This window comes from Microbacterium sp., assembly GCF_017305435.1.
GTDB lineage: Bacteria > Actinomycetota > Actinomycetes > Actinomycetales > Microbacteriaceae > Microbacterium.
This window is the reverse complement of the sequence record NZ_JAFKIP010000005.1, coordinates 341,145-398,815: the sequence shown is the minus strand read 5'-3', so window position 1 is coordinate 398,815 and position 57,671 is coordinate 341,145. Positions and strand designations below refer to the sequence as shown.

At 70.0% G+C, this 57,671-nt stretch carries 48 protein-coding genes (2 of these 48 cut by a window edge); 5 read left to right on the top strand and 43 right to left on the bottom strand.

Translation table 11 applies throughout. The features are described from left to right. Positions 1-154 carry the end of a hypothetical protein gene (locus J0I43_RS10355; protein ID WP_292862993.1) on the top strand. The gene continues 806 nt to the left of window position 1, outside the view, so 154 of the gene's 960 nt are visible here — the last part of the coding sequence; the start codon falls outside the window, past its left edge; the stop codon is at positions 152-154. Positions 155-269: 115 nt separating this feature from the next. Here the strand turns inward: J0I43_RS10355 and map are convergent, their stop codons facing one another. The 39 genes from map to J0I43_RS10160 all read right to left on the bottom strand — a co-directional run bounded on the left by map (position 270) and on the right by J0I43_RS10160 (position 45,899). Next, entirely contained in the window at positions 270-1,127 is an 858-nt protein-coding gene (map, locus tag J0I43_RS10350; RefSeq protein ID WP_292862990.1) for a type I methionyl aminopeptidase, read from the bottom strand. A 2-nt stretch (positions 1,128-1,129) separates the two neighbouring features. Continuing rightward, complete coding sequence (locus J0I43_RS10345) at positions 1,130-1,717, bottom strand: adenylate kinase (RefSeq protein WP_292862986.1); 588 nt, start codon at positions 1,715-1,717, stop codon at positions 1,130-1,132. Continuing rightward, positions 1,714-3,042 (bottom strand): preprotein translocase subunit SecY, encoded by a 1,329-nt coding sequence (secY, locus tag J0I43_RS10340; RefSeq protein ID WP_292862983.1) that lies wholly within the window; start codon positions 3,040-3,042, stop codon positions 1,714-1,716. Before secY ends, J0I43_RS10345 begins: the two co-directional genes overlap by 4 nt. Positions 3,043-3,171: 129 nt before the next feature. Continuing rightward, positions 3,172-3,753, bottom strand: coding sequence for a 50S ribosomal protein L15 (rplO, locus tag J0I43_RS10335; protein WP_292862981.1), 582 nt, complete (start codon positions 3,751-3,753; stop codon positions 3,172-3,174). After that, positions 3,753-3,938: a 50S ribosomal protein L30 gene (rpmD, locus tag J0I43_RS10330; protein WP_020098644.1), complete on the bottom strand. Its 186-nt coding sequence runs from the start codon at positions 3,936-3,938 to the stop codon at positions 3,753-3,755. The genes rplO and rpmD overlap by 1 nt, the downstream gene beginning before the upstream one ends. Further along, complete coding sequence (rpsE, locus tag J0I43_RS10325; protein ID WP_292862976.1) at positions 3,938-4,627, bottom strand: 30S ribosomal protein S5; 690 nt, start codon at positions 4,625-4,627, stop codon at positions 3,938-3,940. Before rpsE ends, rpmD begins: the two co-directional genes overlap by 1 nt. Beyond that, positions 4,624-4,983, bottom strand: a complete 360-nt coding sequence (gene rplR, locus J0I43_RS10320; protein ID WP_292862973.1) for a 50S ribosomal protein L18 — start codon at positions 4,981-4,983, stop codon at positions 4,624-4,626. Before rplR ends, rpsE begins: the two co-directional genes overlap by 4 nt. 2 nt (positions 4,984-4,985) lie before the next feature. Then, positions 4,986-5,522, bottom strand: coding sequence for a 50S ribosomal protein L6 (rplF, locus tag J0I43_RS10315; RefSeq protein WP_292862971.1), 537 nt, complete (start codon positions 5,520-5,522; stop codon positions 4,986-4,988). A gap of 6 nt (positions 5,523-5,528) precedes the next feature. Beyond that, positions 5,529-5,927, bottom strand: a complete 399-nt coding sequence (gene rpsH, locus J0I43_RS10310; RefSeq protein ID WP_292862968.1) for a 30S ribosomal protein S8 — start codon at positions 5,925-5,927, stop codon at positions 5,529-5,531. 118 nt (positions 5,928-6,045) lie between these two features. After that, positions 6,046-6,630: a 50S ribosomal protein L5 gene (gene rplE, locus J0I43_RS10305; protein WP_292862965.1), complete on the bottom strand. Its 585-nt coding sequence runs from the start codon at positions 6,628-6,630 to the stop codon at positions 6,046-6,048. Further along, positions 6,630-6,989: a 50S ribosomal protein L24 gene (gene rplX, locus J0I43_RS10300; RefSeq protein WP_292862962.1), complete on the bottom strand. Its 360-nt coding sequence runs from the start codon at positions 6,987-6,989 to the stop codon at positions 6,630-6,632. Before rplX ends, rplE begins: the two co-directional genes overlap by 1 nt. Before the next feature lie 4 nt (positions 6,990-6,993). After that, a complete protein-coding gene (rplN, locus tag J0I43_RS10295; protein ID WP_121060515.1) occupies positions 6,994-7,362 on the bottom strand; it encodes a 50S ribosomal protein L14 in 369 nt (122 codons plus the stop codon). Beyond that, the gene (gene rpsQ, locus J0I43_RS10290; RefSeq protein WP_292862956.1) at positions 7,359-7,685 is read right to left on the bottom strand and encodes a 30S ribosomal protein S17; all 327 of its coding nucleotides are present in this window, start codon (positions 7,683-7,685) and stop codon (positions 7,359-7,361) included. The genes rplN and rpsQ overlap by 4 nt, the downstream gene beginning before the upstream one ends. After that, positions 7,685-8,002, bottom strand: a complete 318-nt coding sequence (gene rpmC / locus J0I43_RS10285) for a 50S ribosomal protein L29 (RefSeq protein ID WP_292862953.1) — start codon at positions 8,000-8,002, stop codon at positions 7,685-7,687. Before rpmC ends, rpsQ begins: the two co-directional genes overlap by 1 nt. Continuing rightward, on the bottom strand, positions 8,002-8,421 hold the full coding sequence (gene rplP, locus J0I43_RS10280; protein WP_215486825.1) for a 50S ribosomal protein L16: 420 nt from the start codon (positions 8,419-8,421) through the stop codon (positions 8,002-8,004). The genes rpmC and rplP overlap by 1 nt, the downstream gene beginning before the upstream one ends. Beyond that, the gene (gene rpsC, locus J0I43_RS10275) at positions 8,421-9,182 is read right to left on the bottom strand and encodes a 30S ribosomal protein S3 (protein ID WP_292862949.1); all 762 of its coding nucleotides are present in this window, start codon (positions 9,180-9,182) and stop codon (positions 8,421-8,423) included. The genes rplP and rpsC overlap by 1 nt, the downstream gene beginning before the upstream one ends. Then, positions 9,182-9,577 (bottom strand): 50S ribosomal protein L22, encoded by a 396-nt coding sequence (gene rplV / locus J0I43_RS10270; RefSeq protein ID WP_292862946.1) that lies wholly within the window; start codon positions 9,575-9,577, stop codon positions 9,182-9,184. The genes rpsC and rplV overlap by 1 nt, the downstream gene beginning before the upstream one ends. A gap of 37 nt (positions 9,578-9,614) precedes the next feature. Continuing rightward, the gene (gene rpsS / locus J0I43_RS10265) at positions 9,615-9,896 is read right to left on the bottom strand and encodes a 30S ribosomal protein S19 (protein WP_204962799.1); all 282 of its coding nucleotides are present in this window, start codon (positions 9,894-9,896) and stop codon (positions 9,615-9,617) included. 12 nt (positions 9,897-9,908) lie between these two features. Then, the gene (gene rplB / locus J0I43_RS10260) at positions 9,909-10,748 is read right to left on the bottom strand and encodes a 50S ribosomal protein L2 (protein ID WP_292862942.1); all 840 of its coding nucleotides are present in this window, start codon (positions 10,746-10,748) and stop codon (positions 9,909-9,911) included. A 25-nt stretch (positions 10,749-10,773) separates the two neighbouring features. Then, positions 10,774-11,082 (bottom strand): 50S ribosomal protein L23, encoded by a 309-nt coding sequence (rplW, locus tag J0I43_RS10255; RefSeq protein ID WP_292862939.1) that lies wholly within the window; start codon positions 11,080-11,082, stop codon positions 10,774-10,776. Further along, positions 11,079-11,753 carry a 50S ribosomal protein L4 gene (gene rplD / locus J0I43_RS10250; RefSeq protein WP_292862936.1) on the bottom strand — a complete coding sequence of 225 codons (675 nt, stop codon included), beginning with the start codon at positions 11,751-11,753 and terminating at the stop codon, positions 11,079-11,081. Before rplD ends, rplW begins: the two co-directional genes overlap by 4 nt. A gap of 2 nt (positions 11,754-11,755) precedes the next feature. Continuing rightward, positions 11,756-12,415, bottom strand: coding sequence for a 50S ribosomal protein L3 (gene rplC, locus J0I43_RS10245; protein ID WP_292862933.1), 660 nt, complete (start codon positions 12,413-12,415; stop codon positions 11,756-11,758). 10 nt (positions 12,416-12,425) lie between these two features. Next, entirely contained in the window at positions 12,426-12,734 is a 309-nt protein-coding gene (rpsJ, locus tag J0I43_RS10240; RefSeq protein ID WP_005050520.1) for a 30S ribosomal protein S10, read from the bottom strand. Positions 12,735-13,187: 453 nt separating this feature from the next. Next, positions 13,188-14,063, bottom strand: a complete 876-nt coding sequence (locus J0I43_RS10235; protein WP_292862930.1) for a hypothetical protein — start codon at positions 14,061-14,063, stop codon at positions 13,188-13,190. 357 nt (positions 14,064-14,420) lie between these two features. Further along, on the bottom strand, positions 14,421-24,536 hold the full coding sequence (locus tag J0I43_RS10230) for a DUF5979 domain-containing protein (RefSeq protein WP_292862927.1): 10,116 nt from the start codon (positions 24,534-24,536) through the stop codon (positions 14,421-14,423). Between the two features lie 235 nt (positions 24,537-24,771). Beyond that, on the bottom strand, positions 24,772-24,987 hold the full coding sequence (locus tag J0I43_RS10225; RefSeq protein ID WP_292862924.1) for a hypothetical protein: 216 nt from the start codon (positions 24,985-24,987) through the stop codon (positions 24,772-24,774). A 114-nt stretch (positions 24,988-25,101) separates the two neighbouring features. Beyond that, positions 25,102-26,295, bottom strand: coding sequence for an elongation factor Tu (gene tuf, locus J0I43_RS10220; RefSeq protein ID WP_292862921.1), 1,194 nt, complete (start codon positions 26,293-26,295; stop codon positions 25,102-25,104). Positions 26,296-26,451: 156 nt separating this feature from the next. Continuing rightward, on the bottom strand, positions 26,452-28,566 hold the full coding sequence (gene fusA / locus J0I43_RS10215) for an elongation factor G (RefSeq protein ID WP_292862918.1): 2,115 nt from the start codon (positions 28,564-28,566) through the stop codon (positions 26,452-26,454). Between the two features lie 100 nt (positions 28,567-28,666). Then, entirely contained in the window at positions 28,667-29,137 is a 471-nt protein-coding gene (gene rpsG / locus J0I43_RS10210; RefSeq protein ID WP_292862915.1) for a 30S ribosomal protein S7, read from the bottom strand. Between the two features lie 5 nt (positions 29,138-29,142). Continuing rightward, positions 29,143-29,511 (bottom strand): 30S ribosomal protein S12, encoded by a 369-nt coding sequence (gene rpsL, locus J0I43_RS10205; RefSeq protein WP_017201609.1) that lies wholly within the window; start codon positions 29,509-29,511, stop codon positions 29,143-29,145. A 402-nt stretch (positions 29,512-29,913) separates the two neighbouring features. Then, positions 29,914-31,701 (bottom strand): DUF5684 domain-containing protein, encoded by a 1,788-nt coding sequence (locus J0I43_RS10200; RefSeq protein WP_292862911.1) that lies wholly within the window; start codon positions 31,699-31,701, stop codon positions 29,914-29,916. Continuing rightward, positions 31,698-34,115 (bottom strand): transglutaminase-like domain-containing protein, encoded by a 2,418-nt coding sequence (locus J0I43_RS10195; RefSeq protein ID WP_292862908.1) that lies wholly within the window; start codon positions 34,113-34,115, stop codon positions 31,698-31,700. Before J0I43_RS10195 ends, J0I43_RS10200 begins: the two co-directional genes overlap by 4 nt. Continuing rightward, the gene (locus J0I43_RS10190) at positions 34,112-35,491 is read right to left on the bottom strand and encodes a DUF58 domain-containing protein (RefSeq protein WP_292862905.1); all 1,380 of its coding nucleotides are present in this window, start codon (positions 35,489-35,491) and stop codon (positions 34,112-34,114) included. The genes J0I43_RS10195 and J0I43_RS10190 overlap by 4 nt, the downstream gene beginning before the upstream one ends. Continuing rightward, entirely contained in the window at positions 35,488-36,453 is a 966-nt protein-coding gene (locus J0I43_RS10185; protein WP_292862902.1) for a MoxR family ATPase, read from the bottom strand. Before J0I43_RS10185 ends, J0I43_RS10190 begins: the two co-directional genes overlap by 4 nt. Then, the gene (locus tag J0I43_RS10180; RefSeq protein ID WP_292862899.1) at positions 36,450-42,398 is read right to left on the bottom strand and encodes an Ig-like domain-containing protein; all 5,949 of its coding nucleotides are present in this window, start codon (positions 42,396-42,398) and stop codon (positions 36,450-36,452) included. Before J0I43_RS10180 ends, J0I43_RS10185 begins: the two co-directional genes overlap by 4 nt. Continuing rightward, complete coding sequence (locus J0I43_RS10175) at positions 42,398-43,525, bottom strand: serine/threonine-protein kinase (protein WP_292862896.1); 1,128 nt, start codon at positions 43,523-43,525, stop codon at positions 42,398-42,400. The genes J0I43_RS10180 and J0I43_RS10175 overlap by 1 nt, the downstream gene beginning before the upstream one ends. A 105-nt stretch (positions 43,526-43,630) precedes the next feature. Then, complete coding sequence (locus tag J0I43_RS10170; protein ID WP_292862893.1) at positions 43,631-44,326, bottom strand: spermidine/putrescine ABC transporter substrate-binding protein; 696 nt, start codon at positions 44,324-44,326, stop codon at positions 43,631-43,633. Positions 44,327-44,421: 95 nt separating this feature from the next. Further along, positions 44,422-44,910, bottom strand: coding sequence for a hypothetical protein (locus tag J0I43_RS10165; RefSeq protein WP_292862890.1), 489 nt, complete (start codon positions 44,908-44,910; stop codon positions 44,422-44,424). A gap of 17 nt (positions 44,911-44,927) precedes the next feature. Further along, the gene (locus J0I43_RS10160) at positions 44,928-45,899 is read right to left on the bottom strand and encodes an ABC transporter (protein ID WP_292862887.1); all 972 of its coding nucleotides are present in this window, start codon (positions 45,897-45,899) and stop codon (positions 44,928-44,930) included. A gap of 216 nt (positions 45,900-46,115) precedes the next feature. Between J0I43_RS10160 and J0I43_RS10155 the strand changes: the two genes are divergently transcribed. Continuing rightward, positions 46,116-46,760, top strand: a complete 645-nt coding sequence (locus tag J0I43_RS10155) for a hypothetical protein (protein ID WP_292862884.1) — start codon at positions 46,116-46,118, stop codon at positions 46,758-46,760. 105 nt (positions 46,761-46,865) lie between these two features. Here the strand turns inward: J0I43_RS10155 and J0I43_RS10150 are convergent, their stop codons facing one another. From J0I43_RS10150 to J0I43_RS10140, 3 genes are all read right to left on the bottom strand, one after another. Next, on the bottom strand, positions 46,866-47,468 hold the full coding sequence (locus J0I43_RS10150) for a hypothetical protein (RefSeq protein ID WP_292862881.1): 603 nt from the start codon (positions 47,466-47,468) through the stop codon (positions 46,866-46,868). 80 nt (positions 47,469-47,548) lie between these two features. After that, entirely contained in the window at positions 47,549-51,421 is a 3,873-nt protein-coding gene (gene rpoC / locus J0I43_RS10145; protein WP_292862879.1) for a DNA-directed RNA polymerase subunit beta', read from the bottom strand. A 104-nt stretch (positions 51,422-51,525) separates the two neighbouring features. Next, positions 51,526-55,026, bottom strand: a complete 3,501-nt coding sequence (locus J0I43_RS10140; RefSeq protein WP_292862876.1) for a DNA-directed RNA polymerase subunit beta — start codon at positions 55,024-55,026, stop codon at positions 51,526-51,528. Between the two features lie 270 nt (positions 55,027-55,296). Between J0I43_RS10140 and J0I43_RS10135 the strand changes: the two genes are divergently transcribed. The 3 genes from J0I43_RS10135 to J0I43_RS10125 all read left to right on the top strand — a co-directional run bounded on the left by J0I43_RS10135 (position 55,297) and on the right by J0I43_RS10125 (position 57,362). Further along, positions 55,297-56,157 (top strand): spermidine synthase, encoded by an 861-nt coding sequence (locus tag J0I43_RS10135; protein WP_292862873.1) that lies wholly within the window; start codon positions 55,297-55,299, stop codon positions 56,155-56,157. Between the two features lie 111 nt (positions 56,158-56,268). Continuing rightward, entirely contained in the window at positions 56,269-56,796 is a 528-nt protein-coding gene (locus J0I43_RS10130; RefSeq protein ID WP_292862870.1) for a hypothetical protein, read from the top strand. A 65-nt stretch (positions 56,797-56,861) separates the two neighbouring features. Then, complete coding sequence (locus tag J0I43_RS10125) at positions 56,862-57,362, top strand: SprT-like domain-containing protein (protein ID WP_292862867.1); 501 nt, start codon at positions 56,862-56,864, stop codon at positions 57,360-57,362. Here J0I43_RS10125 and J0I43_RS10120 read toward each other — a convergent pair. After that, positions 57,350-57,671, bottom strand: partial view of a 2-phosphosulfolactate phosphatase gene (locus tag J0I43_RS10120; protein WP_292862864.1) — the 3' end only. 371 nt of this gene lie beyond the right edge of the window; the window shows 322 of its 693 coding nt (coding positions 372-693); its start codon lies off the right edge, out of view; the stop codon is at positions 57,350-57,352. The genes J0I43_RS10125 and J0I43_RS10120 overlap by 13 nt on opposite strands.

The following is a 57,671-nucleotide window of genomic DNA, read 5'->3' as shown; positions in this document are numbered from 1 at the left end:
CTACCACCGGCTCTCCCCGGATGCCTGGGCGCGCGACATCGCGAAAAGGCAACGCGCACGCGAGGCGGGCTTCACGGTCGTCGAGATCACGCGGCGAGAGCTGTACCCGGATCCGGCGCTCGCCGTAGCACGCGTCGCGCGTGCGCTCTCCTGAGCCTCGCCTACCCCGCGCGGCGCGATGCCGCCCGCACGCGACAGACGTGTCACGAATCGTCGCTGGGCGCGGGCGCCCCCAGCAGATGTGGCCACTTCTGCGGCCACGCGCGGCCTCAGGCGATCGGGACCGGCACGACGCCGTAGGGGGCGAGGTCCGCGGTGCCGCCGTCGTGCGCGGTGAGCACCCAGATCCCGCCGGCGTGCACGGCCACGGAGTGCTCCCAATGGGCGCCGTCGCTGCCGTCGACCGTCGTGACGGTCCAATCGTCGTCCTCGATGAACGTCGCATCCGAGCCCGACGTCACCATCGGCTCGATCGCGAGGCACAGGCCAGGCTTCACCTCGGCGCCGAGATCCGCGACGCGGTAGTTGAACACCGTCGGCCCCTCGTGCATCTTGCGGCCGATGCCGTGCCCGACGTAGTCGCGCAGGATGCCGTACTCCGCGCCGTCCGCCGCCTCGGTCCGCTCGATGAACCCCTGCACGGCGTCGCCGACCTCACCCACGCGCCGCGCCGACGCGAGCGCGGCGATGCCGGCCCAGAGGGACCCGCGTGTCACCTCGGAGAGACGCTCACGGCGTGCACGCACGTCGGCATCCGCCGTCGCGTCGGCGTCACCGGAGACGACGACCGTGATCGCCGAGTCGCCGTTCCAGCCCTGGTACTGGGCACCGGCGTCGATCGACACGATGTCGCCCGCCTCGAGCACGCGAGGGCCGGGGATGCCGTGCACCACCTGGTCGTTCACCGACACGCACGTCGTGTGCCGATAGCCGCGCACGAGCTGGAAGTTCGACTCCGCACCGCGTGCCACGATGACGGCGGATGCCGCGGCATCCAGCTCCTCCGTCGTGACGCCCGGCGCGATCAGCGCACGCACCGCGTCGAGCGCGGCCGCGGTGATCAGGCCGGGTTCGACCATCGCCCGCAGCTGGGCGGGCGTCTTGTACAGGGAGCGGCGGAAGGGCACGGTCAGGCGACGATGCCGCGCGCCGCGAGGGCCACGATGATGCGCTCGAACACCTCGTCGAGCGTGCCGACGCCATCGATCTCGTCAACGACGCCGCGCTCGCGGTAGACGTCGAGGATCGGCGCGGTCTCGGACTCGTAGATCGACAGGCGCTTCGCGATCGACTCGTCGTTGTCGTCCGCGCGGCCCTGCTCCCGCGCGCGGAGGGCGATGCGGCGGATCGACTCGTCACGCGGGACGCTCAGCTCGATGACGGCCGTGAGCGGCTCGTCGCGCTCGCCCAGGAATGCGTCGAGGTCGCCGACCTGGCCGAGGTTGCGGGGGTACCCGTCGAGGAGGAACCCGCCCGCCGCGTCGTCCTGCGCGAGGCGGTCGCGCACGATCGCGCCGGTCAGCGCGTCGGGCACGAGGTCGCCGGCATCGATGATCGCCTTCACCTCGAGACCGAGCGGCGTGCCGTCCTTGACGTTCGCCCGGAACACATCTCCCGTCGACACGGCCGGGATGCGGAACGCGTCGGCGATCCGCTGCCCCTGAGTGCCCTTGCCCGAGCCCTGCGGGCCGATGATGAGGAGACGGGGTGCGGTCATCGCAGGAGCCCTTCGTAGTGACGCTGCTGGAGCTGCGCGTCGATCTGCTTCACCGTCTCGAGACCCACGCCGACGATGATCAGGATCGAGGCGCCGCCGAACGGGAAGTTGGCGTTGGCGCTGACCGTCGCGAGGGCGATGAGCGGCAACAGGGCGATGAGACCCAGGTAGATCGAGCCCGGCAGCGTGATACGCGTGAGCACGTAGTCGAGGTACTCGGCGGTCGGCCGGCCGGCACGGATGCCGGGGATGAAGCCGCCGTACTTCTTCATGTTGTCGGCGACCTCGACCGGGTTGAACGTGATCGCGACGTAGAAGTAGGTGAACCCGACGATGAGGAGGAAGTACAGCAGCATGTATAGCGGGTGATCGCCCTTCGTCAGGTACGACTGGATCCACGTCACCCAGCCCGGGATGTTGCCATTGGCATCCGGCGTCTGGTTGAACTGCGCGATGAGCGCGGGGATGTACAGCAGCGACGACGCGAAGATGACGGGCACGACGCCGGCCATGTTGACCTTGATCGGGATGTAGGTGTTCGTCCCGCCGAGCGTCCGGCGACCGACCATGCGCTTCGCGTACTGCACCGGGATCCGGCGCTGCGACTGCTCGACGAACACGACGAGCGCGACCACGACGATCGAGACGGCGAGGACCAGGAGGAAGACCTCGAAGCTGCGCGCCTGGGCGATGGCCCACATGGCGGCCGGGAAGGTCGCGGCGATCGAGGTGAAGATGAGGATCGACATGCCGTTGCCGACGCCGCGCTCGGTGACGAGCTCGGCGAACCACATGATGAGGCCCGTGCCGGCGGTCAGCGTGATGATCATGAGCAGCTGCGCCCACCACGCGTCGTTGGTGAGGAGGCTGTTGCAGGACGCGATCGACGTCGTGCCGAAGAGCTGCCCCGACCGCGCGACCGTCACGAGGGTCGTCGACTGCAGGAGCGCCAGCGCGATCGTGAGATAGCGCGTGTACTGCGTGAGCTTGGCCTGGCCGGCCTGGCCCTCCTTGTACAGCGTCTCGAAGTGCGGGATGACGACGCGCAGCAGCTGCACGATGATCGTCGCGGTGATGTACGGCATGACGCCGAGCGCGAAGATCGACAGCTGCAGCAGGGCGCCGCCGGAGAAGAGGTTGACGAGCGAGAGCAGGCCCTCACTGGCCGACCCCGTCTGCTGCAGACAGTCCTGGACGTTCGGATAGCTCACGAACGGCGTCGGGACGTGCGCGCCGAGACGGTAGATGGCGATGATGCCCAGAGTGAAGGCGATCTTCCGCCGGAGATCCGGCGTGCGGAAGACCCGCGCGATGGCGCTGAACAAGGATTTCCTCCAGAGGTGTGGCGGCATCCGGCCGCCTGAGGCAGGGACACCGCCTACCAGAGTACGGCAACAGGGGCCGGAGGACTGTTCTCGACCGAGTCGAGAGACCCTCCGGCCCCTGCCGTGGACTTACTTGATCGAGCCGCCGGCGGCGACGATCTTCTGCTCGGCCGAACCCGAGACCTTGTCGACCGACACGGTCAGCTTGACCGAGATGTCGCCGGTGCCGAGCACCTTGACCTTCTCGTTCTTGCGGACGGCGCCCTTCGCGACGAGATCGCTGACGGTGACGTCACCGCCCTTGGGGTAGAGCTCCGCGAGCTTGTCGAGGTTGACCACCTGGTACTCGACGCGGAACGGGTTCTTGAACCCGCGCAGCTTCGGCGTACGCATGTGGAGGGGCATCTGCCCACCCTCGAAGCCGACCTTGACCTGGTAGCGGGCCTTCGTGCCCTTGGTGCCACGGCCGGCGGTCTTGCCCTTCGAGCCCTCACCGCGACCCACGCGGGTCTTGGCGGTGTTGGCACCCGGGACCGGACGCAGGTGGTGCACCTTCAGGACGCCGGGGCGCGAGACCTCGGCATCCTTCTTGGGGGCAGCCTTCGCAGGGGCCTTCTTCTCCGCAGCCGGCTTCTTCGCAGCAGCAGGCTTCTTCGCGGCGGTCTTCTTCTCGGCGACCTCTTCGGTCACCTTCTCAGCCTTCTCGGCCATCAGTCGATCTCCTCAACCTTCACGAGGTGCGCGACGGTCTTGATGTAGCCGCGCGTCTGCGCGTCATCCGGACGAACGACGGAGTCGTTGATCCGCTTCAGACCGAGCGAACGCAGCGTGTCACGCTGGTTCTGCTTCTCGCTCACCTTGGACTTGACCTGGGTCACCTTGAGACGGGCAGCCATCAGGCACCAACCTTCTGCGCCTTCGCGGCCTCGGCCTCGGCGCGGATCAGACGGGCCGGAGCCACCTGGTCGAAGTCGAGACCACGACGGGCGGCGACGGCGCGGGGCTCCTCGAGGCTCTTCAGAGCCGCGACGGTGGCGTGCACGATGTTGATCGTGTTCGACGAGCCGAGCGACTTCGAGAGGACATCGTGGATGCCGGCGCACTCGAGCACGGCACGGACGGGACCACCGGCGATGACACCGGTACCGGCGGCGGCGGGGCGCAGGAGCACCACACCGGCAGCGGCCTCACCCTGGACGGGGTGGGGGATCGTCGAGCCGGCACGGGGAACGCGGAAGAAGTTGCGCTTGGCCTCTTCGACACCCTTCGAGATGGCGAGAGGGACCTCACGCGCCTTGCCGTAGCCGACGCCCACGAGACCGTTGCCGTCACCCACGACGACGAGCGCCGTGAAGCTGAAGCGGCGACCGCCCTTGACGACCTTCGACACGCGGTTGATTGTGACGACGCGCTCCAGGAACTGGCTCTTGTCGGCGTCGCGCGACCCGCGGTCACCGCGAGTCTGGCTGCGCTCACGACCACCGCGACGCGGCTCGCGCTCGCGCTCCGCGGGAGCCTCGGCAGCGGGCGCCTCAGCGGCAGCCGTGGCCTCAGTGGACACTTCGTTCTCCTTGATCTCGCTCACAGGTTCAGACCTCCCTCGCGGGCGCCTTCGGCGATCGCAGCGACACGGCCCGCGTAGCGGTTGCCACCGCGGTCGAACACGACGTCCGAGACGCCGGCGGCCTTCGCGCGCTCGGCGACGAGCTCGCCGACCTTGCGGGCCTTGGCGGTCTTGTCACCGTCGAACGTGCGCAGGTCGTTCTCGAGCGTGGATGCCGAGGCCACGGTGTGGCCCTTGCTGTCGTCCACGACCTGCACGAAGACGTGGCGGGCCGAACGGGTGACGACCAGACGCGGGCGGACCTCGGTGCCCACGACCTTCTTGCGAAGACGCAGGTGACGACGCGAGCGCGCGACGGACTTTGACGTGACAGCCATGATTACTTACCACTCTTTCCGGCCTTGCGGCGGACGACCTCGCCGGCGTACCGCACACCCTTGCCCTTGTAGGGCTCGGGCTTGCGGATCTTGCGGATGTTGGCCGCGACCTCACCCACTGCCTGCTTGGAGATGCCGCTCACGGTGAGCTTGTTGTTGCCCTCGACGGTCAGCGTGATGCCGGCCGGGGGCTCGATGAGCACCGGGTGCGAGAAGCCGAGCGCGAACTCGACGGCCGCACCCTTCTGCGCGACGCGGTAACCCGTGCCGACGACCTCGAGGCCCTTGGTGTAGCCCTCGGTGACGCCGATGATGTCGTTGTTGATCAGGGTGCGGGTCAGGCCGTGGAGCGAGCGCGACTCGCGCTCGTCGTCGGGGCGGGAGACCAGGACCTGGCCCTCCTCCACCTTGACCTCGATGGGCTTGGCCACGGTGAGCGCGAGCTCGCCCTTGGGGCCCTTGACCGCGACATCCTGGCCGTCGACCGAAACGGTCACGCCGGCGGGGATGGTGATGGGCAGACGTCCGATACGCGACATGTCAGATCACCACACGTAGGCGAGGACTTCCCCACCCACGCCCTTCTGCTCGGCCTGACGGTCGGTGAGAAGACCGGAGGAGGTGGACAGGATCGCGACGCCCAGGCCGCCGAGGACCGTGGGGATCTCGGTCGAGCGTGCGTAGACACGCAGACCCGGCTTCGAGACGCGCTTGATGCCGGCGATCGACCGCTCGCGGTTCGGGCCGTACTTCAGCGTCAGGGTCAGGGTCTGGCCCACACGGGCGTCCGAGACCTCCCAGGAGGAGATGTAGCCCTCCTGCGTGAGGATCTCGGCGATGTTGGTCTTGAGCTTGGAGCTCGGCAGCGCGACGGTGTCGTGGTGCGCCGAGTTCGCGTTGCGCAGACGGGTCAGCATGTCTGCGACCGGGTCTGTCATCGTCATTTCTTGGTTCCTTTGTTCAGTGGTTTCGGATGCCGTTACACGACAGCCGACCTTCTTGAGTGGCGACCACCAGCCGGTGGTCGGGTGTTTCGCCGCGACGCGGCGAAATGTATCGGGATCAGGCCTCTTCGGACTGGAACGGGAAGCCCAGCTGCTTGAGGAGCGAGCGACCCTCGGCATCCGTCTTCGCCGTCGTGACGATCGTGATGTCGAAGCCGCGGACGCGGTCGATCTTGTCCTGGTTGATCTCGTGGAAGACCGACTGCTCCTGCAGACCGAACGTGTAGTTGCCGTTCCCGTCGAACTGCTTCGGCGAGAGGCCACGGAAGTCGCGGATGCGGGGCAGCGCGAGATTCACGAGACGGTCGATGAACTCCCAGGCGCGGTCGCCACGCAGCGTGACGTGCGCACCGATGGCCTGGCCCTCACGCAGCTTGAACTGCGCGATGGACTTGCGGGCCTTCGTGACGATGGGCTTCTGACCCGTGATCTTGGTGAGGTCCTCGACCGCGCCATCGATCACCTTGGAGTCACGAGCGGCCTCGCCGACACCGGTGTTCACGACGACCTTCACGAGACCGGGGATCTGCATGACGTTCGCGTAGCCGAACTCCTCCTGCAGCGCCTTCTTGATCTCGCTCTGGTACTTGGCCTTCAGACGAGGCTGGATTTTGCCAGTCTCGAGGGCAGTGGTGGTGCTCATCAGAGGTCCTTACCGCTCTTCTTCGCGTAGCGCACGCGAACGGTGCGCTTCACGCCGTCCTTCGTCTGCTCCTCGACACGGTGACCGACCTTGGTCGGCTTCTTGCTCGAGGGGTCGACGAGGGCGACGTTGGAGATGTGGATCGGGGCTTCCATCGTCTCGATGCCGCCCGTCTTGGTGCCGCGCTGGGACTGGCCCACGCGGTTGTGCTTCGTGACGTAGTTGACGCCCTCGACGATGACACGGTTCTGCTCGACGAGAACGTCGAGGACCTTGCCCTGCTTGCCGCGGTCGCCGCCCTTGTCCTGCTTCTTGCCAGTGATGACCTGGACCAGGTCACCCTTCTTGATCTTGGCCATGAGGTCAGATCACCTCCGGTGCGAGCGAGACGATCTTCATGAACTTCTTGTCGCGAAGCTCACGACCGACCGGGCCGAAGATACGGGTGCCGCGGGGCTCCCCGTCGTTCTTCAGGATGACGGCGGCGTTCTCGTCGAACTTGATGTAGGAACCGTCGGGACGACGGGTCTGCTTCTTGGTGCGGACGACGACGGCCTTGACGACGTCGCCCTTCTTGACGTTGCCGCCCGGGATCGCGTCCTTGACGGTCGCCACGATGATGTCGCCCAGGCCCGCGTAGCGGCGGTTGGACCCACCGAGGACGCGGATCGTGAGCAGCTCCTTGGCGCCGGTGTTGTCGGCGACCTTGAGGCGGGACTCTGTCTGGATCACTTGGCCTTCTCCAGGATCTCGACCAGACGCCAGCGCTTCGTGGCGCTGAGCGGGCGGGTCTCGTTGATGAGCACGAGGTCGCCGATGCCGGCGGTGTTCGCCTCGTCGTGGGCCTTGACCTTCGACGTGCGGCGGATGACCTTGCCGTAGAGCGGGTGCTTCACGCGGTCCTCGACCTCGACGACGATCGTCTTGTCCATCTTGTCGCTGACGACGTAGCCACGACGCGACTTGCGGTACCCGCGAGCCTCGGCGTCGCGGACGTCGTGCGCCGCGTGCTCGTGACCTTCGACGACTGCTTCTTCAGTCTTCTTGGTGGCCATCACTCAGCCTCTTCCTTCGCAGCGGCGTCGTCGGCGGCATCCGCCTTCTTCGTCGCCTTCTTCTTCGCCTTGGGTGCAACCTCGGCGGGAGCGGGCGTGGCACGGATGCCGAGCTCGCGCTCACGGATCACGGTGTAGAGCCGCGCGATGTCGCGCTTGACCGCACGGATGCGGCCGTGGCTGTCGAGCTGGCCGGTGGCCGACTGGAAGCGCAGGTTGAACAGCTCCTCCTTGGCCTTGCGCAGCTCCTCGACGAGGCGCTGGTCCTCGAACGTGTCGAGCTCGCTCGGTGCGAGCGTCTTGGTTCCGACGGCCATTACGCGTCGCCCTCCTCGCGCTTGATGATGCGTGCCTTCAGCGGCAGCTTGTGAATTGCCCGGGTGAGGGCCTCGCGGGCGAGTTCCTCGTTGACACCGGCGACCTCGAAGAGGACGCGGCCGGGCTTGACGTTCGCGACCCACCACTCCGGCGAACCCTTACCGGAACCCATGCGGGTTTCGGCCGGCTTCTTCGTGAGCGGACGGTCGGGGTAGATGTTGATCCACACCTTGCCGCCACGCTTGATGTGACGCGTCATCGCGATACGAGCGGACTCGATCTGACGGTTGGTCACGTAAGCGGGCGTCAGGGCCTGGATGCCGAACTCACCGAACGACACCTTCGTGCCACCGGTGGCAGCGCCGGAGCGACCCGGGTGGTGCTGCTTGCGGTACTTGACCTTGCGGGGAATAAGCATCAGGCAGACGCTCCTTCTGCGACGGGGGCCTCGTTGCGGGGGCCACGACGACGGTCGCCACCGCGGTCATCGCGACCGCGCGGGGGCTTGGGGGCGTTGGCCTGCTCGCGAGCGAGCTCCTTGGCCGTGAGGTCGCCCTTGTAGATCCAGACCTTCACGCCGATGCGGCCGAAGGTGGTCTTGGCCTCGTAGAAGCCGTAGTCGATGTTCGCGCGCAGCGTGTGCAGGGGCACACGACCGTCGCGGTAGAACTCCGAGCGGCTCATCTCGGCGCCGCCGAGGCGACCGGAGACCTGGATGCGGATGCCCTTGGCACCGGCGCGCTGGGCGCCCTGCAGACCCTTGCGCATCGCGCGGCGGAACGCCACACGAGCGGAGAGCTGCTCGGCGATGCCCTGCGCGACCAGCTGAGCATCGGCCTCGGGGTTCTTGACCTCGAGGATGTTCAGCTGGATCTGCTTGCCGGTGAGCTTCTCGAGGTCGGCACGGATGCGCTCGGCCTCGGCGCCGCGGCGACCGATCACGATGCCCGGACGGGCGGTGTGGATGTCGACACGGACGCGGTCACGCGTGCGCTCGATCTCGATGCCGGACACACCGGCGCGGTCGAGCTGCGTCTGCAGGAGCTTGCGGATCTTGATGTCCTCGGCCACGTAGTCGGCGTAACGCTGGCCCGGCTTGGTCGAGTCGGAGAACCAACGCGACACGTGGTCCGTGGTGATGCCGAGGCGGAAGCCGTACGGGTTGACCTTCTGTCCCATTACTTGCTCGCCTTCTTGGTCGTGGCACCGGCCGTCTCGGCGACCGCGGGGGTCGCGAGCTCGACGGTGATGTGGCTCGTGCGCTTCTTGATCTGGAAGGCGCGACCCTGTGCGCGGGGCTGGAAACGCTTGAGCGTCGTGCCCTCGTCGACGTACGCGTTGCGCACGTACAGGTCCTGCTCGTCCAGGTACTCGCCGTCACGGTCGGCCTTCACTCGCGCGTTGGCGACCGCGGACTCGACGAGCTTGTAGATCGGCTCGCTGGCGCTCTGCGGGGCGAACTTCAGGATGGCGAGAGCCTCCTGAGCCTGCTTGCCCTTGATGAGCGCGACGACACGACGAGCCTTCTGAGGGGTCACGCGAATGTGCTTGACGCGTGCGATGGAATCCACCATGTCTCTCCTCCTCTGTCCTCTCTGGAACGCCCCCGCGTCAGCGGCGGCGGCCCTTCTTGTCGTCCTTCACGTGGCCGCGGAAGGTGCGGGTGGGCGCGAACTCGCCCAGCTTGTGGCCGACCATCGTCTCGGACACGAACACGGGGATGTGCTTGCGTCCGTCGTGCACCGCGATGGTGTGTCCCAGCATGGCGGGGATGATCATCGAACGGCGCGACCAGGTCTTGATGACGTTCTTGGTACCGGCTTCGTTCTGCGAGGCGACCTTGCGGAGCAGGTGCTCGTCGACGAAGGGGCCCTTCTTCAGGCTGCGAGGCATCTTCCTCTACTCCTACTTGCGCTTCTTGCCGGCGTTGCGACGACGGACGATGTACTTGTCGCTTTCCTTGTTGGCGTGGCGGGTGCGACCCTCAGCCTGGCCCCAAGGAGTGACGGGGTGACGACCACCGGAGGTCTTACCCTCACCACCACCGTGCGGGTGGTCGACCGGGTTCATCGCGACACCGCGGACGGTCGGGCGGACGCCCTTCCACCGCATACGGCCGGCCTTGCCCCAGTTGATGTTCGACTGCTCGGCGTTGCCGACCTCGCCGATCGTGGCGCGGCAGCGCGCGTCGACGTTGCGGATCTCACCCGAGGGCAGGCGCAGCTGCGCGTAGGGTCCGTCCTTGGCGACGAGACGCACCGAGACACCCGCCGAACGCGCCAGCTTCGCGCCGCCGCCGGGGCGGAGCTCGATCGCGTGGATGACGGTACCGGTGGGGATGTTCTTCAGCGGCAGGTTGTTGCCCGGCTTGATGTCCGCGCTCGCACCCGACTCGACGATGTCGCCCTGCGCCAGCTTGTTCGGCGCGAGGATGTAGCGCTTCTCGCCGTCGAAGTAGTGCAGCAGCGCGATGCGCGCGGTGCGGTTGGGGTCGTACTCGATGTGCGCGACCTTGGCGTTGACGCCGTCCTTGTCATTGCGACGGAAGTCGATGACGCGGTACTGACGCTTGTGACCGCCACCGATGTGACGCGTCGTGATGCGGCCCTGGTTGTTGCGGCCACCGGTCTTCGACAGCGGGCGCAGCAGCGACTTCTCGGGCGTCGATCGCGTGATCTCGGCGAAGTCGGCCACCGACGAACCGCGACGACCGGGGGTCGTGGGCTTGTACTTGCGAATAGCCATGTTCTCTAGTCCTCTATCCCAGCGGTCAGCCGACGGCCGTGAAGATGTCGATGGTGCCCGACTTCAGCGTGACGATGGCGCGCTTGGTGTCCTTGCGCTTGCCGATGCCGAAGCGGGTGCGACGGGCCTTGCCGACGCGGTTGAGCGTGTTGACCGAGGCGACCTTGACGCCGAAGATCTTCTCGATGGCGAGCTTGATCTCGGTCTTCGAGGCGCGGGGGTCCACGAGGAACGTGTACTTGCCCTCGTCGATGAGCCCGTAGCTCTTCTCCGAGACGACCGGCTTCAGGATGATGTCGCGCGGGTCCTTGTTCAGGGCGATGTTCGCGGTCATGCCGAGACCTCCTCGGTGGCGGCAGCCTTGGCATCCGACTTCGCGGCGACGAAGGTGTCGTAGGCGGCCTTGGTGAAGACGATGTCGTCGGAGACGAGCACGTCGTAGGCGTTGAGCTGGCCGACCTCGAGCACGTGGACGTAGCCGAGGTTGCGGACGCTCTTGAGGGTCAGCTCGTCGTCGCGGCCGATGACCACGAGGACGTTCTTCACGGCGCCGAGGGTCGACAGCACGGATGCCGCGGCCTTCGTCGACGGCGCACCGTCGATGCCGAAGGAGTCGACGACGTGGAGGCGTCCGCCGCGAGCACGGTCGCTGAGCGCGCCCAGGAGCGCGGCGGCGATCATCTTCTTGGGGGTGCGCTGCGAGTAGTCGCGCGGCTTCGGGCCGTGCACGATGCCACCGCCGGTCATATGCGGCGCGCGGATCGAGCCCTGACGGGCGTTACCCGTGCCCTTCTGCTTGAAGGGCTTGCGGCCGGCACCGGAGACCTCACCGCGACGCTTGGTCGAGTGGGTGCCCTGGCGAGCCGCCGCGAGCTGCGCGACGACGACCTGGTGGATGAGGGGGATGTTCGTCTTGACGTCGAAGATGGCGGCGGGCAGCTCCACGGAGCCGACCTTCTTGCCGTCGGCCTTCAGGACGTCGAGCGCGAGAGTCGAGTCAGCCATGATCAGGCACCCTTCACTGCGTTGCGGACGTAGACGATGCGGCCGCGCGCGCCGGGGACGGCGCCCTTGACGAGCAGCAGACCCTTCTCGGCATCGACGGCGTGCACCGTGAGGTTGAGGACGGTCACGCGCTCGCCACCCATACGGCCGGCCATGCGCATGCCCTTGAAGACGCGGCTCGGCGTCGACGACGCGCCGATCGAACCGGGCTTGCGGTGGTTGCGGTGCGCACCGTGCGAGGCGGAGACGCCCTTGAAGTTGTGGCGCTTCATGACACCCGCGGTGCCCTTGCCCTTGCTGGTGCCGACGACGTCGACCAGCTGGCCGGCCTCGAAGGTGCCGTCCACGGTGAGCTCCTGACCGAGTGAGTAGTCAGCGGCATCCGCGGTGCGCACCTCGGTGAGGTGACGGCGAGGGGTCACACCCGCGGCCTCGAAGTGGGCCGTGAGGGGCTTGTTGACCTTGCGGGGGTCGATCTGGCCGTACGCGATCTGGACGGCCTTGTAGCCGTCGCGCTCGGGGGTACGCACCTGCGTGACGACGTTGGGCGCGACCTCGATCACGGTGACGGGAACGAGCTTGCCGTTCTCGTCCCAGACCTGGGTCATGCCCAGCTTGGTGCCGAGCAGGCCCTTGGAAACCTTTTCGTTGATGTGTGCCATGACCGGGACCTCAGAGCTTGATCTCGATGTTGACGTCGGCCGGGAGGTCGAGACGCATCAGCGAGTCGACGGCCTTGGGCGTCGGGTCGATGATGTCGATGAGGCGCTTGTGGGTGCGCATCTCGAAGTGCTCGCGGCTGTCCTTGTACTTGTGGGGCGACCGGATGACGCACACGACGTTCTTCTCGGTCGGAAGGGGCACGGGGCCCACGACCGTGGCGCCCGCGCGGGTCACCGTGTCGACGATCTTGCGCGCCGACGTGTCGATGACCTCGTGGTCATACGACTTCAGGCGAATGCGGATCTTCTGTCCCGCCATTGTCTGCTCACTCTCTTTCTCGCGTCGTACCTCGGGGGCATTGGACGCACATGGCACAGGGATCTGCGCCGGGCACTACTCTTTCGAGGCGCACCACTGTTCTGATGTCAGGCCCGATCGCCGCGCGCACGCGCACGGATCCCTGTTCGGGAGGGGATCGGATTGTGTCGTTCTGCTGCCCGCGGCCTAGGCTCTCGCCGGAATCCCGTGGATTCCCGCCGACCTATGCACTGCCCTGGCAGTGATCCCGCACGCCGCGCGTCTTGACGTCGCGCGCACGCAGGAATGTGGAACCTGACTAGTCTACGTGTCGCCCGGGCGTGTCGCAAACTCGGGCGTGTCGCGCCGCCCTCCCACCCGGGGGTGTCTTCGTTTCACCCGAAGGTGCACTCGTTCGGCGCGAAGGTGCACTCGTTCGGCGTGAAGGTGCACTCGTTCGGCGTGAAGGTGCACTCACACCCGCCAACGAGGCTTCCACCCCTGCGCAACGAGCACTCCCCAGAAGACTTCGGCGTCGGCGGACTCATCCCATCCCCAGTGCATCCCCCGCCACCCCGTCGCTCGCTCGACCGCACGACGACGATGCGCCTGATCCTCCGAGACCTGGAACGGCGTACGCCCCGACGCCATCGCGGGATCGAACCTCTTGACCTCGCCGTCGAACTCGCCGAACATCCGCAGTTCCGGCCAGGAGAAGTCCGGGACGTAGATCCCCTCGGCGGTCTCAACCGGCACTTGGAGATCCGGAATCGGCAGGCGCGCCTCCCACATGCGCGCCAGCGACCGACTCTCGCCGGGTGATTCGACCCGACCGTCCGCGAGCTCCAACACGAGGCGGGCGTTGTGGATGCCACGGCTGCCGGCCGCGGCATCCACACGCTCGGCGACCTGTGCGCGCAGTTGCGCCTCGGCGGCGCGGTCCACCTCTGCCCGGCCCGCGCTCCCGGCGCGACACTGGTGCAATCCGGCGCACAAGGCGGCGAGCGCAGGCTCGAATCGCAACCTGCGAACGAGATCGAACAGAGTGCGGTCGAGCGAGGTGACCCAGAGCCCATCTCGGACCGTGACATCACGCGCGCGGAGTGGGATCTTGTGCCGCACGACGTCGCGGTGCGTCTTCGACGGGTTGTCGCTGAAGGGAGTGGTGTGCACGCGGCTGGCGTCGACACCGACCAGCGGGATGTCGTGAAAGGCCGCCGCGGTGATGTCGGAGAACGCGAAGCACTCGCCGCGAGCGAGAGCTGCGACGGCGTGTGCGCGCATCCGTTGACGCGTCTCGTCGTGGGCGAGCCCCCACGGCGTGGTCGCGACCGCGGCGCCGTATCGCAAGGGACTCGCTCCTCCCCGTGGGCGGCTGAGCGTACGGTGCGGGTAGACATGCCGCGCCTCAGTGTGCGATTCCATGACACCGATGGTGGGATGCCGCGACCTCCGGTAGAGACGCCGACGCGAGATCGGTGGACAGACTCGCAGATCGGCGCGCTGTGGAGAAGACGATGCGAGTGCACCCCGGATCCGGAACGAATGCACCCTCGGCGCAAACGAATGCACCCCCGGCGCAAACGAGTGCACCCCCGGCGGGAACGAGTGCACTCCCGGCGGGAACGAATGCACCCTCGGCGGAGGGGGGGGTGGGAGGAGCGGGCCTTGGGGAAAACCCGCCCCTCCCACGGGGTGGCGCGCCGGTTAGAGCGTGCCGGTCTCGCGGCGGCGTCGGGCCACGACGACCACGACTCCGGTGCCGACCACGACCGCGGCCAGCGCGACCCAGAGCACCCAGAGCGCGGACGTCCCACCCGTCGCCGGCAGCAGCGACACGAGGACCACCGCGTCGTCGGCATCCCGGCCGGTGTCCTCGGGGTCACCGAAGGTGTAGTAGTCCACGACACCCACGTTGGTGATCGCCCCGACCGGTGCCGTCTTGCTGATCGTCGCGTGCAGCGTGATCGTGGGCGCGGCGTCACCCGGCTGCCCGCTCGGCTGGAGCGGACCGAACAGGGTGCACGTGAGCTGGCCGCCGTAGCCGGAGCCGTCCTGCCCTGTGATGGTGCAGGCGTTCCAGTTCGGGAACACGCTCGCGTCGCCCTTGCCCGGCCAGGTGATGTCGTTCACCTTGACCGTCGACGGGATCGCGTCGGTGACGACCACGCCGTCGGCGGCGCTGTCATCGCTCGTGTTCGCGACGGCCAGCGTGTAGCTGAACGGGTCACCCGGCATCGCCTTCTGTGTGGATGCCGTCTTCGTGATCTCGACCGTGGTGTGCCGCGCCTGGTAGCAGTCCTCGCTGGCGGACGGGTAGACCACCGTCGTCGACAGCGACGGGTTCACCGAGAAGGTCACCGTGCTCGGCTCGCGCCAGGCGTAGTCGAGCGTGCTCGGATCGAGGATGAGCCCGTTGTACACGTACTCCGCCTGCTGCGCGGGCGTCATGACCGTCGAGGTCCCCGGCAGGTAGTACTGCGTCGGGTTCGAACCCGGAACGAGGTCCCCGGCCGCGAGCGGGCGCCAGCCCGGGTAGTCGATCGCGATGCCGCTCGGCGTGAACGCAGCCCCGGGCCACGTCGTCGACCCGGTCCACTGGAGCGTGCCGCCGGCCTGCGACAGCTCGACATCCGCCGGCGTCGTCGACGGCCCACCGGACGTCGGCAGCCAGCTCATCTCGATCGGCAGGCTCTGCAGCGTCTGCGACTTGCGGACGGTCCAGTTCAGCACCGCCGCATCGCTCTGACAGGTGGTCCAGACGGATGCCGTGATGTCGCGCACCGGGATCTCGTGGGTCGCGCAGTCGGGGGTGCCGTCTTCCGCGGAGTCCACGCAGGCCTCGTTCTGGAGCGACTCGACGGGCGCGCCGGCCTCAGTGCCGCTCCCCACCGGAGCGGGCTGGAACTCGACGGTGATCCGGACGTCCACCGACTGCCCGACTCCGAGGGAGGCGATCGTGAGATCGACGTCGCGTCCGACGTAGCCCGGCGCCGGGCCCCACGTGACCCCGCCGGAGACCGTCAGCCCCTGGATGTCCAGGCGTGCGTTCAGGTCGTGGTCGGTCACGTGCACGTCGGTCGCGGCACGCGTGCCGTCGTTCGTCACGGTCAGGACGTAGTCGAACGTGTCGCCCGGCTCGACACTCACCTGTTCGCCAGGGAGGTCCGCCGTCTTCGCGATCGTGACCTCATCCCAGTCCACGGTGCCGCAGGCGCGATCGGAGGAGGTGTTCTCGCCGATCGAGAGCTGCACCTCGTTCCAGATCGCGATCCCCGTGCCGCCCTCGCGACACGGAGTGGCCTCGGACGGCCGCTGCGTGACGTCGATGTCGGCCCAGATGCGGTAGGTGTGCGTCACCGCACCCTCGCCGCGCTCCTCCGCGGTGAACTGGGCGCCGGAGACGACGTTCCACTCCCCCGTGCCGTTCCACGTCGCTTGATCGATCGTGAGATCGTCCGGCGCGACCGCGACCGCGTGCCACGTGCCGACCAGCACCGTGCCGCTCGGCAGCGCATCGGGCTGCTCGGTCAGGCTGTAGCCGAGGTTCGACACGGGGTCGCCCGCGACCGGCGCGGGCGCCGTGACCGTCACGAGGTAGCTCACCCGCTGCGATCCGTCGGCATTGTCGGTCGTCGCCTGAGCGGACTTCTCGATCGTCGGCAGCTGCGGCTCGGCGCAGTCGAAGGCGTTGCTCTCCTTGCCGCCCGACGTCATGAGGGCCGTGTTGAGGAAGCCGCCCGCCTCGGGGCCGCCCTCCCCGCGGATGCAGGCGAGAGTGTCGCCCGACACCGCGGCGGGGGTGACGGTCGCCTCCACGGTCACCGTGTAGGTGTGCGTCGCGCCGGAGGCGATGACCTCTCCCGTCGCGAGCGTCGCCTCACCGTCGGTGAAGGTGCCGCTGTGGCGTCCCGTGAACGTCGCGGAGTCGACCGTGATGCCGGCGCCGTAGTCGAGCGTGTCGGTGAGGTCGTACTTCGCCGACAGGCCCTTTTCGTTCGCGGCGAGGCTCGCCGTGACGTCGTACGTGATCGTCCACTGGCCGGTCGTGGCATCCTGCGTCACTCCCGTGACCGTCTTGCTGACCGTCGGGTATACGCGATCCACGAGCGGGATGCAGTCCTGGCCGGTCTGCTCGACGCCGCCGAAGTCGAGCGTGGCGGTGTTGAACAGGCCGTGGCCGGGTTCACCCGTGCACTCGAGGTTCGCCGGGTCGAACTCGCTCGTCCGCTCGACCGTCCACGTGACCAGCCAGGTGTGCTTCTCGTTCGCCGCGATCGCGACGCCGTCCGCGAACACGTCACCGGATGCGATGTCGATCGCCTCGCCCGGCGTCGGCAGCTGCTGCGTCGCCGTTCCGGAGAGGATGTCGAGCCCCACTGCGAACTCCGGGGTGTCCGAGAGGTCGTAGAAGCCCGGCGAGGTGCCCCCCGTCACCGTGATGAGGTAGGTGACGTCGTACTGGTCGGGGTCGTCGCTGTGCTGCGTGACGCTCTGCGCCTGCTTCACGATCTTCGGGAAGCCGGGCGTCGAGCAGTCGTGCGCCGTCTGCGACGCACCCGCGGCCGTGACGGTCGCCATGTTCAGGAACCCGCCGGCGCCCGGCTCGTCGCCGGTGTCGCACGTGAGCGTGTCGCCGGCGAACGCCGCCTGATCGATCGTCGCGTAGGCCGTCACCGTGTAGGTGTCGGTCGTGTTCTTCGCGATCACGCGGTCGGTCGCGAGCTGCGCCGTCGTCGAGGACCCGAACGACCCACTCGATCCGCCCGGACCGGTCCAGCCCGAGTCCGCCGTGAGGACGTCGATGTCGCCGCCGAACGTCAGCGTGTCGCTGAGCGAGTAGGTCGCGGCGAGGTTCGCGTCTCCGGTGACCTTCACGTCGTACGTGACCTCCCAGCGGCCGTCGCTCTGCAGCGCGGTCGAGGTGACCGTCTTCGCGACCTTCACCGTCGGCACGGGGATCGTGACACAGGCGTCGTCGGTCGTCGAACCGATCCCGTTCGTCACCGTCGCGCTGTTGGACAGACCCCCCGGGCCCTCCTGCTGGCAGGTGAGGGAGGCAGGGACGGCGCTCGCGAGCACCTTGTAGGTCGCCACCACCTTGTAGGTGTGGGTCGCACCCGGCGTGATGTAGCCCGCACCGAGATCGCCCGTACCCGACCACGTGCCGACTGCCGTCGCGGTGTCGGCCTGCGTGCCGCCCGCGATGGTCGGCGGGGCGATCGCCCATGGACCCTGCTGCTGCGCGCCGGCGGGCACGGATGCCGCGACGTCGCCGAGCGTGTAGGCCAGAGCGATCTTCGCCGGGTCGTCGTTGCGCACCGTCACGGTGTAGGTGACGCTCCAGAGCCCGGTCGCCGGATCCTGGACGGCCGCGCCGGTCTTCACGACCGACGGCTTGACGGGAACGCCGCAGGAGTCGGCCGAGACCGTGCCGCCGAGGTACGTCGCCGTGACCGTGTTGTAGAAGCCGCCCGAGCCGCTCTTGCCGTCCTGCGCCTCGGTGCAGGTGGTCGCCGTCTTCTCGTTGAAGTCCGAGCCGGTCTTCGCCTCCACCACGACACGGTAGTTCCAGACGACCGGAGTGCCCACCGGGGCGACCTCGTCGCCGGGGATCCCGCCGACCCAGCCCTGCGACACGATCGTGAAGCTCGTATCGGGCTTCGGCGTGTCGACGAGGGTGTACGGCGCGGGCACCGTGCCGCCGTTGGTGACGGTGATCTGGTAGTCGATCTGCCAGTTGCCGTCCGTCAGCTGCTGGATCTGCGACGTCGACTTCGCGACCGTCACCGGAGCGAAGGTGAAGGGCGTGCAGTCCTCGTCATCCTGGTGTCCCAGGCCGTTCGTGACCGAGGCCGCGTTCCAGATGCCCGTCCGACCCTCGCCGCTCGTGCAGCGGAGCAGGTCGAGGTCCGTGCCCGCGGCGATCTTCACCGCAGCGGTCACGGTGTAGACGTGGGTCTTGCCCGCCGGCAGGGTACCGGTGGCGAAGTCTCCGCCGCTCCAGGGCGAGACGAGCGTCGCTGTGCCGCCGTTCAGGGCTGCGGGTCCCGCGACCGCCCACGGCGTCGAGAGCGTGACACCGGTCGGCAGGCTCGCCGGAGGCGTGTCGGATGCCGTGTACGCGAGCGGGATCGACGAACCGTTCGTGACCGTCACGGTGTAGCTCAGCTGCCACGCGCCGCCCGTGTAGGTCGCCGCGGCGGCCGTCTTGGTGACGGTCGGCGTCGCCGGAACGCCGCAGCCCGCGTCGGACGCGGTGCCGCCCGGGAAGGTCACCGTCGCGACGTTGTAGAACCCGCCGCCGGGCGTCTCCCCCGTGTCGGTGCAGCGCAGCGCCGTGGCGAGCTGCTCGGGAGTGGCGTCCTCGGCATCCGCCGTCGCGGTGACGTGGTACGTCCACGTCACGGTCTGGCTCGGCGCCAGCGTGCCGCTCGCCGTGGCGACGGGGGCGCCGCCGCCGGACGGCGTCCACGGGGTCGCCGGAACGGTCACGTCGAACAGCGGGTCGAACTGCGGCGTGTCGCCGAGGCTGTAGCTCGCCGACGCGGTCGCGCTCTCGTTCGTCACGCTCACCTGGTACGTCAGGTCCCACACGCCGCCCGCGAGCTGCGCGACAGTCGCGTCGGACTTGACGATGCTCACCTTCGGCGGGGTCACGCTCGTGCAGGCGCTCGAGTCGTTGCCGCCGACGCCGTTGGTGACGGATGCCGTGTTCCAGAACCCCTTCGTCGGCGCAGTCTGGGAGCAGACCAGATCGGCGGGGTTCACCGCGGTGCCGAGCGTGACCGTCGTCGTCACGGTGTAGACGTGCGTCGCACCGTTCGGGATGAGTCCTGTCGCGAGCTCGGTGTGGCCCGCGCCGCCGGTCCAGCCGGCCGTGAGCGCGCCGCTGCCTCCGCCCGTGATCGTCGGACCGGTCGCGGTCCAGCCGGACCCGGTGACGTTCGCGGGGAGCGCGGCCGGCGTGTCGGACGCGGTGTAGGCGAGCGTCGTGCCCGAGGTGTTGCTCACCGTGACTGTGTAGGTCAGCTTCCATTGCGTCGCCGAGACCTGCATGGCCTGCTGGGCCGTCTTCGCGACGGTCGGGGTGCCGGGCGCCGAGCAGGCGACGTCGTTCGCCGTGCCGCCGGGGAACGTGATGACCGCCTTGTTGGAGAAGGCCCCCGTCTCCTGCGGGCTGCAGGTGAGCTGCGGGTTCGGCACCGCGCTGTCGAACGACGCGATGATCCGGTAGGTGTACGACTGCGTCGCCCCGCCCGCGATCGGGGTGTTCGGGGTCGGAGCCGTGCCCCACGCGCCGCTGACGACGGTGAAGCCCGTGCCCAGCTGCGGCAGATCGGTGAGGGTGTAGACGGTCGCGACGGTCGGGTCGGTGTTCGTCACCGCGATCGAGTAGTCGATCTGCCACGTGCCGTCGGCGAGCTGCTGCGTCGCCGTCACGGACTTGGCGACGACGACCGGCGGCGTCTTCACCGTCGTGCATGCCGTCTGGTCACGCGTGACGGCACCCGATGTGACCGTGGCGGTGTTCTTCATGCCGCCCCCGGCCTCGCAGGAGCCGAGCGCGACCGCCGCGGCGGACGGCACGAGCTTCGCGCTCACCGTGTACGCGTAGGAAGTGCTCGCCGGCAGCGATCCGGTGTAGATCGTGCCGGTCAGTCCGGGCGGATAGGTGCTCGAGCCCGGGGCGGGCGCCGAACCGACCGCCGTGACCTGCCACGACGCCGGGACGAACGACCAGCCCGACGGGGCCGCGGGGAACGCATCCGTGAGCGTCACCTGCAGAGGACCGCTCCCGGGGTTGGCCGCGGTCACCGTGTAGGAGAGATTCCACGAGGCATCCGCGTTCTGCGACGGCGCCGAGGCCGTCTTCGTCACGGTCGGGAACCAGGGCTGGGCGCAGGCATCCACGGTCGTCGGCGTGCCGTCGGCGGTCATCGTGGCGGTGTTGCGGAACGCGCGGGTCGGCGACGTCGACGTGCAGACGCTCGTCGCCGCCGTCGAGGCGGCGTTCGAGACGGTCGCCGTGACCGTCACCGTGTACGTCGCGGTCGCCCCGGCCGAGAGCGCGCCGGCGCCGTTGAGCACCTGCGATCCCGTGAGCGACGTGAAGGTCCCGCTGGTGGGGCCCGTCCAGCTCGCGGCGGTCGCCGTGATGCCGGCGCCGAGCTGCAGCTGGTCGGCGAGCGTGTAGAAGTAGGTCGACGTCGTCGACGTGTTCTTCACGACGATGTCGTACGCGATCTCCCACGATCCGTTCCCGAGCTGCTTCGGCCAACCGGACTTCACCGTCTTGGTGATCGTGGCGGTCGCGGGGACGGCGGTGTTGGTGATCTCGCACGTCACATCGGTGCCGACGACGGGCTTCACCGTCGTCGCGCTCGCCATCGGGAACGGCGTCTGCGTGCCGGTGATGCGGCAGGTCCAGGTACCCGCGTCGTAGCCCGACGGGCCGCCATTCTCGTCGAGCGTGTACGTCGCGCCGCCCTTGACGGGGCCGCTGATCGAGGCCGTCGTGCCCGTCGCCGGCGTGCTCGTGCCGCTCACCGAGGGGTTCCCGGCGCTCGTCGCCGACAGTGCCCAGGCGCTCGCGTTGGCCGAACCCACGCCGCTCTTGTTGTCGACGTTCTTCACGAGCGTGAGCTTCGGTGCCGAGTCGGTGTTCGTGAACTGGCAGACGACCGTCGCACCGTCGGCGATGACGATCTGCTTCGTGGCGAGGTAGTCCGTGAATGTCCCCCCGTCGACCGAGCACGCGAGGCCGGTCAGCGAGTAGCCCGCGGGGCCCCCGGCCGCCTCGTTCAGGTTGTAGGTGCCCGACGCGATGTACTTCGCCTCGCCGGTGTCGAACGAGAGCGTCGCGCCGCCCGCCGGCGTCGCCTGCAGCTTCTGGTTCCAGTCGGTCGGGCCCGCCGTGCCGCCGTTGGGCGACGAGACGATCTTCACGAGCGTGAGGCTCGTCCGCTGAGCGGTGTTGGTGACCGTGAACGCGACGGGCGTCTGCGCAGAGGTCACCGTGGCGTTCGCGGGGGTGACCACGGGCGTCTTCCACGAGTACGACGGGTTGGCGGGACCGAAGATCGAGTTCGACGGCGCGTTCTCCGTGACGACGCAGGACGAGGTCAGCGGGATCTGCGCGACGGGGCCCGTGTAGGTCGTCAGCCCGGCGATGCCCGTCGTGTAGGTGATGCTCCAGGTGCCGCCCGCGTCGTCGGAGGTCCCGGTCGGGTAGTCGCAGCTCCACGTGCCGGTGAAGGTGCCGCTCAGCAGCAGCGGCGCGACGCCCGCGAGCTGCTTGGTCACGGTGAGCGATCCGTAGACGCGCTTGGTCTTGTTGGTGATGTTGAGGATCGCCGTCTGACCGTTCGCGATCGTGACGGAGGTCGGGTTCACGGTTCCCGTGACATCCCACGCATACGAGGTATCGACCAGCCCGCCGGTCGGCGTCGTCTCCGTGACGGTGCACGAGCGCCCCACGGGGATGTTCGGGATGGTCACCGGCGTGGTCGTCGTCAACGTCGAGAACTGACCGGTGTTCCCCGTGCCGCAGTCATAATTGCCGGCGAAGGTCTTCCCCGCGACGACTCCCCCTGCCCCGCCGATCGTCTTGGTGATCTGCAGCGTGCCGAAGTTCTGCTGCGGGGTGTTCGTCACGGTGAACGATGCCGGAGCGCCGGCCGCGACGCTCGCGGTGGCCGGGTCGATCGTCGGCGTCTTCCACGAGTACGAGGGGTCGAGGAACAGGCTGTTCGACGGCGTGTTCTCGGTGACCGAGCACACCGAGGTCAGCGGGATCGTCGACAGGCTGCCGGTCGTGGCGGTCAGGGTCGCCGCGCCGACGCCCGTGACGGTCCACGTACCGGATGCCACGACGGTGCCCGCGGGGTAGGCGCACGACCATGTGCCGCTGAAGCCGGCACCGGCGGTGAGCATGCTCGTGCTGAAGCCGTTCGCCAGCTTCTTGGTGATCTGGAGCGTGCCGTAGTTGCGCTTGGTGACGTTGGTGACACTGAACGACTTCGTCGTGTTGGTCACGATCGTCTGCGCGCCGCTGGGCGCCACGACGCCGGAACTCGCCGTCACCCACGAGAACGAGGCGTCGATGAGCTTCGCCTGCGTGAGCTGCGAGGTGTCCTCGGTGACGGTGCAGGAGCGCCCGTTCGGGATGTTGTTCACCGTGACCGGCGCGGCGGTCGTCACGTTCACCGTGCCGGTGAAGCCCGTTCCGCAGTTGTAGCCGATCGCGAACGGGGTCGTCGCGAGGACACCACCCCCGGTGACGATCTTGGAGATCTGCAGCGAGCCGACCAGCGGAGAGTTCGTGAAGGTGCAGACCATCGACGCGCCCGCGCCGGGGCTCGTGACCGAGATGGTCGTGCCGGTGCCGCTGCCGCCGCCGCCCGTGCAGCTCCAGGTGGTGGTGTACGCGCCGAGATCCGTGCCGGCCGGCGCCGTCTCGGTGACGGTCAGCGCCGTGCCCGCGGGCACGGGCACGGGGCCGATCTGCTGGGACTGGATGCCGGTGCTCGTGCCGGTCGTGGTCGCGGTCGCGACCGTCGTGGACCCGTTCTTGAGCGTCATCGTGAACTGGTCGGTCGGTGCTGCACGACCGACGACGTTCTTCTGCACCGTGAAGGTGGCCGGCGAGTTGCAGCTCGCGAGGTCGGTGCTGTTCGACAGCGACGAGGTGGGCGTCGAGAGCTCCGCCCACGTCGTGGGGTCGAACTTCTTCACCGTCGAGCCGTTGCCGAGGAAGACGGTGCCGTCGGTGTTGAAGGCGATGCCGTTGACCGAGGAGAAGTTGGAGAGAGTGAGCTGCGTCGTCTCCGAATGGTTCATCTCGCCGCCCGGGCTCGCCAGCGCGGCCGCCAGGGTCGCAGCGGTGACGCTGTAGATGTTGATGCTGCTGCCGCTGCGCACGACGTACAGGTTGCCTGCGGAGTCGAACGCGATGTCGCCGTTCGCGGAGGAGCTCCCTCCGAGGCCCGTGTCGAAGTACCCCACGTAGACGATCGCGTTGGTCGCGGGGTTGAAGTCGTACAGGCGGAAGACCAGGTCACCGCCCATGTTGTGGTACCCGCCGAACAGGTAGTGGCCGGTGGCGAGGTTCATGGCGCCGGCGACGAGCGAATTGGAGTTCCCCGTCGTGTAGGCCGTGCCCGAGATCGACTCCCATGTGTTCGTCGCCGGGGTGTACCGGAGGATCGAGGTGACGTTCTGCGCGTTGTCTCCGCCGCGGTCGTACGCATAGGCGACGGTGCCGTTCGCTCCGATCGCGAGGCCGTTCGCCTCACTGATATTGCTCCAGCTGCCGATATCGGTCACCGTCGTGCCTGAGATCTGCCGGACGGTCCCGCCGCTCGACACGGAGTACAGAGTGTTCGCCTGGCAGAGCAGCGACGGGCCCGCCGCGAGCGGGGCGGGGGCGGCGAGAGGCGCGACGAGGGAGCGCGCCTGCGGCGCGGTCGTGGTGGTCGGCGACGGCGAGGGCGCGGGGCTGTCGGTCGTCGTCGGCTCCGGAGCGGGGTCCGACGGGGGCGTCGTCGCCTCCTCGCTCGGCGGGGTCGCCTGCGTGTCCGTCGCCGGCGGCGTGGCATCCTGTGCCGTCTGCGTGTCGCTCGGCGATGGCGACGCGGTGTCGTCGGCCATCGCGGGCGAGAGCCCGGCGAACACGAGCGCCGCCGACAGCGCGGTGGCAATGCCGCCCGCATACCAGCGATGCCTCAGGACCAGCCTGCGCTCTCGCTGCTCACGCAGGCGGCGCGCGCGCTGCGCCTTCCGCGACGAAGAGTCCCCAAAACCGTCACGAGCAGTGCCCATGTTCCCCACGACCTGTCACTGAACGAGCGGACTCCCACAGTCCACTCGGGTGAACGAACCCCCACAGTCCGTCCAGTCAGCGGCACCCCCCGGCGCCTGCCCGACCGCTTCTGACGCTAGGTCAGGGTCGCAGGCGCGTCAAGATAACTGTTTTCCGCACTCGCCGGCCGTGCTCTCACCCGGACACGACGAAGGGGTGGATGCCGCGGCATCCACCCCTTCGCGATCCGTGCGTCTACTCGTTGCCGATCGACTTGTCGATCGAGTCGCGGACGCCGTCGACCTGGGCATCGACCGAGTCGGGTGCGATCTTCTTCACGAAGTCGGCCGCGGCGTCGAGCACGTTGTCGCTGACCTGCTCGGCCTGATCCGAGTGCAGCGTCTCCGCGATCTTCTCCTTGTTCTGCTCCAGGAACTCCTTGCCCTGATTGACCAGATCCTCGATGCCCATGGGCTCCCCTTTCGGCGTGGTGGTGATCACATCATGGCGTGACACGACGGCGAACGGAAGATGCAGAACGCCCCCGTGAGCCGAAGCTCCCGGGGGCGTCCTGGCGAAGTGTGATTACTTCAGGATCTTGGTGACGGTACCGGCACCGACCGTACGACCACCCTCACGGATGGCGTAGCCGAGGCCCTCTTCCATCGCGATGGGCTGGATGAGGTCGACCTTCATCTCCGTGGTGTCGCCGGGCATGACCATCTCGGTGCCCTCGGGCAGCGTGATGACGCCGGTGACGTCCGTGGTGCGGAAGTAGAACTGCGGGCGGTAGTTCGTGAAGAACGGGTTGTGACGGCCACCCTCCTCCTTGGAGAGGATGTAGGCCGTGCCCTCGAACTCGGTGTGCGGGGTGACCGAACCGGGCTTCACGACGACCTGGCCGCGCTCGACGTCGTCACGCTTGGTGCCGCGCAGGAGCAGACCACAGTTCTCGCCGGCCCAGGCCTCGTCGAGCTGCTTGTGGAACATCTCGATACCCGTGACCGTGGTCTTCTGCGTCGGGCGGATGCCGACGATCTCGACCTCGGAGTTGATCGCGAGCGTGCCGCGCTCGGCGCGACCCGTGACGACCGTGCCACGACCGGTGATGGTGAAGACGTCCTCGATGGGCATGAGGAACGGCTTGTCCTTGTCACGCACCGGGTCGGGGATGGACTCGTCGACGGCGTTCATGAGCTCGACGATCGACTCGACCCACTGCTCGTCGCCCTCGAGAGCCTTCAGGCCCGAGACGCGCACGACGGGGGCGTTGTCGCCGTCGAAGTCCTGCGAGGAGAGGAGCTCACGGACCTCGAGCTCGACGAGCTCCAGGATCTCCTCGTCGTCGACCATGTCGCTCTTGTTGAGCGCGACGAGCAGGTAGGGAACGCCGACCTGCTTGGCGAGCAGCACGTGCTCACGCGTCTGCGCCATCGGGCCGTCGGTGGCCGCGACGACGAGGATCGCGCCGTCCATCTGCGCCGCACCCGTGATCATGTTCTTGATGTAGTCGGCGTGACCGGGCGCGTCGACGTGCGCGTAGTGACGCTTCGGGGTCTCGTACTCGACGTGCGAGATGTTGATCGTGATACCACGCTGACGCTCTTCGGGAGCCGAGTCGATCGACGCGAAGTCGCGCTGCACGTTGGTGGCCGACGGGTACTTGTCGGCGAGCACCTTCGAGATGGCGGCGGTCAGCGTCGTCTTACCGTGGTCGACGTGACCGATCGTTCCGATGTTGACGTGCGGCTTGGTCCGCTCGAACTTGGCCTTGGCCACTGGGTCCTCCTCAGGACATTTCGTTGTGGAGGTTCCGGGCGCTGGATTGCGACCGGTGCTCCACGGGGATGTTTCTAGTTTACGGGTATGAAGTTGTGTGTCACAGGTGAGCGAGCGATGGATGCCGGAGGGTCGTCCCGCCGGCATCCATCAGGGTCACTCGCCCTTGTTCTTCTGGACGATCTCGTCGGCGACGGCCTTGGGGACCTCGGCGTACGAGTCGAACTCCATCGAGTAGACCGCGCGACCAGAGGTCTTCGAGCGCAGGTCGCCGATGTAGCCGAACATCTCCGACAGCGGGACGAGAGCGCGGACGATCTTGATGCCCGAGCCGTCCTCCATCGACTGGATCTGGCCACGACGCGAGTTCAGGTCGCCGATGACGTCGCCCATGTACTCCTCGGGCGTACGCACCTCGACCGCCATGAGCGGCTCGAGGATCGCGGGGTTCGCCTTGCGGATGGCCTCCTTGAAGCCCATCGAGCCCGCGATCTTGAACGCCATCTCGGACGAGTCGACGTCGTGGCTGGCACCGTCGAGCAGAATCGCCTTGACACCCACGATGGGGTAGCCGGCGAGCACGCCGACGTTCATCGCGTCCTGGAATCCCTGGTTGGTGGGCTCGATGTACTCGCGCGGGATGCGGCCACCGGTGACCTTGTTCTCGAACTCGTACGTCTTCTCCGCCGTGACCTCGAGGGGCTCCAGCGCGAACTGGATCTTGGCGAACTGACCCGACCCACCGGTCTGCTTCTTGTGCGTGTAGTCGTGACGCTCGACGGCCTTGCGAATCGTCTCGCGGTACGCGACCTGGGGCTTGCCGACGTTGGCCTCGACCTTGAACTCGCGCTTCATGCGGTCCACGAGGATGTCGAGGTGCAGCTCGCCCATGCCCTTGATGACGGTCTGGCCGGTCTCGGGGTTCAGCTCGGTGCGGAAGGTCGGGTCCTCCTCGGCGAGCTTCTGGATCGCGGTGCCCAGCTTCTCCTGGTCGGCCTTCGTCTTCGGCTCGATCGCGACCTCGATGACGGGCTCGGGGAACGTCATCGACTCGAGGACGACGGGCGCGGCCGGGTCGGCGAGGGTGTCACCGGTGGTGGTGTCCTTCAGGCCGATGACGGCGTAGATGTTGCCCGCGGTGACCGAGTCGACCGGGTTCTCCTTGTTGGCGTGCATCTGGAAGATCTTCCCGATGCGCTCCTTCTTGCCCTTGGTCGAGTTGATGACCTGCGCGCCCGAGTCGAGGTGACCCGAGTAGACGCGGATGTAGGTCAGGCGACCGAAGAACGGGTGCACGGCGACCTTGAACGCGAGCGCCGCGAACGGGTCGTTGGCGTCGGGGTGACGCTCAATGACGACCTCTTCGTCCTTGGGGTCGTGGGCCTCGATGGCGGGCACGTCCAGGGGCGAGGGCAGGTAGTCGACGACCGCGTCGAGCATGGGCTGCACGCCGCGGTTCTTGAACGCCGAACCGCAGAGCACGGGGTAGATGTCGCCCGCGACGGTCAGCTTGCGGATCGCGCCCTTGATCTCGGCGAGCGTGAGCTCCTCGCCGCCGAAGTACTTCTCGAGCAGCGCCTCGTCGGTCTCGGCGACCGTCTCGAGCAGCTTCTCACGGTACTCGGCCGCACGATCGGCGAGGTCGGCGGGGATCTCCTGGACCTCGTACTTGGCGCCCATGGTGACATCACCCTTGGCGTCGCCGGGCCAGACGAGCGCGCGCATCTCGACGAGGTCGATGACCCCGACGAAGTCGTTCTCGGCGCCGATCGGCAGCTGCAGCACGAGGGGCTTGGCGCCCAGGCGGTTCACGATGGTGTCCACCGTGAAGTAGAAGTCGGCGCCCAGCTTGTCCATCTTGTTGACGAAGCAGATGCGGGGCACGTCGTACTTGTCGGCCTGACGCCACACGGTCTCGGACTGGGGCTCGACGCCCTCCTTGCCGTCGAAGACGGCGACCGCGCCGTCGAGGACGCGGAGCGAGCGCTCCACCTCGACCGTGAAGTCGACGTGGCCGGGGGTGTCGATGATGTTGATCTGGTGCTTGTTCCAGAAGCAGGTCACGGCGGCCGACGTGATCGTGATGCCGCGCTCCTTCTCCTGCTCCATCCAGTCGGTCGTCGACGCACCGTCGTGCGTCTCGCCGAGCTTGTGGTTGACACCCGTGTAGAAGAGGATGCGCTCGGTCGTCGTCGTCTTGCCGGCATCGATGTGCGCCATGATGCCGATGTTGCGGACCTTGTTGAGGTCGGTGAGCACTTCTTGTGCCACGGGGTGTCCTTACGTGTGGTTTCGGGCTTGCGTGCGGCGTGGATACGCGGGCTGCGCCACTACTCCGGTGAGTGAGTAGCGGCGCAGCCGCGTATCGAGATCACCAGCGGTAGTGCGCGAAGGCGCGGTTCGACTCGGCCATCTTGTGGGTGTCCTCGCGGCGCTTGACCGCGGCACCGAGGCCGTTCGAGGCGTCGAGGATCTCGTTCTGCAGACGCTCGGTCATCGTCTTCTCACGACGACCCTTCGCGTAGGAGACGAGCCAGCGCAGCGCGAGCGTGTTCGCGCGGTGCGGCTTGACCTCGACGGGCACCTGGTAGGTCGAGCCGCCGACGCGACGGCTCTTGACCTCGAGGGTGGGGCGGACGTTGTCGAGCGCCTTCTTGAGCGTTGCGACGGCATCCTGGCCGTTCTTCGCCTCGACGCCCTTGAGGGCGTTGTAGACGATGGCTTCGGCGATCGACTTCTTGCCGTCGACGAGGATCTTGTTCACCAGCTGGGTGACGATCGGAGCACCGTAGACCGGGTCGTTGACGACGATGCGGCGGGGTGCGGGTCCCTTGCGAGGCATCGGACTCAGCCCTTCTTGGCGCCGTAGCGGCTACGGGCCTGCTTGCGGTTCTTGACGGCCTGGGTGTCCAGGGCGCCGCGAACGATCTTGTAACGGACACCGGGGAGGTCCTTCACACGGCCTCCACGGACGAGCACGAGCGAGTGCTCCTGCAGGTTGTGGCCCTCGCCGGGGATGTAGGCGGTGACCTCGGTGCCGTTGCGGAGCTTGACACGGGCGACCTTGCGCATCGCCGAGTTCGGCTTCTTGGGCGTCGTGGTGTAGACGCGGGTGCAGACACCCGCCTGCTGCGGGTTCGACTTCAGGGCGGGCGCCTTGGTCTTGGTGACCTTCGGCGAACGACCCTTGCGAACCAACTGCTGAATGGTTGGCACGTTCTCTCCTTCTCATGCTGCACGGTGACAGCTGGTGTGGTTTCACCACAGATCCACCGGCACGACGGAACCGTCGGGCTTTTTCGTGGTGGATATGCCGTGGGGGCGACCTGTTCGCAGATCGATCCCGGTCGTGCCGCGCTGCTCGCCCCGTCGCTTCCGACCGGAGCCGGACACGACACAAGGCGCGCAGAGCGCACACCCGCTCAATACTACGCCGTATGACGAATGCGGGCAAACGCGCGGGGGTGTCGCCGAGTCGGAGCCGGCGCGGGTGGATCGGTCTGGATGCCGAGTGTCCAGAACACGCGGAGTCCGACGCGCTCGGCACCGCGTGTTCTGGACACTCGGCGGGCGTGCGGGGGGCGGGGCGGGGCGGACGGGGGTCCGCGGGGGCGGGGGTCAGCGGGTGATGCGGCGCAGGTGGAACTCCTCGTCACCGAGGAAGAAGCGCTCACCGGCATCCAGTTGACCGCCCTGCTCGACCTCGACCTCGTCGCCCATGAGCGTGCGGACGAGCACACCGTTGGTCGAGCCGAGGTCGGTCACGATCCAGCTCTCACCGCGCTGCTCGATCCGCGCGTGCGTCTTCGACACCGTGCGCGCGTCGCCCGCGACGGCGAGCAGCTGCGCCGCGGGGAAGGCGGGATCGGCGGAAGGCCGACGCCCGAGGATCACGACCGGCGCCGTCAGCGGCAGGGGGGAACCGACCGCGGGAACGAGCTCCCACGTCGGCCGCACCGATCGACGCGCGACGACCGTCTGGTCGATGTCGTCGAGCAACCCGGGCGCGCTCGGGCGGGTCGCGCGCGTCAGCTCGTCGACGCCCTCGTCGTCGTCGACATCGTCGACGCGGCGGTGCTGCGCCGAGACGGCCCCCATCGCCGACCGCGGCCGGCCGGCGGCCGGCGCCCCGACGACCGCGGAGACCTCGCCCGACAGTTCGAGGAAGCCGTCCGGATCGGGATCGGCCGCCGGCCGCGGGCGCGCGGGCTGTGCGAAGATCGCCGCGTTCGGGTCGCCGACGCGTGCCGGCGTCTCGGCATCCCCGGGACGGACGGCAGGCACACGCGTGACGGGCGACGGCGGGGGCGGGGGCTCGGAACCGGCGCGACGGCCCGGCACGAACGCGATCGGACCGGGGTCGCTCCCGGTCGCCCCGGTCGCCGCGGTCGCCGCGGTCGCCCCGGTCACCCCGGACTCTCCGACCAGGCCGACGGGCGGGGCGACGAACGGGCGGCTTCCTGCCGCGCTCGGCGGGAAGGGGGAGGGGTGGATCGCCGACACGTCGTCGATCTCGGACGGCCACGCGGCATCCTCGACCTCGTCGGCATCGGCCCGGTCGGCATCCGGCTCCGTCGCGGGGGCCTCCGAGGGCGGCGCGGGCACGGCGGGTGCGGAGGTCGGCGCCGAGGCGGCGAGGGGGGCGGGCTCATCCGGGACGGCCGCACCGGACGGCGCCGGCGGGGTCCACCGATCCACGCCCGGCGACGACGGCGGCGCGAAGGAGGAATCGACCTCGGGTGAACGGGGGGATGCCGCGGGGGCGGGCTCTTCCGCCGGCATCCAGTCCGCGGGAGAAGCGTTCGCGGCGGCGTCCGCTTCCGGCACGCTCGAGGCGCCGTGCGCACTCACGTCGTCGAACACCGGCCCGCCGAACAGCGCACTCGCGGGCTCCGCACCGCGCGACACCGCGGCAGGCGGCACGGGCGGCACGGGCGCCGCAGGCGCCGCAGGCGCGGCAGCCGCCGCGACGGCGGGGTCGGCTGCGGGCCGCGCCCCGTCGGGCGCCGCGACGCGGGCGCGCCGCCGGGCACCGAGCCACCGCGCGGGGCCGAACCCGAGGATGCTCGCCCACACGACGAACAGCAGCGCCGCGAGCACCGTCATCCCCCCGCCGTACCCGAACCCGGAGTTGATCCGGTGCGCCGAGACGATGAGGAGGACGAGGACGACCAGGGCCCCGACGATCGGGATGAACGCGAGGAGGATCAGCCACGGGCTGAACCCGCCCCACGCGAGCACGGTCGCCGTGTTGAGGAGGGGAACCCAGCCCTTCCAGGCGTCCTCGCCCATCTTGCGGAACATCGCCGAGAGGGCGAGCGCGGTCCAGACGTAGAGGGCGAGGCTCACGACCACGGAGAGGAGCCCCAGCAGGGCGCCCAGAGAATCGTCGGCGGGTGTGCTCATGTGGTGCGCCGTGCGCCGTCGCGCGCCCGGCTCCCCCTCTCGGTACGTGACCTCTCGGTGCGTGACGAGGACCTCTTCAGGCCCTCGGGGATGAACGATCTCAACGATAGGGCCGCGCGCACCCGTTGCCAGCGTGTCGACGTGAACGCGGCGCGCTCGGCATCCACGATCCGCCAGAACTCGGTGGCGTCGTCAGACGTCGCGCCGCCGTCCGAGAAGACGGCGCGATCGGCGGCCACGGCGATCCCCGGAGCCGCCTCCTGCCCGAGCGCGCGCGCGATCTCGAGCCGCGTCGCCGCCGCGGGTGCCGGCCGGCCCGCGTCCACCGCCGCATCGAGGTACTCGTCCCACCCACCGGCGATCCGGTCGACCGGGGTGTCGGCCCCGCGGCGGGCGCGGCGCCGCACGGCTTTCGCGGCGAGGACCGCGAGGAACGGGCCGACCACGACGAGGAGCGCCCCGAGCGAGATCCCTGCGATGCGCAGCGACGTCCAGAGCCACGCGAGATCGACGGTGTCGGGACGGTCGGGGCTCGACGCGGCATCCTCCTGCGCGGGCTTGGGCGGCTCGACCTCGTCGACCTCGTCGGGGCGCACCTCGGTGCCGATAGTGGGGTCGGGCTGCGACGTCACCTCGCGACTCGGCGCCTGGCGATGCTGCGGCGTCGCGTCCACCGGGATCCACTCCCCCGCGGTGCTGCGCACCTCGACCCATGCGGCCAGATCGTCCGCGCGGCACACACCGTCGTCGCACGCTGCGAGGTCGGGGTCTGCGGCCTCGAGCCGCGCCCCCACGATGATCCGTGCGGGGAAGCCCAGCTCCCGCGCGAGCAGCGCCGTCGCCACCGCGAACTGCTCGTCGTCGCCGATCGCCGCGACGAAGTTGCCCGAGGCCTCCGCGCGCGGGTCCTGCTCGCGCTCGAGGAGAGCCGTGAAGAGCTGATCGATCCGCGCGAGGGAGTGCCCCGCCGCGCTCGGCACGAACGTGTCGACCCCGGCATCCGTCATCCACTGCGCCTGCGCGTCGGTGAGCGCGTGGCTCAGATAGCCGCGCTCGCGCAGCAGGGTGACGAGGCCCTCGAGCGCCGCACCGCCGCTGCCGGCGACGTGCGCCTGCATCCACGTGCGGAGGCTCGCGGGCGCGTCCGGCCCGTCGCCGGGGTCACCGGGGGACTCCGCATCCGCGAGCGCGCTCGTCGCGGGTTCCGATGCGCGCAGCCGGTACTCGTCGTCCTGACGCCAGCCGGCGGTCTGCACGGCGGCGGCGAGGGTGTCGTCGACGTAGAACCCGTCGGCGAGCGCCGCCGCCCGCCCGCCGGAGAAGGCGACGGATGCCACGACGCCCGCCGACGGCATCCAGATCCCGTCCAGCGCGCCGAGGACGATCTCCGTGTCCACCGGCGTTCCCGCCGCCGTAGCGCGCTCCGAGGCCATCCGCACGAAGTCGGACGCGCTACCGGTGCGGAAGACGGCGCCGTCGTAGTCGTCGAGGACGGCGAGGCGGATGCGCGCGGGCAGCTCCGGTCCCGTCGCCGAGAAGAGGACCTGCTCGTGGAGGTCGTCGCGGAACATCGACCGGTAGGACGCGAGCGGGCTGACCGCCCGCGAGATCTCGATCCGCGGGCCGGTCGCCTCGCGCAGCACGGTGCGCTCGGCCGGCACCGCGGCCACGGGCACGGCGAGGGCCGCAGCGACGGCGACGGCGACCATCCCGGCGCCGAGAGCGACCCGTCGCGTCCCCGAGCGGGTCCCGCGACGAAGCCGCACGCCGCTGGATGCCGCGGCCCGCCGCAGGGCTGCGACCCGCGCTTCGCGACTGCGCCACGACAGCCACAGGACGGCGGATCCGAGCGAGCCGAGCCCGATCGCGGTCTCGACGGGTGCGCCGAGGGTCAGGGGGCCGAGCGGCAGCGGCGCACTGACGTCGGTGCGCCCGAACAGCAGGCCGAACCCTGCCATCGCGAGCACGATCGGCACCGCTGCCGCCCCGATCGCCGCGCGACGCCACGCGAGCAGGAGCGCCGCGGTCGTGCCGACGAGGAAGACGACGAGGGCCGGCACGAGCAGGTTGCGGTACCCGCCGACGGGCAGATCGACCGTGAGGAGGTCCTTCCACCCGGTGACGAGGCCCGCGCCCAGCTCGCCGAGCCCGCGCGCGAGGGATGCCGGGTCGCCGAGCCGAGCCGGGACGGCCACCGGCACGCCCACGACGAGGATCGCCCCGGCGAGGAGGGCCGCAGCGACCCACCCGCTCCAGCGTCGCCAGCGCACGAGCGCGGCGATCCCGGCGGCGAGCGCCGTCGCGACCGCGACGAGCAGGAGGAACGACGCCGACCGGTAGATCGGCCAGGCAGCCACGGCGGCGAGGATCACGCCGATGCCGACGTAGAGGGACCCCGCGACGATCCGCCTCACGAGGTCGACCCCCGCAGCAGAAGCCCCGCGAGGTCGTCGAGCGTGCCCACCGTGATGACGGTGAGCGCGCCGAGCACCTGCGTGCGCGGGTGCGCGCGCTCGTCGCACACGACGGCGACCGTCGCGGCATCCGCCGGGAACGCGAGGGCCGCCTGGCGGAGCGCGCCGACGCCGACTCGGGAGCCCGTCACGAGGACCGCGATGGAGAGGTGCTCGTTCGCCTCCGCGGCCAGTCGGCAGACGTCGACGAACGCCATCGTGTCGGTGAGGCGGTCGACCCCGCTGAACCCGTCGAGCACGGTGCGCGGCGCCGTCGTCGGGATGTGGCGGATGGCGCGGAGCCGCCCGCGCACGACGCGGGGGATCTCCGCCCCGACGACGACGTCGAGGTCGCGCGCGTCGCGCACGGCGCGGACCGCGAGCGAGGATGCCGCGCTCACGGCGAGCTCGAACTCGGCATCCGTCTCGTACTCGGCGGTGTCGAGGCCGAGGACGACCGCCATCCGGGAGCGCCGGGACTCCTCGTACTGGCGCACCATCAGGCGCCCGGTCTTCGCGGTGGACTTCCAGTGCACCTGGCGTCGCGAATCGCCCGGGGCGTACTCGCGGATCGCGTGGAACGACATGTCGGCGTCGACGAGACGGGTGGTCGGGTTGCCGTCGAGGTCGCGGATGAGACCGGCACTCGTCGAGGGGACCGGGACCGTGCGAGGGTGCACGTAGAGGTCGTGGACGTCGTCGAAGGCGTGCTCACGACGCAAGAGCCCGATCGGGTCGGACCGGACCGTCGTCGCGGGGCCGATCCGGACGATGCCGCGCGGCTGCGGGGGCAGCTCGAGCTCCTGCGCGCTCGAGGCTCCCGCGCGCAGGAGCGGGACGCCGAACTCCACGAGCCCCGCGCCGACCGGGACGTCGATACGACCGGGCAGGGCCGGGCGGCGCCCGGTGTTGCGGATCGTCACGGTCGCCTGCACACCGGTGCCCGCCACGACCCGCTCGTGCGCGAGCGTCAGGTCGACGTCGTACGTGCGCGCCTGGAAGAGGAACGGCGCGCTGAGGGCGAGGAGCACGAGCGCCGCGATGCCCGCGACGAGAGCCTCCACCCAGCCGAACGCGAGCCCCGCCACGAGCCCCAGCGTCGCGGCGAGGAGCGCCAGCACCCCCGCTGGACGTACCGTCCGCCGGACCCAGGCCCACGCGAGGGCGAGGGCCGCGCGCGTCGCGGTCCACGCCCGCGACGCGCGCACCGCGACGCCGACGAGGCGTCGGCTGCGCGCCGAGGTGACCTCGGTGCGCTCCCCCGTCAGGGATCCGGCCGAAGTTCGGGTCAGTCGCGTGTCGGAGACGGTGCCGGTGCGTTCGGTGCGTTCGGTCACGCACTCTCCCGGCGGGTGGGCGGCGTGACGTCGAGGAGGACCTGACCGATCACGGCCTCGGCGGTGACGCCGTCGAACTCGGCCTCGGGGTGGAGGATCAGGCGGTGCGCGAGGACCGCGACGGCGAGCCGCTTGACGTCGTCGGGCGTCGCGTAGGTGCGGCCCTGCGCCGCCGCCGTCGCGCGCGCCGCGCGGGTGAGGGCGAGGGCGCCGCGGATGCTGACGCCGAGCCGCACCTCGTCTGCCGAGCGCGTGGCATCCACGATGCGCGCGATGTAGTCGAGCACGAGGGCGTCGACGTACACGTCGGCGGCCAGTTCCGCCATGCCGGCGAGCGCGCCGGGGGTGATGATCGGGGCGAGCTCGCCGATGGGGGCGGCGCCCCGATCGAGGATCCGCACCGTCGCCGCGTGGTCGGGGTAGCCGAGCGAGGTGCGCAGGAGGAACCGGTCGAGCTGCGCCTCGGGCAGGCGGTACGTGCCGGCCTGCTCGACGGGGTTCTGCGTGGCGAGCACGAGGAAGGGCTTGCCGACGGGCCGCGTGACGCCGTCGATCGTGACGTGCCCCTCCTCCATGACCTCGAGGAGGGCCGACTGCGTCTTCGGGCTCGCCCGGTTGATCTCGTCGGCGAGCACGATGTTGGCGAACACGGGGCCCTGGTGGAACTCGAACTCGCCCGTCTTCTGGTCGTACACCGTGATGCCGGTGATATCGCCGGGGAGGAGATCCGGCGTGAACTGGATGCGGGTCGTCGTGCCCTGCACCGACTGCGCGACGGCGCGCGCGAGCGACGTCTTGCCGGTTCCCGGGACATCCTCCAGCAGCACGTGACCCTCGCTCAGCATGGCCGTCAGCACGAGCTCGACGACGTGGCGCTTGCCGAGGACGGCGCGCTCGACGTTGTCGGCGAGCGCCGCGAAGGTCTGCGCGAACCAGGTCGCCTGTTCGGGGGTGATGGTCACGGGGTGCCTCCGGTGGTGGGCGGAACGGGGGTGCAGACGGCGGAGAGGGTCGCGGTGGCGGCATCCAGGTTCCACCCGTGCGCCGACCAGTCGACGCCGACGCGGATGCCTTCGACGCGCGCTGCGGCGTCGGGCACGAGCCAGGGGTCAGTGCCGGTGGGGATGACGGCGCCCTGCGCGTCGTAGTAGACGATCGCGGCGGTGTCGAACGTGATCGTGGCGAGCGACCCGGTGGAGCGCCCCGTGTGGCTCAGCGAGGCGCCGCCGGTGCACGCTCCGAGCAACCACGTCGCCTGCACCTGGTAGGGCGCGCTGCCGGCGGCCGGTGTGACGGCGCCCCACTGGGTCTGCCACCACCCGGAGATGTGCTCGTAGCGCACGCGGATGCCGGGGTCGGTGTCGAAGACAGTACTCGGGAGCCCCGAGAAGGCGGGGACGTTGTCGCGGGGCGGCTCTTCGGGAGACGTGGGGTCGGTGTCGATCGTCCAGCTGGCGCGCCCGTCGCCGACGTGCGCGGTGGGCCCGACGACGAACGTGTAGCCCGTCGGCGCGTTGCCGCTCTGCACCGCCCGCACCTCCTTGCTCGTCGTCGATCGGGCGAACGGCTGGCCGTTGTACCAGGACTCGACGCACAGGTCGAAGGTGTACCGGCGCCCGTCCTGGTACCCGCGGAACACCTCCCGGTCGCCGCCGACGGTCGGGGTGCACGGCTGCCCCTGCGGGACGATGCCGTAGCGCAGCGTCGAGCCGGTGCCGCCCGAGCCCGCCGATCCCACCGCCGTGATGTCGGCGAGTCCGCCGCCCGCGTTGACGGCCGTGAGGGTGAGGTCCGGCGCCGTCGGAGCGCCGACGCCGTTCGCATTCACGGTCATCGACCCGATCGCCGGTCCGCCGAGGCCGGGCGGCACGTCGTAGCGCGACAGCGGGGTGACCGTGACGGCGGTCGTCGTGTTCGCGCCGACGCGGAAGGTCGGGACGGTGACGGAGGTCGTGCGGATGTCGACGGGGACGGTGATGCTCTCCCCGACGGGGCTCGTGATCTGCAGGGCCTTCGCGTCCGCGGCATCCACCCCGCTGAAGGCGAGGGAGACCACGCCGCCGTCCGCGCCCGCCGGGACGGGCGTCGAGACCGCCGAGGACGGCACCGCGGGCGGGTCATAGGCCCACGCCGTCGTCCGGACGGACGTGCGGGAGGGGCCGACGGAGTTCACGGCGACCGCCTCGTACTGGCGCTGCTCGCCGTTGGGGGCGGAGATGGCCGGGCAGACGCCCTGCGCCGAACAGGTCGCGACGCTCTGGCCGCCCATGCGGACGTCGAAGCCGGTGACGACGGGGTACGAGGTCTGTGCCGCACCCGGGTCGACGCGCAGCGTCAGGCTGCCGTCCGCGTAGGCGGTCTGCGCGACGGACGAGGGAGCGCGCGGGAACCCGAGGAGGTCGAGGACCACGGAGCCGTCGCGGCCCGACGCGGTCTGCCGGCCCTGCGCGTCGCGCACGGTGAATCGCGCGCTGCAGGTCGCCCCGGGAGCGTCGGCGTCCCAGCTGGCGATCACGCGCGTCGCCGACGCGACGGCGAAGGTGACGCCCGTGCACGCGCTCGACGCGGCGACCGAGACGAGCTGGAGCGGCGTCGAGGGCAGCGGGTTGACCTCTCCCGGAGCGCCGACCACGTCGATCGTGCACGACGAGCCGGATGCCTGGCTGCACTGCTGCGCCGCCCGGCCGCCCTGCGGCAGGGTCGACGGCGCCGCCCCGACCCGCAGGGTGATCCGGGCCGGCGTGACGCCCGGGTGGCTCGTCACCTCGACCGTGACACTCTCGACCGTGCCCGGCGCGGCGTTGTCGTTGCCGCGCACCGTCAGCTGCGCGCCCTGCAGCGTCAGGACGAAGGACGCCGGGGTCCCCCCGATCCGGTACTCGATCGGCTCCGCCTTGCCCTGCCACGTCGTCATCGAGGTCAGGTCGAACACGTGCGTCTCGCCCGGCCCCACCTCCAGCGCGGCCGGCGCGAGCGAGGGCTGCGGCGCGCGGGGCGTCACCGCCACGGGGATGGACAGCACCGACCACGCCGACGTCCCGATGAGGCGCACGGGCACGAGGCACGCGTCGGCCCACGGGGCACCGTCGCCCGCCGTGTAGCGGATGCCGCTCCCCGAGGTCGCGACGCAGACGCCGCCCGCGCGCGCGCCGGAGGCGCGGACGCCCGTCGCGTCGAGTTCGAGTGCGCGCCCGCGCGGCAGCGCGACGAGGCTCGCGACGTCGGCATCCACCTGCTGCCCTTCGCCCACGGTGAGGGGCGGCGTCCCCGCGCGCAGCGACAGCGCGCCCTCCGAGGCCGCCGGCACCCGCAGGAAGGCGTAGGTCGTGACCGGCCCGCCGGATGTCTCCCCCGTGACCGAGAACGGGATGATGCGCGCGGCGTCGCCGGGCGTCGCGCGCAGTCGGTGCCCGACCACGCTGACCCCCGCGGGCGAGCCCCAGAGCCCGACTTCGAGGTCGCCCGTGTCGCCGCCCGACCACAGCACCTTCCCCGCCAGCACGTCGACACCCGTGTCGAGGTCGTCGCGGTCGGCGGCGGTCAGCACGGTGTCGGAGACGACCGGGTAGTCGGGAACGCGCTGCGAGACGACCTTGACGACGAGGAGTCCTCGGGCGGTGCTCCCCGACGACGACTCGACGTCGTAGAGGAACGACATCGTCCCCGGCTCGGTGCCGGCGGCGATCGTGACGGTGTCCTCGGTGACGCTGCGGATGCGTTCGGACAGGCGTGCGAACTCGGTGCTCGTCGACCCGTCGAGCGCCGTCTCCGGGACGTCCGGTCGGACGCGTGCGAGGCTCAGCGTCCCCTGCGTGGGGTCGAGGTCGTTCGCGAGCGGATGCACGCGGATGACGCTGTCGGCACCCGCCTGCACGTGCACGTAGTCGGTGTAGGTGATCGGGCTCGGGTTCGCCTCGCCGCTCAGGATGCCGATGCGCACGGTGCCCTCGCCGGTCGCGCCGAACGCGTCGATCACGCGGTACGTGAAGGTGTCCTGACCGCTCGAGCCCGCCGTGCTCGTGTAGACGATGCCCGTGCCGTCGGGGGCGATCGCCGCGGCGCCGTGCGCGGGCTGGCTGACGATGCGGTCGAGGCGCACGACGTCGCCGTCGGGGTCCATGCCGAACCCGTCGAACGCGACCGTCGTCTGCAGGCCGCTCGCGACGCGCCCGGACAGGCGCGGCGGCAGCGGATCGCGGTTCTCGTCGGCCGAGACGACCCGCACGTGCACCGTCGCGATGTCGCCGAGGGCGGGCGAGCCGGTGGTGAAGGCACGGTAGCCCACCGTGTACTGGCCGGGCGCGTCGGGGGCGAGATAGCGCAGCACGTCGCCCGACGCGAACGCGAGCGCGTCGGGCGACGAGGAGGTGATCGATTCCGCGTCAAGGCGGGGGCGGCCGCCCTCGGCCGACACGTCGTTGTCGAGGACGGGCACGTCGACCTGCTCCCCCGCACGCACCACGACGCTGTCGTCGACCGTGATGGGAGCCGCCTCGGGCGCGGGCGGCAGGAGATAGATCGTCGCCTCGCCCACAACCGAGGCGCCCTCGTCGGCCGTGCCATCGCTGACCCGGTAGGAGACGGTGCCGAGGAGCCCCGACTCCGCCGTCGCGGTCGAGCCCGACACCCGCAGCTGGCTCTGACCGACGGCATCCGCGACGAGCGAAGAGCCCGCCGCCGCGGAGACCACGACATCGCTGAGGAGCAGCACGCGCCCCGTCGGGTTGGCGACCGCGGCGAGCACATCGACGGTCGCGTCGGCCTGCGGCCTGACGAACGCGACGACCGGCGCCGTCGCCAGCTGCGCCGGCGCGTCCGGCGCCAGGAGCGTCACGCGGGCCGTGCCCGTCGTCTCGTGGCCGCCCGCCGAGACGGTCACTGCGACCCGATAGGTGCCGGGGTTCGCCGCGGCGAAGTCGAATTGCGTCGTGCCGCCGACGACGGTCGCCGTCGCGGCCGCGTCGTCGAGGATGCGCGCCGCGGTGAGCGTGAGCTGGCCCGCCGTGCCGGTGACGTGGGGCGCGACGTCGATGGTCAGGCGCGAGCCCGCCGTGTCGACGACGGCGAACGACTGCAGGTGCGGCTGCGGGTCGGACAGCACCCGCACGGAGAGCGTCTTCGTCGTGACGGCGCCGCGCGTGTCGGCGACGGTGAGGGTGACGGGGGCGGCCGCGTCGCCGCCGCCGGCATCCGCGATCTGGCCGGAGTCGGCGTGCTGGAAGACGACGCGCCCCTCGGGCGTCGAGGCCACCTGACCCGTCCCCGACTCGTCGACCGCCGAGAGTAGGACGATGGGGTCGCCCTCCGGATCGACCCAGTCGCCGAGCACGGGCACCGCGACCGTGCCGCCGACGGCGACCTCGGGCTCCGGCCAGGACTGCTGGCACCCCTCGACGCCGCACCACTGCGGCGCGGAGTTCTCCTCGTCCCCCACGACGCGCAACGTCACCGTCGCGGGCGCGGAGAGGAGCCCGTCCACCGCCGTCCCGTCGCTCACGGCGTACCGGAACGACACGGTGCCCGTGGCATCCGCCGCGACACGGATCGCGAGGCGCTGCCGGTCGTCCGTGAGGGTGAGGGTGCCGAACGCGGGGTCGAGACCCTGGACGGATGCCGCGTCGATCTGCAGCACGTCTTCGTTGGGGTCGTGGTCGTTGAGGAGCACGGGCAGCGACACGAGCGCGCCGGCGCGAACGCCGAACGCATCGTCGACGGCGACAGGCGGCCGCGGGTCGATGACGGCGGGGGGCTCCTGGTCGTTCGTCTCCGGGGCGGTCTCCACGGCGTCGTCGAGATCCCAGTTCTGGCTCGACGGCACGAGGGCGCCGTCCGGAACGGTCCACACCCAGCCCGACCGGGTGTCGTTGAGCACGAGTCCGTCGCCGGCATCCGTGAACGTCGGCCGTCGCTGAGAGGGCAGCGTCGCTCCGGCGTAGTCCAGCTGCACATCGCCGCCGTCGGACGTCCACAGCGTCCCGGGGCCGGCGCCCTCGGAGAGCCACGCCGCGTACACGACGCCGCCGCGGACGACGGGGCGTGCCGGTGTGCCGCGCGCAGTCGTCCGGTCGCCGAAGACGCGCTCGGCGTCGGCATCCGTCGTCGGCACACGGACGAGTCCGCTCTCATCGGCGAGATAGACCGCGTCGCCGTCCGCGTCGGCGCGGGAGAGCGCGACGACGCCGGACGTGCCGGCGGAGGCACCGGCGCGGGTGCGCGTCCAGTACTCTCCGGATGCCGAGTCCACGAGCACCCAGTCGTCGCCTGCCGCCGTGAGCGCGGGGGACGACACCTCGGCGGCGACACTGTCGGTGCTGCGGACCTCTCCCGTGTCGATGTCCATGCGGACGACCGTGCCCGCCGCCGCCGAATAGCTGAAGAGGTCCCCCGCCGCATCCACCGCGATCGCGTCGGACGTGTACGCGGGACCGTCGGCGCTCTCGCTCGAGCGCGTGCCCGTCGGGTCGAGCGGGGTCACCTGGCCGCTTGAGAGTCGACCCGCGGAGATCGCCCCGGCATCCGTCCGGTAGGCGACGAAGTCGCCCGACGTGTCGACCTCCTCGGTCCCCGGCGGCGCGGACGCCGCGTCGCGCAGGCTCTCCGCGTCGAGATCGACCGGGACGGCGTCGTCGATCCGGACGACCTTGGCGTCGCTGTCGGTGAACATGTACGAGGCGCCCTGCGTCTGCACGATCCGGCTCGGATTGCTCACGGCGCGGACGGTGTCGAGCTCGTCGATCGCGGTGTTCACCCGGGCGTACCGCAGGCCGTCGGACTGCAACACCCACGCGGTCGTGGTCTTCGGCGGCGTACGCTGCGCGTCGAGGCCCGGCCACACGACGCTCGCGCCCGCGACGAGCGCGAGGACCGCACCCGCCGCGGCGAGGCCGACCGCCGTCTGCCGGCGCATCAGGACAGGACCGTCCACACCCACGCGCCGCCGCCGGCGAGGGCCGCCGCGACGATCACGCCGCCGACGATCCACGGCCAGACGCGGCTGCCGGCGGACGGGGGCGTCGTGACGTCGGTGTCCTCCTCGCGGTGGCGCACGGTGAGCTCGCGCGGCACCGGCGAACGCCGGCTCTCGTGCGCGACGTGGCTGCGCGCCGGCCCGCGGGCGGCGCTGTCGGCGAAGTCGACGGGTGCGGATGCCGGCATCCACTCCGCCGCCGGCACCTCGAGCGGTGTGGGTGCGAGACCCGCATGACGCTGCACGTCGCGAACCGCCTCGCCGAACTCGGCGGCGCTGCGGTACCGGCGGTCGGGGTCGCGCGCCATCGCGGTCGCGAGCACCTGCTGCAGGGCGTCGGGGACGTCATCGCGCGAGATCGGGACGAACGTCGCGCGGGCGATGCGGCGCCGCATCAGCTCGCGGGTGTTCTGCCCCTTCTCCCGTCGCTCGAACGGGCTGTGCCCCGCCAGCAGCGAGTAGACGGTCGCGCCGAGCCCCCACACCTCGCTCGCGATCGTGCCGCCGGTGTGCTCCGCGACGACTTCGGGCGCGCTCCACGGGATCGACATCGCCAGGACCTCATCGCCCGTCGACCGCGCGAGGGTCGACGAGATGCCGAAGTCGGCGAGCACCGCCGACCCGAACGTCGTGATGAGGATGTTGCTCGGCTTGATGTCGCGGTGGATCAGTCCGGCGCGATGCGCGGACTCGAGCGCCCCGGCGAGGCGCACGGCGATCGCCATGACGTCCTCGGTGGGGATCCGTTCGATCCGGTAGCGCTGCGAGAGGGAGCCGGGGCAGTACTCCATCACGATGTACGGGCGTCCGTCGGCCGAGATCCCCGCCTGGTAGACCGTCACGATCGCGGGATGCGCGGACAGGTGCGCGAGGACGTCCGCCTCGGCGTTGAACATGCGCAGGAGGTCGGGGTCGCGTTCGCCGACCGGCAGGACCTTGACGGCGACTTGGCGCCGCGGCATGTCCTGCTGGTAGAGGAAGACGTCGGCGAAGCCGCCGGAACCGAGGGGGCGGACGTAGTCGAGACCGGGGAGCAGGGGCGGTGCGGAGGGCAGCCTGCGCGTCATGGCACCCCTTCGCTCCTGGTCCCCGGCCTCTTCGAAGACCCGGTAATGCTAACAAAACGGGAGCGTGCCGCCGTCCGGCCGCCGCTCTGTCAGGGGTCCGCGCCGTCAGGCCTCGGGCAGTTCCGGCGGATCAGACCGGGGGCCGCCGTTCGATTCGAAGGGGTTCTGGTCGAACGGGGCGTCGAGCGAACGGGTCAGCTCTTCCAGCATCGCCGCGATCTGCGGCTCGACGTACTGCGAGACCGCCGCCTGGATCCGCAGGCGATGGTGCAGCAGCACCGCACAGACCTCGCGACCCACCATGTTGGCGTAGTCGTCGGCGAGCCCGACTTCCTGCCGCAGGGCGGCCTTCGCCTCCTCGGTGAGCGGCGGCAGGGCCGGGATCGCGGCATCCACCTCGTCGGCGAGTCCGCCGATCGTGAAGAGGAAGGGGGCGCCGGGAACGGGATCGGGGTCCATCGGCAGTCCGTCGAACTCCGGGTCGAGTCCCTCGGCGGGGCGATAGCTGCGGGCGCGGTTGCGCGCGGCCTGCTGATCAAGCTCCGTCTGCAGCAGAGGGAGATTGCGCGACGTGTACTCGGCGACCGCGTGATCGACGATCGTCTTGACGCGGGTCGACAGGCCGTGCTGCACGCCGTGCGGGACGTCCGAGCCGAGACCCGCGGCGGAGAGCACCGGCGACCCGATGCACCGCCGGCACGGGGCCACGCGACCGCGATGGGTGGCGGGCTCCCACCGGGGCAGCCAGCGCAGCCAGGCATCCACCGCCTGGCTGACCTGGGTCTCGATCGACCGCTCCACGGCATCCATTGTCGCGGGTCGCGGGCCCGTTCGCCCGGACATCGACGATTCCCGCGCGCCGACCGGCCGGCGCGGAGGTCGGGGGCGACCCAGCGTCAGTCGTCCTGGCGCTCCCACGGCCAGCGCGGGCGGCCCGCGCGCGTCCGCACGAGCGCGACCGCGGCCCATGCCGAGGCGAGGGCGATGGATGCCAGGAGCACGGCGAACCACGACGTCGCGAACCCGCCGACCGCGGCGATCGCGCGCGCGAGGTCGACGCCCGCCAGGGCGGCCCCGATGAGCACCCCGGCGAGGTACGCGAGGAAGCACCCGACGGCGACGAGCCACACGCCCCGGTACGCGGGCCGCGGCGGGCGCACGAGCATCGCCGCGCCCGCCGCGAACGCGATGACCGCGGCGGCGGTGCCGACGGCACCGGGTGCCTGACCGAGTCCTGTGACGGGCAGCACCTCGGCATCCGCCCCGAGGCTCAGGAGTCCGAAGCCCGCCACCAGCAGCGCGAAGAAGCCCACCGTCGCGAACAGGACGGCGACCGGCGCGGAGACGCCGCCGTGCGGGCCGCCGGGGTCACCCGGGGCGCTCATCGGCCGGCGGCCACGGTTCAGCCCTGCTGGATCCGCGGACCCGCTTCGAGTGTGCGCTCGTACTCGCGCTGCGCCTCGCGGTTGAGCTCGCTCATGCGGCGTCCGCGCGCGGCCACCCACGCCCCGAACCAGATCGTGAGCTCGCGTCCGACGACGAACGCGACGATCGCGAGGGGAGCGAGCAGCTGGCCCTGGACGACCTCCTGGCCCTCCCGCGCCGTCAGCTGCCAGAACGGCGCCTGGAAGAGCTGGCCGAGCAGGTGGCCACCGTAGGATGCCGCGCCCACGAGCAGGCCGAAGACCACCCAGTGCCCCCAGCGCCCGCGGTTGATGATGGACCCGAGCAGCCAGAAGGCGAGGTAGAAGACGACGACGGGGACCCAGAACCACCACGAGGTCAGCGCCGAGGTCGCCTCGGTGCCGACGTTCGACGACGTGACGCTTCCGTCGAGGGCGCCGAGGCCGAGCGCGGCGGCGAGGTAGAGGATGCCGAAGGCGACGGCCGCGAGGAGGCCGATGAGACCGGCTGCTCCGCGGTTGCCCCGCGGGCGCGGCGCCTCGGGCGCCTGGACGAAGATCGGCTGCGGCGCGGGGGCGACGGGCGCGACCGGGGCGACGACCGCCGGCGCGACGACCTCGGTGGGAGCGTCCGCGCGCGCGTCGGAGGGCGTCGAGTACGCGCCCGGGACGTACGCCTCGTCGACCGGGTCGTCCGCGTAGAGGCTGCCGTGCGTGGGCGCGACCGGCTCGGCGACGACCGTCGCGGCCGTCGGCTCGGAGGGCGTGACGGCGGGTGCCGCAACGGGCTCGCCGGCGACCGGCTCCCCCGCCGGCTCGTGCGCGCTCGCCTCACGGGACGCGGCCTCGGCATCGGCATCGGCGAGACCCTCGTGAGCGCGCGCGACCGCCTCGTCGGCCGACGTCGCACTGTCGCCGGCGATGCCGTCGGTCGTCTCCGGCACCGGCTCGCCGTACTTGTGGTCGCTCATGGCGTTGCTCCTCACGCGGGGGCGCGCGCCGCCGCACAGCGAGAGTAGCGCCCGCGGCGCGCCACGCCGCGAAGCCTCGCCGGGTTTCCGCGCACCCGCCCGATCCTCACCGCCTATCGCCTCACCGCCTATCGCCTCACCGCCTATCGCCTCACCGCCTATCGCCTCACCGCCTATCGCCTCACCGCCTATCGCCTCACCGCCTATCGTGGAGGCATGGCCCGCTCGACTCGCACCGCGACCGCGCTGGTCGGCGTCGCCGCGCTCGCGCTCACTCTCGCCGCGTGCGTCGCCGAGCCGTCGCCGACGCCGACGGGAGGCGCCACCGGCGCGGCATCCGCCCGCCCGACACCGTCGGCCTCGATCACGCCGTTCCCCATGGGCGCATCGGTCTCGACGACTCCCCTCCCCGCCGATCTGCCGCAGGGGTGCCGCGACCTGCTGGATGCCGACGTGCTCGCCCAGCTCGACGGCGTGCCGCTCAATGCGCCGGGGATGGGCGGCGGGATCCGTGAGGACAGCGCCCGCGTGTGTGTCTGGGGGGAGCCGGGAGCGGCGACGACGCGGCTCGTCACGGTGATCGGCTACTCCCCCGAGCGAGAGGCGCGTGACGAGCTGTACGCCCTCGGCGAGGATGGCTTCACCTGTTACGAGCCGCAGGGCGGCATCCGCTGCGAGAAGACCTGGACCGACCCGAACCTGCCCGTCGAAGACGGCCGCACCCTGTTCTGGCGCGACGGCGTGATCGTCGACACGCAGTACTCCAACCTCGCGCCGACCGGCTACACCGCCGCCGTGATCGCGGCGCTCTGGCCCGCGGGCGGGCGCACGCCGAAGCCCACGCCCAGCACGACGCCGTAGCCCCTCGTCATTCGGGAGGACATCTGCGTTCGGGAGGGCTGATACGCGTCAGGAGTCCTCCCGAACGCAGATCACCTCCCGTGTGCAGGCCCCCGCGCGCCGGACTCAGCCCCAGACCCGGTCCCCGGTGCGGCGGACGTACTCGGCGGGATGCCACGCCTGCTCGCTCGTCGACAGCCACAGCCCTCCCCCGGCCTCGATCGTCTCGGTGAGGTCGCCGTCGGTGCGGGTGCACCGCGTGCGGTCGCCGTCGGTCTCGCACTCGAAACCCGCACCGGGGAGCGCGGCCGCGGCGATCGCCCCGGCATCCGTCGGGACGGCGGCGAGGGTCGTGGACACCGTCCCCGCGTCGGCGTGCCACGCGCACGTGAACCTCACCTGCGGCTGCAGCGCCGCGACGAGCGACGTCGCGGTCGAGACGGGGGCGTCCACTGAGGGGGTCAGCACCGCGCCGGACGTGAAGCGCATCGTCGCCCAGAGGGCCGAGTCGTAGAGGCCGGCACACTCCGTGGGGACGCCCGTCGCGGCATCCACCCCGGTGTCCCCCGCGTCGGGCGGGCTCGTGGGCCGATTCACCGTGTCTCCCACCCAGGCGACGGATGCCGGGATCAGCGGCAGCGCGAGGAACCCGAGCACGCCGACGACCCCGAGGCAGACGAGCCCCACGATCCACGCGAACGCGGCGTTCCTGCCGCCGACCTTGGCCATGCCTTCAGCGTAGGGCGCCGACGCGAAAGGGCGGCCCCGCAACGCGGGACCGCCCTCTCAGCGCCGGAAGACGCCTCGACTCAGTTGTACTCGGTGGAGAAGCCGTCGGTCGTGAAGCTGTCGAAATCGACGTAGCTCAGGTCGGCGTCGGAGTACGCGCCGTCCGAGGCGAAGATGCGGTTGGGGTACCGCTCGCTCTTGGCCTCCTCCGTCGCCTCGACCGTGACGTTGCGGTACTTCGCAAGACCGGTTCCGGCGGGGATGAGCTTTCCGATGATGACGTTCTCCTTGAGGCCGACGAGCGGGTCGCTCTTGCCCTCCATGGCCGCCTGGGTGAGGACACGGGTCGTCTCCTGGAAGGATGCCGCGGACAGCCACGACTCCGTCGCGAGCGACGCCTTGGTGATACCCATGAGCTCGGGGCGACCCGACGCGGGGCGCTTGCCCTGCGCCACGGCCTCGCGGTTCATCTGCTGGTAGCGCTTGAAGTCGACCAGCTCGCCGGGCAGCAGGTCGGTCTCGCCGTGGTCGACCACGGTGACCTTCCGCAGCATCTGGCGCACGATGACCTCGATGTGCTTGTCGTGGATCGGCACACCCTGCGAGCGGTACACGCCCTGCACGCCGCCGACGAGGTACTTCTGCACCTCGCGGGCGCCCTGCACACGCATGACCTCCTTGGGGTCGAGCGTGCCGACCTGCAGCGGCTGGCCCACGGTGACGTGCTGGCCGTCCTCGACCAGCAGCGTCGCACGCTTGAGCACGGGGTAGACGTGCGGCTCGTCGCCGTTGTCGGGCGTGAGGATGACCTTCTTGGCCTTGTCGGTCTCGTCGATCGTGATGCGACCGTCGGCCTCGGCGATCGGCGACGCGCCCTTGGGGGTACGCGCCTCGAACAGCTCCTGCACACGCGGCAGACCCTGGGTGATGTCGTCGGCGGAGGCCGAACCACCCGTGTGGAACGTACGCATCGTCAGCTGGGTGCCGGGCTCGCCGATCGACTGGGCGGCGATGATGCCGACCGCCTCGCCGATGTCGACGAGCTTGCCGGTCGCGAGCGAGCGGCCGTAGCACTTCGCGCAGACACCGACGGCCGAGTCGCACGTGAGGACCGAGCGGACCTTGATGGTCTCGACCCCGGCATCCACCAGCTTGTCGATCAGCACGTCGCCGACGTCCTCACCGGCCGACGCGACGACCTCGCCCGAGGGGGCGACGACGTCCGCGGCGAGCGTGCGGGCGAACACCGAGTTCTCGACGTTGGCGTCACGCACGAGCGTGCCGTCCGCGCCGGGAGCGGCGATCGTGAACTCGAGGCCCTTCGCCGTGCCGCAGTCGTCCTCACGGATGATGACGTCCTGCGAGACGTCGACGAGTCGACGCGTCAGGTAGCCCGAGTCGGCCGTACGGAGGGCCGTATCGGCCAGACCCTTACGGGCACCGTGCGTCGCGGTGAAGTACTCCGCGACCGACAGCCCCTCGCGGTACGAGGAGATGATCGGGCGGGGCATGATCTCGCCCTTGGTGTTGTTGACGAGACCGCGGATGCCGGCGATGTTACGGATCTGCAGCCAGTTACCACGGGCGCCCGAGGACACCATGCGGTTGATGGTGTTGTCCGCGGGGAAGTTCGCCTTCATCGCGGCCTGCACCTCGTCGGTCGCCTCGGTCCAGATCTTGATCTGCTCCTGACGACGCTCGGCGTCGGTCACGAGACCCTTCTCGAACTGGCCCTGGACCTTCTGCGCCTGCTTCTCGTACTTGGCGATGATCTCGCCCTTGTTCGGAGGCGTGAGCACGTCGGAGAGCGCAACGGTGACACCCGAGCGCGTGGCCCAGTAGAAACCGGCGTCCTTGATGCGGTCGAGCGAAGCCGCGACCTCCACCTTCGGGTACTCCTCGGCGAGCTTGTTGACGATCTGCGACAGCTTGCCCTTGTCGGCCTGCTCGCGCACGAACGGGTAGCCCTTGGGGAGCGTGTCGTTGAAGATCGCCTGACCGAGCGACGCGTCCACGAGGCCGTGGCGCTCGTAGCCCTCGGGCGCTTCGCCCTCGAGGAACGACAGACCGGGGATGCGGATGCGGACCTTCGCCTGCAGGTCGAGGGTGCCCTCGTCCTTCGCGAGGATCGCCTCGCCGACCGAGCCGAACACACGACCCTCGCCGCTCGCACCCTCCTTGACCGTGGTCAGGTGGTGGAGGCCGATGATCATGTCCTGCGAGGGCAGGGTGACCGGGCGTCCGTCGGACGGCTTCAGGATGTTGTTCGAGGCGAGCATCAGCACGCGGGCCTCGGCCTGGGCCTCGACCGACAGCGGCAGGTGCACGGCCATCTGGTCACCGTCGAAGTCGGCGTTGAACGCCGCGCAGACGAGCGGGTGCAGCTGGATGGCCTTGCCCTCGACGAGCTGCGGCTCGAAGGCCTGGATGCCGAGGCGGTGCAGCGTGGGCGCACGGTTGAGCAGCACGGGGCGCTCGCGGATGATCTCCTCGAGGACGTCCCAGACCTGCGCGTGCATACGCTCGACCTGACGCTTGGCCGCCTTGATGTTCTGCGCGTGACCGAGGTCGATCAGGCGCTTGATCACGAACGGCTTGAAGAGCTCGAGCGCCATCTGCTTGGGCAGACCGCACTGGTGGAGCTTCAGCTGCGGGCCGACGATGATGACCGAACGGCCCGAGTAGTCCACGCGCTTGCCGAGCAGGTTCTGGCGGAACCGGCCCTGCTTGCCCTTCAGCATGTCGCTGAGGGACTTCAGGGCGCGGTTGCCGGTGCCCGTGACGGGACGACCGCGGCGGCCGTTGTCGAACAGCGCGTCGACGGCCTCCTGCAGCATGCGCTTCTCGTTGTTGACGATGATCTCGGGGGCACCGAGGTCGATCAGGCGACGGAGGCGGTTGTTGCGGTTGATGACACGGCGGTACAGGTCGTTCAGGTCGCTGGTCGCGAAACGGCCACCGTCGAGCTGGACCATCGGGCGCAGCTCCGGCGGGATCACCGGGACGACGTCGAGGACCATGGATGCCGGCGACATGCCGGTCTGCAGGAACGAGTTGACGACCTTCAGGCGCTTGATCGCGCGGATCTTGCGCTGACCCTTGCCCTCGGAGATCTGCAGGTGCAGGTTCTCGGACTCGGCCTTCAGATCGAACGCCTGCAGGCGACGCTGGATCGACTCCGCGCCCATGTAGGCCTCGAAGTACTGACCGAAGCGGTCCTGGAGCTCCTGGAAGACGTCGTCCTCCTGCTTGAGCTGACCCACGGAGAGGTTCCGGAACTCGTCCCACATCCGCTCGAGCTTGGCGACCTGGTCGTCCGCGTTCTTGCGGATGGATGCCATCTCCTTCTCGGCGGCGTCCTTGACCTTCTTCTTCTGGTCGGCCTTGGCACCCTCGGCCTCGAGGGCCGCGAGCTCCTCCTCCAGCTTCGCCAGGCGGGTCGCGACGCGGGCGTCGCGACGGTCGCCGACGTTCTTGATCTCGAGGCGCAGGTTCGCCTCGTGGGTCGGAAGGTCGCGGTGGCGCGCCTCCTCGTCGACCGAGATCACCATGTACGCGGCGAAGTAGATGACCTTCTCGAGGTCCTTCGGCGCCATGTCGAGGAGGTACCCGAGGCGCGACGGGACGCCCTTGAAGTACCAGATGTGGGTGACGGGCGCGGCGAGCTCGATGTGGCCCATGCGCTCGCGACGGACCGAGGACTTGGTGACCTCGACGCCGCAGCGCTCGCAGACGATGCCCTTGAAGCGGACGCGCTTGTACTTGCCGCAGGCGCACTCCCAGTCACGGGACGGGCCGAAGATCTGCTCGCCGAACAGACCGTCCTTCTCGGGCTTGAGGGTGCGGTAGTTGATGGTCTCGGGCTTCTTGACCTCGCCGAACGACCAACGACGGATGTCGTCAGCGGTGGCCAGGCCGATGCGAAGCTGATCGAAAGTGGTGGACTCGAGCACTGGTTCTCCTGTGTCTCAGAAACTTCTCAAAATCGGTGGTTCGTGACGCTGGTCGAGTTCCCGCGGGATGCGGGACGCATCCCGCGGGAGTATCGAGACCTTGGTCAGATCTCGTCGATGGACGAGGACTCGAACCGGGTGGAGATGTTGATGCCGAGCTCCTCCGCCGCGCGGAAGGCCTCGTCGTCGGTGTCGCGAAGGTTGACCGCCGTGCCGTCCGCCGAGAGGACCTCGACGTTCAGGCAGAGCGACTGCATCTCCTTCATGAGCACCTTGAAGGACTCGGGGATGCCGGGCTCCTGGATGTTCTCGCCCTTGACGATGGCCTCGTACACCTTGACGCGGCCCACGATGTCGTCGGACTTGATCGTGAGGAGCTCCTGCAGCGCATACGCGGCGCCGTAGGCCTCGAGGGCCCACACCTCCATCTCACCGAAGCGCTGACCGCCGAACTGCGCCTTTCCACCGAGCGGCTGCTGGGTGATCATCGAGTACGGGCCGGTGGAGCGCGCGTGGATCTTGTCGTCCACGAGGTGGTGCAGCTTCAGGATGTACATGTAGCCGACCGAGATGGGCGCCGGGAACGGCTCGCCGGAGCGGCCGTCGAACAGCTGCGTCTTTCCGGTCGAGTCGATGAGGCGGTCGCCGTCGCGGTTCGGGAGCGTCGAGTCGAGCAGACCCGCGATCTCGGCCTCGTAGGCGCCGTCGAACACGGGGGTCGCGACCTTCGTGCCGGGAGCGGCCTCGCGGGCGTCCGCGGGCAGGTTCGCCGCCCACTCGGGGGTGCCGTCGACCTTCCAGCCCTGCTTCGAGATCCACCCGAGGTGGGTCTCGAGCACCTGGCCGAAGTTCATGCGGCCGGGGATGCCGAGCGGGTTGAGCACGACGTCGACGGGCGTGCCGTCGGCGAGGAAGGGCATGTCCTCGACGGGGAGGATCTTCGCGATGACGCCCTTGTTGCCGTGGCGGCCGGCGAGCTTGTCACCCTCGGTGATCTTGCGCTTCTGGGCGATGTAGACCACGACACGGCGGTTGACGCCCGAGCCGAGCTCGTCGTCGCCGTCCTCGGCGTTGAACTCCTTGACCGCGATGATCGTGCCCTGCTCACCGTGGGGCACCTTCAGCGACGTGTCGCGGACCTCGCGGCTCTTCTCGTTGAAGATCGCGCGGAGCAGGCGCTCCTCGGCGGAGAGCTCGGTCTCACCCTTCGGCGTGACCTTGCCGACGAGGATGTCGCCGGGGCGCACCTCGGCGCCGATGCGGACGATGCCGCGCTCGTCGAGGTCCTTCAGCAGGTCCGGGCTGACGTTGGGGAGGTCACGGGTGATCTCCTCCTTGCCGAGCTTGGTGTCACGGGCATCCACCTCGTACTCCTCGATGTGGATCGAGGAGAGGGTGTCGTTCTTGACGAGGTCCTGGCTGAGGATGATGGCGTCCTCGAAGTTGTGACCCTCCCACGTCATGAACGCGACGAGCAGGTTCTTGCCGATCGCGAGCTCGCCGTTCTCGGTGGCGGGGCCGTCGGCGAGGACCTCGCCGACCTCGACCCGGTCGCCCGCCGAGACGATGACGCGCTGGTTGTAGGAGTTGCCCTGGTTGGAGCGGTCGAACTTGCGAAGGAAGTAGTCCTTCGTCCCGCCCTCGTCCAGCTGCACGGTCACGACGTCGGCCGAGACCTCCATGACGACACCGGCCTTGTCGGCGATGACGACGTCACCGGCGTCGATGGCGGCGTAGCCCTCCATACCCGTGCCCACGAACGGCGAGTCGCTGCGCAGCAGCGGCACGGCCTGACGCTGCATGTTCGCACCCATGAGGGCGCGGTTCGCGTCGTCGTGCTCGAGGAAGGGGATGAGGGACGTGCCCACCGACACCATCTGGCGCGGCGAGACATCCATGTAGCCGATCTCATCGCGGTGGAACATGTCCACCTCGCCGCCCTGGCCGCGACGGGCAAGGACGCGCTCGGTCGCGAACGATCCGTCGGCCTTCAGCTCGGCACCGGCCTGCGCGACGATGTAGTCGACCTCTTCGGAGGCCGTCAGGTAGTCGATCTGGTCCGAGACCTTGCCGTCGACGACGCGACGGTACGGCGTCTCGATGAAGCCGAACGCGTTGATGCGCGCGAACGACGCGAGCGAGCCGATGAGGCCGATGTTCGGGCCTTCCGGGGTCTCGATGGGGCACATGCGGCCGTAGTGCGAGGGGTGCACGTCACGGACCTCGACGCCCGCGCGCTCACGCGACAGACCACCGGGGCCGAGCGCCGAGAGGCGACGCTTGTGCGTCAGCCCCGCGAGCGGGTTGTTCTGGTCCATGAACTGCGACAGCTGCGACGTTCCGAAGAACTCCTTGATCGCGGCGACGACGGGGCGCACGTTGATCAGGGTCTGCGGCGTGATCGCCTCGATGTCCTGCGTGGTCATGCGCTCGCGGACGACGCGCTCCATGCGCGACAGACCCGTGCGGACCTGGTTCTGGATGAGCTCGCCCACCGCGCGGATGCGACGGTTGCCGAAGTTGTCGATGTCGTCGACGTCGAGGCGGATCTCGGCCGGCTGACCGTTCCGGATGCCGGGGATCGAGGCATCCCCCTTGTGGAGGGCCACGAGGTACTTGATCGTCGCGACGATGTCGTCGACGGTCAGGACCGAGTCGCTGAGCGGCTTGTCGAGGCCCAGCTTCTGGTTGATCTTGTACCGGCCGACCTTCGCGAGGTCGTAGCGCTTCGAGTTGAAGTAGAAGTTGTCCAGCAGCGCGCGCGCGGCCTCGGCGGCGACCTGCTCGCCCGGACGGAGCTTGCGGTAGATGTCGCGGAGCGCGTCCTCCTTGGTGAGGATCGTGTCCTTGCTCAGCGTGTCCTCGATGGACTCGTAGCCGGCGAACTCGTTCAGGATGTCCTCGCTCGACAGGCCCAGGGCCTTGAGGAAGACGGTCACCGACTGCTTGCGCTTGCGGTCGATGCGCACGCCGACCTGGTCGCGCTTGTCGATCTCGAACTCGAGCCACGCACCGCGGCTCGGGATGACGCGCGCCGACACGATGTCCTTGTCGGAGGTCTTGTCGGGGGTCTTGTCGAAGTAGACGCCCGGGGAGCGGACGAGCTGGGAGACGACGACACGCTCGGTGCCGTTGATGATGAACGTGCCCTTGCCGGTCTGCAGCGGGAAGTCGCCCATGAAGACCGTCTGGGTCTTGATCTCACCGGTGAGGTGGTTCATGAACTCGGCCTCGACGTACAGCGGGGCGGCGTAGGTCTTGCCGCGCTCCTTGCACTCCTCGATCGAGTACTTCTCCGGCTCGAGGTACGGGTTCGTGAAGCTCAGCTGCATCGTCTCGCCGAGGTCCTCGATGGGGGAGATCTCCTCGAAGATCTCCTCGAGGCCGCTCTTCTCGGGCACGTCGGTGCGTCCCTGGGCCTTCGCCTCGGCGACGCGCGCCTTCCAGGCGTCGTTCGCGACGAGCCAGTCGAACGACTCGGTCTGCAGAGCGAGCAGATCGGGGACCTCGAGCGTGTCCGTGATCTTGGCGAACGACAGGCGCGATGCGCCGCGGCCGTTCTTGGGGGTGGTGGTGGGGTTGGTTGCGTTGCGCGCAGCAGCCAAGGGGATGACCTCCATGAGCCCGGGCGGGGCTGGTTTCCTTGTCGTCAGGTGGAGTGCTCCGTTCCCACGCCTGCCACGCGCCGCCTCCTAGGAGAGGCGGGGTATCTGCAGACGCACGCCGACCACCATATGAGGGCATGGGGGAAGGGAGCGCAACTACCCACTATAGCCTCGGCGACGCGCCATGGCAAGCCGAATCCTTGACGAGTTTCGGCTGCTGCGGTATAACCCCGCGCGGCGTGCGGGGGCGCGGCCCGCTACCGTGGAGGCATGGCCCGCGCACACGTCGAGGAACCCGAGCAGGTGCGCCTATCGGACGGATCGCTCGCGCGCGTCGTGCCGAGCCGCTTCGCCGGCGGGTGGGAGCTCGAGGTCGACGGGACGCCGCAGTCGCACGTCGACCTCGACGACCCGGCCCACCTGCACTTCGAGTACATCGCGCGGATGGGCGCCGTGATCGACCTGCTCCGGATGCCGCGCCAGCCCCTCACCGCGATCCACCTCGGCGGCGGGGCGCTGACGCTCCCCCGCTACGTCGAGCACACGCGCCCGGGCTCGCGCCAGCAGGTGATCGAGCTGGAGCAGCCGCTCGTCGACCTCGTCCGGGCGCGTCTGACGCTGGTGCGCGGCGCCCAGGTGCGGGTGCGGATCGGCGACGCGCGCGCCGTCGCGGCGAAGCTGCCCGCGGGCCTCTCCGGCGCGGCCGATCTCGTCGTGTCGGATGTGTTCGCGGGGGCGCAGACGCCGGCGCACCTCACGACGGTCGAGTACTACCGCGTGCTCGCGGGGCTCCTCGCGCCGGAGGGCGTGCTGCTCGTCAACGTCGCCGACGGCGCGGGGCTCGCGTTCGCGCGACGTCAGGTCGCGACGGTGCGCGCCGTCCTGCCGCAGGCGATCGTGCTCGCCGAGGTGCAGACCCTGAAGGGTCGCCGCTTCGGGAACCTCGTCATCGCGGCATCCATGAGTCCGCTGCCGACGGCGTGGCTGCCGCGTCTCATGGCGGCCGGTCCGCACCCCGCGAAGGTCGCCGAGGGGCGCGAGCTCGACGAGTTCGTGCGCAGCGCGACGGTCGTGACGGATGCCGACGCGACGGCATCCCCGAAGCCCTCGGCGACGCTCTTCGAACGCTGAGTACCGCCGCGACGGCGACCGTTCGGGCGGCGCGCCGTCCGGGCTCGGCCGATGCCCGGACGGCCGGGTGAGACTGGAGGCCGCACCGTCCGCGCGCGAAGGAGGATGCCGGTGAGCTACATCCAGGGATACGACCCGCACACCCTGCGTGAGATCGTCGACGTCTCGCAGTGCCGGGCACGGCTCGACGAGCTCGGCGACCAGCGCTCGCTCCCCGCGCTGCTGGAGCGGGTGTGGCTGCGGAAGGTCACGGGCGAGCTCGACGAGGCCCTGACCGTCTCGGAGCAGTCGGTGCGCGTCGCGCGCATGGGCGGCCCGCGGAAGGACCTGCTGCGGGCCCGTGTGCTGCACGCGACCGTCCTGCAGGCGCGCGAGGCGTACGCCGCGGCGATCCAGGAGCTCACGACGTGCGGCGAGGAGGCCGAGGGTCAGGGCTGGTCGGCGCTCGCGGCGTTCGCGTACCAGCACCGCGGCAAGGTGTTCTACGACGCGGGCGACTTCGTGAACGCCCGCGCGGACTTCAAGCGCGCGCTGTTCCTGCGCCAGGAGGCCGGCGCTCCGGAGGAACAGCTCGAGTCGACGCTCGCCGCGATCGACGCCGCCGAGCGGCGCCGCGCCGGGGCGCAGGTCGCGAGCTGACCCGCTCCCGGCAGACGGTGTCGTAGGTTTGTTCTACATTTCCTGCATGACCGAACGGCTGATCGATGTCTGACCTGAACGACGTGCGTCGCGTCGCCGAAGCGCTCCTGGCGACGCACCTGGATGCCTCGTGGTCGTTCGCGTTCGACAACGCGAAACGCCGGGCCGGGGCGTGCGACTACGCGCGGAAACGCATCACGGTCTCGCGGTACCTCGCGGCCCGCTACGACGACGAGACCAACCGCCAGACGCTGCTGCACGAGGTCGCGCACGCGCTCGCGGGGGCACGGGCGGCGCACGGCGCGGCGTGGAAGCGCACGGCGCACACGCTCGGCTACACGGGCGGCGTCACCCACCACGGCGAGACCGCGACCGAACTCGCCCCCTGGGTGGGGGTGTGCCCCGCCGGACACGTCGCCTACCGGCACCGCACGGCGGCGCGGGCGACGTCCTGCGCGCGATGCTCCCCCTCGTTCGACGAGCGCTATCTCTTCGTCTGGACCCGCCGGGAGATCACCCCGGCGACGCGTCTCGCCGCCATGACCCCGCGGGATCAGCCGGCGTAGGCGACGAAGACCCCGGCGCGCAGCACGGGGACGGATGGCGAGGCATCCACCGCGGCGGCGGCGAGGACCTCGTCGCGCGCGCCGCGCTCGATGAGCTCCTGGCCGGAGCCGCTCGCCGTGAGCAGATGCCGCACCGCACCGCGGAGCCCGCGGAAGGCCTCGCACGCGGCCGCCGCCTCGGGTGAGGTGTGGTCGACGCCCAGACCGCCCAGGGCGTCGATGACGGCGCCCGCGCCGAGCAGGTCCTCGACGGCGAACCGGAGCGGGGCGGGTGGCTGCGCCGGGGCGGCGGGTGCGTTCTGCCCGGCC

What these genes read in the sequence shown, in the direction of transcription:
- J0I43_RS10345 (WP_292862986.1), bottom strand. Translation starts at nt 1,717, where the DNA reads ATGACCGCACCCCGTCTCCTCATCATCGGCCCGCAGGGCTCGGGCAAG.
- rplO (WP_292862981.1), bottom strand. Translation starts at nt 3,753, where the DNA reads ATGGCCGAGAAGGCTGAGAAGGTGACCGAAGAGGTCGCCGAGAAGAAG.
- rpmD (WP_020098644.1), bottom strand. Translation starts at nt 3,938, where the DNA reads ATGGCTGCCCGTCTCAAGGTGACCCAGGTCAAGTCCAAGGTGAGCGAG.
- rplR (WP_292862973.1), bottom strand. Translation starts at nt 4,983, where the DNA reads ATGGCTGTCACGTCAAAGTCCGTCGCGCGCTCGCGTCGTCACCTGCGT.
- rplF (WP_292862971.1), bottom strand. Translation starts at nt 5,522, where the DNA reads ATGTCGCGTATCGGACGTCTGCCCATCACCATCCCCGCCGGCGTGACC.
- rpsH (WP_292862968.1), bottom strand. Translation starts at nt 5,927, where the DNA reads ATGACGATGACAGACCCGGTCGCAGACATGCTGACCCGTCTGCGCAAC.
- rplE (WP_292862965.1), bottom strand. Translation starts at nt 6,630, where the DNA reads ATGAGCACCACCACTGCCCTCGAGACTGGCAAAATCCAGCCTCGTCTG.
- rplX (WP_292862962.1), bottom strand. Translation starts at nt 6,989, where the DNA reads ATGGCCAAGATCAAGAAGGGTGACCTGGTCCAGGTCATCACTGGCAAG.
- rpsQ (WP_292862956.1), bottom strand. Translation starts at nt 7,685, where the DNA reads ATGGCCACCAAGAAGACTGAAGAAGCAGTCGTCGAAGGTCACGAGCAC.
- rpmC (WP_292862953.1), bottom strand. Translation starts at nt 8,002, where the DNA reads ATGGCCGTCGGAACCAAGACGCTCGCACCGAGCGAGCTCGACACGTTC.
- rplP (WP_215486825.1), bottom strand. Translation starts at nt 8,421, where the DNA reads ATGCTTATTCCCCGCAAGGTCAAGTACCGCAAGCAGCACCACCCGGGT.
- rpsC (WP_292862949.1), bottom strand. Translation starts at nt 9,182, where the DNA reads ATGGGACAGAAGGTCAACCCGTACGGCTTCCGCCTCGGCATCACCACG.
- rplV (WP_292862946.1), bottom strand. Translation starts at nt 9,577, where the DNA reads ATGGTGGATTCCATCGCACGCGTCAAGCACATTCGCGTGACCCCTCAG.
- rpsS (WP_204962799.1), bottom strand. Translation starts at nt 9,896, where the DNA reads ATGCCTCGCAGCCTGAAGAAGGGCCCCTTCGTCGACGAGCACCTGCTC.
- rplB (WP_292862942.1), bottom strand. Translation starts at nt 10,748, where the DNA reads ATGGCTATTCGCAAGTACAAGCCCACGACCCCCGGTCGTCGCGGTTCG.
- rplW (WP_292862939.1), bottom strand. Translation starts at nt 11,082, where the DNA reads ATGACCGCGAACATCGCCCTGAACAAGGACCCGCGCGACATCATCCTG.
- rplD (WP_292862936.1), bottom strand. Translation starts at nt 11,753, where the DNA reads ATGGCTGACTCGACTCTCGCGCTCGACGTCCTGAAGGCCGACGGCAAG.
- rplC (WP_292862933.1), bottom strand. Translation starts at nt 12,415, where the DNA reads ATGGCACACATCAACGAAAAGGTTTCCAAGGGCCTGCTCGGCACCAAG.
- rpsJ (WP_005050520.1), bottom strand. Translation starts at nt 12,734, where the DNA reads ATGGCGGGACAGAAGATCCGCATTCGCCTGAAGTCGTATGACCACGAG.
- J0I43_RS10230 (WP_292862927.1), bottom strand. Translation starts at nt 24,536, where the DNA reads ATGGGCACTGCTCGTGACGGTTTTGGGGACTCTTCGTCGCGGAAGGCG.
- J0I43_RS10225 (WP_292862924.1), bottom strand. Translation starts at nt 24,987, where the DNA reads ATGGGCATCGAGGATCTGGTCAATCAGGGCAAGGAGTTCCTGGAGCAG.
- rpsG (WP_292862915.1), bottom strand. Translation starts at nt 29,137, where the DNA reads ATGCCTCGCAAGGGACCCGCACCCCGCCGCATCGTCGTCAACGACCCG.
- J0I43_RS10200 (WP_292862911.1), bottom strand. Translation starts at nt 31,701, where the DNA reads ATGAGCACACCCGCCGACGATTCTCTGGGCGCCCTGCTGGGGCTCCTC.
- J0I43_RS10180 (WP_292862899.1), bottom strand. Translation starts at nt 42,398, where the DNA reads ATGCGCCGGCAGACGGCGGTCGGCCTCGCCGCGGCGGGTGCGGTCCTC.
- J0I43_RS10175 (WP_292862896.1), bottom strand. Translation starts at nt 43,525, where the DNA reads ATGACGCGCAGGCTGCCCTCCGCACCGCCCCTGCTCCCCGGTCTCGAC.
- J0I43_RS10165 (WP_292862890.1), bottom strand. Translation starts at nt 44,910, where the DNA reads ATGAGCGCCCCGGGTGACCCCGGCGGCCCGCACGGCGGCGTCTCCGCG.
- J0I43_RS10160 (WP_292862887.1), bottom strand. Translation starts at nt 45,899, where the DNA reads ATGAGCGACCACAAGTACGGCGAGCCGGTGCCGGAGACGACCGACGGC.
- J0I43_RS10155 (WP_292862884.1), top strand. Translation starts at nt 46,116, where the DNA reads ATGGCCCGCTCGACTCGCACCGCGACCGCGCTGGTCGGCGTCGCCGCG.
- J0I43_RS10150 (WP_292862881.1), bottom strand. Translation starts at nt 47,468, where the DNA reads ATGGCCAAGGTCGGCGGCAGGAACGCCGCGTTCGCGTGGATCGTGGGG.
- J0I43_RS10135 (WP_292862873.1), top strand. Translation starts at nt 55,297, where the DNA reads ATGGCCCGCGCACACGTCGAGGAACCCGAGCAGGTGCGCCTATCGGAC.
- J0I43_RS10125 (WP_292862867.1), top strand. Translation starts at nt 56,862, where the DNA reads ATGTCTGACCTGAACGACGTGCGTCGCGTCGCCGAAGCGCTCCTGGCG.